Origin of the sequence: Desulfonatronum thiodismutans, assembly GCF_000717475.1 — a bacterium.
Taxonomy (GTDB): domain Bacteria; phylum Desulfobacterota; class Desulfovibrionia; order Desulfovibrionales; family Desulfonatronaceae; genus Desulfonatronum; species Desulfonatronum thiodismutans.
In genome coordinates, this window is the sequence record NZ_JPIK01000022.1 from 1 (window position 1) to 57,671 (window position 57,671).

The 57,671-nt window shown below is 60.0% G+C and carries 47 protein-coding genes and 4 tRNA genes (1 of these 51 running past the window's edge); 31 read left to right on the forward strand and 20 right to left on the reverse strand.

All coding sequences use genetic code 11. The annotated features are described in order from the left end of the window. The 15 genes from GY33_RS0116220 to GY33_RS0116310 all read left to right on the forward strand — a co-directional run. Positions 1-739 (forward strand): transposase (locus GY33_RS0116220; protein WP_152555222.1); only part of this gene is annotated, 739 nt, incomplete at its 5' end. Between the two features lie 616 nt (positions 740-1,355). Next, positions 1,356-3,536: a type I restriction-modification system subunit M gene (locus tag GY33_RS0116230; RefSeq protein ID WP_031388344.1), complete on the forward strand. Its 2,181-nt coding sequence runs from the start codon at positions 1,356-1,358 to the stop codon at positions 3,534-3,536. Continuing rightward, entirely contained in the window at positions 3,529-4,830 is a 1,302-nt protein-coding gene (locus tag GY33_RS0116235) for a restriction endonuclease subunit S (protein WP_084185268.1), read from the forward strand. Before GY33_RS0116230 ends, GY33_RS0116235 begins: the two co-directional genes overlap by 8 nt. Then, positions 4,830-7,964 (forward strand): type I restriction endonuclease subunit R, encoded by a 3,135-nt coding sequence (locus tag GY33_RS0116240; RefSeq protein ID WP_051822750.1) that lies wholly within the window; start codon positions 4,830-4,832, stop codon positions 7,962-7,964. Before GY33_RS0116235 ends, GY33_RS0116240 begins: the two co-directional genes overlap by 1 nt. A gap of 768 nt (positions 7,965-8,732) precedes the next feature. Then, on the forward strand, positions 8,733-9,401 hold the full coding sequence (locus GY33_RS21570) for a transposase (RefSeq protein WP_200874886.1): 669 nt from the start codon (positions 8,733-8,735) through the stop codon (positions 9,399-9,401). Between the two features lie 85 nt (positions 9,402-9,486). Continuing rightward, positions 9,487-11,049 (forward strand): N-acetylglucosamine-specific PTS transporter subunit IIBC, encoded by a 1,563-nt coding sequence (gene nagE, locus GY33_RS0116255; RefSeq protein ID WP_031388349.1) that lies wholly within the window; start codon positions 9,487-9,489, stop codon positions 11,047-11,049. 15 nt (positions 11,050-11,064) lie between these two features. Then, entirely contained in the window at positions 11,065-11,946 is an 882-nt protein-coding gene (locus GY33_RS0116260) for a PIG-L deacetylase family protein (protein WP_051822752.1), read from the forward strand. A gap of 258 nt (positions 11,947-12,204) precedes the next feature. Then, entirely contained in the window at positions 12,205-16,554 is a 4,350-nt protein-coding gene (gene ptsG, locus GY33_RS21575; RefSeq protein WP_084185270.1) for a PTS glucose transporter subunit IIBC, read from the forward strand. A 41-nt stretch (positions 16,555-16,595) separates the two neighbouring features. Further along, the gene (locus GY33_RS0116275) at positions 16,596-17,924 is read left to right on the forward strand and encodes an L-cysteine desulfidase family protein (protein ID WP_051822753.1); all 1,329 of its coding nucleotides are present in this window, start codon (positions 16,596-16,598) and stop codon (positions 17,922-17,924) included. Positions 17,925-18,150: 226 nt separating this feature from the next. Then, positions 18,151-19,410, forward strand: a complete 1,260-nt coding sequence (locus tag GY33_RS0116280) for an SLC5/6 family protein (RefSeq protein ID WP_031388353.1) — start codon at positions 18,151-18,153, stop codon at positions 19,408-19,410. A gap of 52 nt (positions 19,411-19,462) precedes the next feature. Further along, positions 19,463-20,593, forward strand: coding sequence for a M20/M25/M40 family metallo-hydrolase (locus tag GY33_RS0116285; protein ID WP_161788496.1), 1,131 nt, complete (start codon positions 19,463-19,465; stop codon positions 20,591-20,593). 221 nt (positions 20,594-20,814) lie between these two features. Beyond that, on the forward strand, positions 20,815-20,991 hold the full coding sequence (locus GY33_RS21855) for an aminoacyl-histidine dipeptidase (RefSeq protein ID WP_167333141.1): 177 nt from the start codon (positions 20,815-20,817) through the stop codon (positions 20,989-20,991). Positions 20,992-21,167: 176 nt separating this feature from the next. Then, on the forward strand, positions 21,168-22,727 hold the full coding sequence (locus tag GY33_RS0116295) for a C69 family dipeptidase (RefSeq protein WP_051822755.1): 1,560 nt from the start codon (positions 21,168-21,170) through the stop codon (positions 22,725-22,727). Positions 22,728-22,989: 262 nt separating this feature from the next. Then, on the forward strand, positions 22,990-24,999 hold the full coding sequence (locus tag GY33_RS0116300; RefSeq protein ID WP_051822756.1) for a serine hydrolase domain-containing protein: 2,010 nt from the start codon (positions 22,990-22,992) through the stop codon (positions 24,997-24,999). Positions 25,000-25,261: 262 nt separating this feature from the next. Further along, a complete protein-coding gene (locus tag GY33_RS0116310; protein ID WP_084185272.1) occupies positions 25,262-26,626 on the forward strand; it encodes a phosphatidylserine decarboxylase family protein in 1,365 nt (454 codons plus the stop codon). Positions 26,627-27,345: 719 nt separating this feature from the next. On the opposite strand, the gene GY33_RS0116315 is transcribed toward GY33_RS0116310, so the two are convergent. Next, the gene (locus tag GY33_RS0116315; RefSeq protein WP_051822757.1) at positions 27,346-28,308 is read right to left on the reverse strand and encodes an Rpn family recombination-promoting nuclease/putative transposase; all 963 of its coding nucleotides are present in this window, start codon (positions 28,306-28,308) and stop codon (positions 27,346-27,348) included. Positions 28,309-28,615: 307 nt separating this feature from the next. Then, the gene (locus GY33_RS21125) at positions 28,616-28,972 is read right to left on the reverse strand and encodes a hypothetical protein (RefSeq protein ID WP_152555224.1); all 357 of its coding nucleotides are present in this window, start codon (positions 28,970-28,972) and stop codon (positions 28,616-28,618) included. 359 nt (positions 28,973-29,331) lie between these two features. Between GY33_RS21125 and GY33_RS0116330 the strand changes: the two genes are divergently transcribed. The 5 genes from GY33_RS0116330 (at position 29,332) to GY33_RS0116355 (ending at position 34,327) form a co-directional block, all read left to right on the forward strand. After that, positions 29,332-30,552 carry a phosphatidylserine decarboxylase gene (locus tag GY33_RS0116330; RefSeq protein ID WP_051822758.1) on the forward strand — a complete coding sequence of 407 codons (1,221 nt, stop codon included), beginning with the start codon at positions 29,332-29,334 and terminating at the stop codon, positions 30,550-30,552. Between the two features lie 4 nt (positions 30,553-30,556). Beyond that, positions 30,557-30,682, forward strand: coding sequence for a glutaminase (locus tag GY33_RS20690; RefSeq protein ID WP_200874887.1), 126 nt, complete (start codon positions 30,557-30,559; stop codon positions 30,680-30,682). A gap of 400 nt (positions 30,683-31,082) precedes the next feature. Next, positions 31,083-31,316: a CopG family transcriptional regulator gene (locus GY33_RS0116340; protein WP_031388361.1), complete on the forward strand. Its 234-nt coding sequence runs from the start codon at positions 31,083-31,085 to the stop codon at positions 31,314-31,316. 58 nt (positions 31,317-31,374) lie between these two features. Next, a complete protein-coding gene (locus GY33_RS20695; RefSeq protein WP_235185551.1) occupies positions 31,375-31,560 on the forward strand; it encodes a type II toxin-antitoxin system RelE family toxin in 186 nt (61 codons plus the stop codon). A gap of 499 nt (positions 31,561-32,059) precedes the next feature. Beyond that, positions 32,060-34,327 (forward strand): methyl-accepting chemotaxis protein, encoded by a 2,268-nt coding sequence (locus GY33_RS0116355; RefSeq protein ID WP_051822759.1) that lies wholly within the window; start codon positions 32,060-32,062, stop codon positions 34,325-34,327. 178 nt (positions 34,328-34,505) lie between these two features. On the opposite strand, the gene GY33_RS0116360 is transcribed toward GY33_RS0116355, so the two are convergent. The 4 genes from GY33_RS0116360 to GY33_RS0116375 all read right to left on the reverse strand — a co-directional run bounded on the left by GY33_RS0116360 (position 34,506) and on the right by GY33_RS0116375 (position 37,471). Next, a complete protein-coding gene (locus tag GY33_RS0116360; protein ID WP_031388364.1) occupies positions 34,506-35,300 on the reverse strand; it encodes a polyphenol oxidase family protein in 795 nt (264 codons plus the stop codon). Further along, on the reverse strand, positions 35,297-35,878 hold the full coding sequence (locus tag GY33_RS0116365) for a 5-formyltetrahydrofolate cyclo-ligase (protein WP_035272519.1): 582 nt from the start codon (positions 35,876-35,878) through the stop codon (positions 35,297-35,299). Before GY33_RS0116365 ends, GY33_RS0116360 begins: the two co-directional genes overlap by 4 nt. Beyond that, a complete protein-coding gene (gene ahcY / locus GY33_RS0116370) occupies positions 35,878-37,185 on the reverse strand; it encodes an adenosylhomocysteinase (RefSeq protein WP_031388366.1) in 1,308 nt (435 codons plus the stop codon). The genes GY33_RS0116365 and ahcY overlap by 1 nt, the downstream gene beginning before the upstream one ends. A gap of 210 nt (positions 37,186-37,395) precedes the next feature. Continuing rightward, positions 37,396-37,471, reverse strand: a tRNA-His gene (locus tag GY33_RS0116375). Between the two features lie 335 nt (positions 37,472-37,806). On the opposite strand from GY33_RS0116375, the gene murA reads away from it, so the two are divergent. After that, a complete protein-coding gene (gene murA / locus GY33_RS0116385; protein ID WP_031388367.1) occupies positions 37,807-39,060 on the forward strand; it encodes a UDP-N-acetylglucosamine 1-carboxyvinyltransferase in 1,254 nt (417 codons plus the stop codon). Between the two features lie 68 nt (positions 39,061-39,128). Continuing rightward, positions 39,129-39,205, forward strand: a tRNA-Arg gene (locus tag GY33_RS0116390). A 57-nt stretch (positions 39,206-39,262) separates the two neighbouring features. On the opposite strand, the gene GY33_RS21290 is transcribed toward GY33_RS0116390, so the two are convergent. From GY33_RS21290 to GY33_RS0116405, 3 genes are read right to left on the reverse strand one after another with little or no spacing between them, the layout of a single operon-like run. Continuing rightward, the gene (locus tag GY33_RS21290; RefSeq protein ID WP_153304593.1) at positions 39,263-39,412 is read right to left on the reverse strand and encodes a hypothetical protein; all 150 of its coding nucleotides are present in this window, start codon (positions 39,410-39,412) and stop codon (positions 39,263-39,265) included. Beyond that, positions 39,402-39,716, reverse strand: coding sequence for a helix-turn-helix domain-containing transcriptional regulator (locus tag GY33_RS0116400; protein WP_031388368.1), 315 nt, complete (start codon positions 39,714-39,716; stop codon positions 39,402-39,404). The genes GY33_RS21290 and GY33_RS0116400 overlap by 11 nt, the downstream gene beginning before the upstream one ends. Then, positions 39,709-40,050: a type II toxin-antitoxin system RelE/ParE family toxin gene (locus tag GY33_RS0116405; RefSeq protein WP_031388369.1), complete on the reverse strand. Its 342-nt coding sequence runs from the start codon at positions 40,048-40,050 to the stop codon at positions 39,709-39,711. Before GY33_RS0116405 ends, GY33_RS0116400 begins: the two co-directional genes overlap by 8 nt. A gap of 350 nt (positions 40,051-40,400) precedes the next feature. Between GY33_RS0116405 and GY33_RS0116410 the strand changes: the two genes are divergently transcribed. From GY33_RS0116410 to GY33_RS0116430, 5 genes are all read left to right on the forward strand, one after another. After that, positions 40,401-40,934, forward strand: a complete 534-nt coding sequence (locus tag GY33_RS0116410; protein WP_031388370.1) for a hypothetical protein — start codon at positions 40,401-40,403, stop codon at positions 40,932-40,934. 19 nt (positions 40,935-40,953) lie between these two features. Further along, a complete protein-coding gene (locus GY33_RS0116415; RefSeq protein WP_031388371.1) occupies positions 40,954-41,817 on the forward strand; it encodes a patatin-like phospholipase family protein in 864 nt (287 codons plus the stop codon). 51 nt (positions 41,818-41,868) lie between these two features. Continuing rightward, the gene (mutL, locus tag GY33_RS0116420) at positions 41,869-43,899 is read left to right on the forward strand and encodes a DNA mismatch repair endonuclease MutL (protein ID WP_031388372.1); all 2,031 of its coding nucleotides are present in this window, start codon (positions 41,869-41,871) and stop codon (positions 43,897-43,899) included. A gap of 60 nt (positions 43,900-43,959) precedes the next feature. Further along, positions 43,960-45,378: an RtcB family protein gene (locus GY33_RS0116425; protein WP_031388373.1), complete on the forward strand. Its 1,419-nt coding sequence runs from the start codon at positions 43,960-43,962 to the stop codon at positions 45,376-45,378. 84 nt (positions 45,379-45,462) lie between these two features. Continuing rightward, positions 45,463-45,539, forward strand: a tRNA-Pro gene (locus GY33_RS0116430). Between the two features lie 331 nt (positions 45,540-45,870). On the opposite strand, the gene GY33_RS0116435 is transcribed toward GY33_RS0116430, so the two are convergent. Beyond that, on the reverse strand, positions 45,871-46,134 hold the full coding sequence (locus tag GY33_RS0116435) for a DUF4113 domain-containing protein (RefSeq protein WP_152555225.1): 264 nt from the start codon (positions 46,132-46,134) through the stop codon (positions 45,871-45,873). 174 nt (positions 46,135-46,308) lie between these two features. Here GY33_RS0116435 and GY33_RS0116440 point away from each other — a divergent pair, with 174 nt between their 5' ends. From GY33_RS0116440 to GY33_RS0116455, 3 genes are all read left to right on the forward strand, one after another. Then, the gene (locus GY33_RS0116440; protein ID WP_084185278.1) at positions 46,309-46,821 is read left to right on the forward strand and encodes an Lcl C-terminal domain-containing protein; all 513 of its coding nucleotides are present in this window, start codon (positions 46,309-46,311) and stop codon (positions 46,819-46,821) included. A 291-nt stretch (positions 46,822-47,112) separates the two neighbouring features. After that, positions 47,113-47,358, forward strand: coding sequence for a hypothetical protein (locus tag GY33_RS0116450; protein ID WP_031388376.1), 246 nt, complete (start codon positions 47,113-47,115; stop codon positions 47,356-47,358). 195 nt (positions 47,359-47,553) lie between these two features. Then, positions 47,554-47,874 carry a hypothetical protein gene (locus tag GY33_RS0116455; protein ID WP_031388377.1) on the forward strand — a complete coding sequence of 107 codons (321 nt, stop codon included), beginning with the start codon at positions 47,554-47,556 and terminating at the stop codon, positions 47,872-47,874. Between the two features lie 345 nt (positions 47,875-48,219). On the opposite strand, the gene lon is transcribed toward GY33_RS0116455, so the two are convergent. The 7 genes from lon to mqnB all read right to left on the reverse strand — a co-directional run bounded on the left by lon (position 48,220) and on the right by mqnB (position 56,115). After that, on the reverse strand, positions 48,220-50,682 hold the full coding sequence (lon, locus tag GY33_RS0116460; protein ID WP_051822760.1) for an endopeptidase La: 2,463 nt from the start codon (positions 50,680-50,682) through the stop codon (positions 48,220-48,222). A gap of 34 nt (positions 50,683-50,716) precedes the next feature. Then, a complete protein-coding gene (clpX, locus tag GY33_RS0116465; protein ID WP_031388379.1) occupies positions 50,717-51,964 on the reverse strand; it encodes an ATP-dependent Clp protease ATP-binding subunit ClpX in 1,248 nt (415 codons plus the stop codon). Positions 51,965-51,972: 8 nt separating this feature from the next. Then, complete coding sequence (clpP, locus tag GY33_RS0116470) at positions 51,973-52,569, reverse strand: ATP-dependent Clp endopeptidase proteolytic subunit ClpP (RefSeq protein ID WP_031388380.1); 597 nt, start codon at positions 52,567-52,569, stop codon at positions 51,973-51,975. Positions 52,570-52,773: 204 nt separating this feature from the next. Further along, complete coding sequence (gene tig / locus GY33_RS0116475; protein ID WP_035272525.1) at positions 52,774-54,120, reverse strand: trigger factor; 1,347 nt, start codon at positions 54,118-54,120, stop codon at positions 52,774-52,776. 225 nt (positions 54,121-54,345) lie between these two features. Then, a tRNA-Leu gene (locus tag GY33_RS0116480) sits at positions 54,346-54,429 on the reverse strand. Positions 54,430-54,475: 46 nt separating this feature from the next. Continuing rightward, a complete protein-coding gene (locus GY33_RS0116485) occupies positions 54,476-55,333 on the reverse strand; it encodes a 1,4-dihydroxy-6-naphthoate synthase (protein ID WP_031388382.1) in 858 nt (285 codons plus the stop codon). After that, positions 55,321-56,115, reverse strand: coding sequence for a futalosine hydrolase (gene mqnB / locus GY33_RS0116490; protein WP_035272528.1), 795 nt, complete (start codon positions 56,113-56,115; stop codon positions 55,321-55,323). The genes GY33_RS0116485 and mqnB overlap by 13 nt, the downstream gene beginning before the upstream one ends. 102 nt (positions 56,116-56,217) lie before the next feature. Between mqnB and GY33_RS0116495 the strand changes: the two genes are divergently transcribed. Continuing rightward, positions 56,218-56,409 carry a DUF2065 domain-containing protein gene (locus tag GY33_RS0116495; protein WP_326923854.1) on the forward strand — a complete coding sequence of 64 codons (192 nt, stop codon included), beginning with the start codon at positions 56,218-56,220 and terminating at the stop codon, positions 56,407-56,409. Here the strand turns inward: GY33_RS0116495 and GY33_RS0116500 are convergent. The 3 genes from GY33_RS0116500 to GY33_RS0116510 form a co-directional block, all read right to left on the reverse strand. Beyond that, entirely contained in the window at positions 56,406-57,167 is a 762-nt protein-coding gene (locus GY33_RS0116500) for a ubiquinone/menaquinone biosynthesis methyltransferase (protein ID WP_031388385.1), read from the reverse strand. The two genes, GY33_RS0116495 and GY33_RS0116500, sit on opposite strands and share 4 nt — an antisense overlap. Positions 57,168-57,186: 19 nt before the next feature. After that, the gene (locus GY33_RS0116505; protein ID WP_031388386.1) at positions 57,187-57,381 is read right to left on the reverse strand and encodes a hypothetical protein; all 195 of its coding nucleotides are present in this window, start codon (positions 57,379-57,381) and stop codon (positions 57,187-57,189) included. A 116-nt stretch (positions 57,382-57,497) separates the two neighbouring features. After that, positions 57,498-57,671 carry the final stretch of a hypothetical protein gene (locus GY33_RS0116510; RefSeq protein WP_152555226.1) on the reverse strand. Its footprint extends 1,203 nt past the window's final position, so only the last 174 of its 1,377 coding nucleotides appear in the window; its start codon lies beyond the right edge, outside the window; its stop codon occupies positions 57,498-57,500.

Below are 57,671 nucleotides of genomic sequence, written 5' to 3' on the forward strand. Positions count from 1 at the left end.
CCAAAGCCTGGGGCTGGCTGATCGTATGACCGGCGAAACCAAGTTGTTGGTAATGGACTGCGGTCTTGAGGATCAGGAAATGCTGGCCAATCTGCACGATCGCCCGAACACGGACTTCATCCTCAAGCACAACAAGCGCAGGGAATCCAGCACGAAGTGGTTGGAGTTGGCCAAGGAAAAAGGCGTGCTGATCCGGGAGGATGCCAAAAAAGGATTTCGGGTGTACCGCGGAAGCACCTACCGTCGCCTCAAGGATCGGGAAGAAGAAATTCGTTTGGTCTTCGACGTCAAGGAGACCTACAAAGAAAACGGCCAGTTGTTGTTCTTGCCGAAAGTCGAAATCTTCAGCGTCTGGACGAGCCTTAGGAACTTTAGCGACGAAGAGATCCTGCGTCTCTACAGGTTGCGGGGAACCAGCGAACAGTTCCATGCCGAATTCAAGACCGAGATGGACATGGAACGCCTGCCTTCGGGCAAATTCAAGGTGAACAAGGCCTTCTTGCGCATGGGCATGCTGGCGCACAACATGCTCAAGGTCATTTCCCAGGATATGGTCATGGAAAGGGCTTTGGGGTTGAAAAAGGCTACAAGGCGCAGGATCAAGACGGTGATGAACAGCGTGGTCTTTATGTCTTGCCGTTTGATCAGCCATGCCCGGACCTTGGTGATGCAACTGGGATGTTCCAAGGAATGGCACGATTGGTTTAACAGGTTGTTTCAACGCCTCCAGGCAGCGTAGCGCCTGCAAAATCTGGAATAAAAAAATGATACAGGTGTATTGCGCCAAAATTCTGGTAATAGACGGCGATCTGAATGATTTCATGCTGAGATAGCTCATTTTAAGCTTCCAGTATCTTGGCAGCGGAGATGGTTCGATGAAAAATCGTTCCAAAACTGTCGATGAGAAGTCCTAACCAAGCAAAGTCACGGATTCAGGGTCTTATCTCGTAGCGACTATGGGCGGCGACAAGGCGTTCAGGGAGAAGCACAAAGAGATCATCATGACCGAGCCCGCCTACATTGGGCTCCACGGAACAGGGTGCGTCCGCTGGGAGCGGGATAACGGGACACGGACGGAAAATGTCGGTTCGCGGCGCAAGTAACGTGCATTCACTTTTTTTCATTGAAAATCAAGAATAGTGCTTATTAAACAGTATGTTGCGATACTATATGGGTCGTGAGAGCAATTGAGGCAATTTGCCAGTATTCAAACAGGGTCGTGGTCAAAAAATGCCCCACGAAAAAAATCCGCTCTCAGCGGATGCACCCATCTACACATCTACACCTACCCCCGAGATCACCTTCCCACCCCAAAAAGACCCCAATTCCATCAAGACCAAAGGAAACCAAAATAAATGAATTCGCACCTCCATGAACAATTGAAAGGCCACATCTGGGAAATCGCCAACCGGCTTCGCGGCCCCTACCGTCCGCCGCAGTATCGTCTGGTGATGCTGCCCATGGTGGTGTTGCGGCGTTTGGATTGTGTGTTGGAGCCGAGCAAGGAGGCGGTGTTGCGGCAGTATGCCAAGCTGACGGCCCAGAATATGCCGGAAAATGCCATGGATAGGCTGCTGGGCAAGGCCGCCGACCCGGCTCGTACCTATCCGCTGTACAACATCAGCCCGTTCACCTTTGAAAAGCTGCTCGGCGATTCGGAGAATATCGCTCCCAACCTGGTGGCCTATATCAACGGTTTTTCTCCCACGGCCCGGGCCATTTTCGAGCGGTTCAAGTTTTCGGACCAGATCGAGAAGTTGGACGCCAGCAATCGCCTGTTCACCATCATCAAGGCCATGTCCGAGGTGGATTTGCACCCGGACCGGATCGACAACCTGCAAATGGGATATTTGTTCGAGCATCTGGTGATGCGCTTCAACGAGCAGGCCAATGAAGAGGCCGGGGATCACTTCACCCCGCGCGAGGTCATCCGCCTGATGGCCAATCTGGTCTACACCGGCGAGCAGGATGTCTACATTCCGGGCATCTTCCGCACCATTTACGACCCGGCCTGCGGCACCGGGGGGATGTTGTCGGAATCCGAAAAATTCATCCTCGGCCAGAACCGTCAGGCCCACCTTGCTCTGTTCGGGCAGGAGTACAACGACGAATCCTGGGCCATTTGCTGTTCGGACATGCTGATCAAGGACGAGGACACCAGCAGCATCGTGCTGGGCGACACCCTGGGAGACGGCAAGACCCGCGACGGATTCGAGGGCAGGCAGTTCCATTACCTGCTGGCCAATCCGCCTTTTGGCGTGGAATGGAAAGATCAGAAAACCGTTGTCGAAAAGGAGCACAAGGAGATGGGCTTTGCCGGGCGTTTCGGCGCCGGGCTGCCGGCCATCAATGACGGCTCGCTGCTCTTCCTGCAGCACATGATTTCCAAGATGCACCCCTACAAGGAAGGGGACGAGAACGCGGTGGGCTCCAAGATCGCTATTGTCTTCAACGGCTCTCCCTTGTTTTCCGGCGATGCCGGTTCCGGCCCGTCGAATATCCGGCGCTGGATCATCGAGAACGACTGGCTCGACGCCATTGTCGCGCTGCCCGACCAGCTCTTCTACAACACCGGCATCTTCACCTATGTCTGGCTGGTCACCAACCGCAAGGCCCCGGAGCGACGCGGCAAGGTCCAGTTGATCGACGGCACGCGCTTTTTCCAGCGCATGAAGAAAAGCCTGAACAACAAGCGCAACGAGATCACCGACGAGCAGATCCGCCGCCTGACCCGGCTGTACGGGAATTTCCAGGACGGCGAATCCGCCGAGGTGCAGATCAACGGGGATACCGAAACCCGCGTGGTCTCCCGGATTTTCGAGAACCGCGAGTTCGGCTTTCTCAAGGTGACGGTGGAACGCCCCCTGCGCATGAACTTCGAAGCCAGCCCCGAGCGCATTGCCCGGCTGGACGACCAGACCGCCTTTGCCAACCTGGCCACCTCCAAGAAGCGGAAAAACGAAGCCGCCGCCGCTCGGGAGATAGAGGAAGGCCGCCGAATGCAAGAGGCGATTCGCGCCGCGCTGGCCACCTTGACCAAAAAAGGCCGGTACACCGACCGCGCCAGCTTCGACGCCGACCTGACCTCCGCCGCCAAAAAGGCCGGACTGAAACTCCCCGCGCCCATCAAAAAAGCCATCTTCACGGCTCTGGGCGAGCGCGACCCCAACGCGGAAATCTGCCGCGACGCCAAGGGACGCCCGGAGCCGGACAGCGAACTGCGCGACACCGAAAACATTCCCCTCCCCCCGAGCACCGAACTGCCCTTGCCCATGCCCTTCGGCCCGGACAAACCCAATGACAAGCTGGTGGAAACCTTCCGGAATGAAATCGACGCCTACATGACCCGCGAAGTGCTGCCCCATGTCTCCGATGCCTGGGTGGACTACGACAAGACCAAAGTCGGCTACGAAATCCCCATCAACCGGCATTTCTACGTCTACAAGCCGCCGCGTCCGCTGAATGAGATCGAGGCGGAGATTGCCGATCTGGAAGGGGAGATTGCCGGATTACTGAAGGGGTTAAAGGATGATTGATCACCTCATTAATCTGCCTGCAAGCTGGGAGCGAATGCCTCTAAAATTTGCATCTAAAATTGATACAAGCGGCGTCTGGGGAGGTGAACCTGGTGAAAATACGTACGACCTACCTACAGTAACTACTGCAAACATAGACAACATTGGACGCGTTAATCTTTCCAATGCGAACATAAGAAGTTACAATAAATATGATTCTGATTACTATAAATGCCGAACAGGAGATATTATTGTTGTTAAGGCTTCAGGTTCAGCGACCAGCATTATTACTGGAAAGTGCGCTCAATGTGTAGACGATGACGATGATTTTTGCTTTGGTAATTTTACTCTGAGAATACGAGCTAAAAGAGATACTCTTGATGAACGTTTTCTTTTTTACTTTTTAATATCTGATGTTACAAAAGAAAGAATCAAAGTAATGGTTTCTACGACCACGTACCCCAACCTGAAAGTTGGTGAGTATATTGGCCATGAGATTCCCTCCCCTCCCCTCGAAACCCAACGCCGAATCGCGCAACTTCTGGATGAAAAAATAGCGCGTATCGATGCCCTGATCGAGAAAAAACGCGCCCTGCTGGACCGTCTGGCCGAAAAACGCCAAGCCCTGATCACCCGCGCCGTCACCAAGGGCCTCAACCCCGACACCCCCATGAAACCCTCCGGCATCGACTGGCTGGGGGATATTCCGGCGCATTGGGAAGTGAAACGCCTCAAAAATATTACCCCAAAGATCAGCGTCGGAATCGTGGTTACGCCCGCAGCTTATTATGCCGAGGAAGGAGTCTTGGCTATACGTGGTTTGAATGTAAAACCGATGGGGTTTGATTTCATAGATAGCCGGAACATCAGTGAAGAAGGCCACATGCTCCACATAAAGTCCGAACTGTACGAAGGTGATCTAGTATCTGTGCGTACTGGTGACCCAGGTACGACTACAGTCATCACTGCAGAGCTGGAAAAAACGAACTGTGTTGATCTGATAATTATCCGAAGACCGAAAGAAGCTGAACCTCGTTTCCTTGGATGGTTTTTAAACAGTGATGCAGCTAAAGTACAATACGAAATGGGTTCTGAGGGTGCACTCCAGCTTCACTTCAATGTCGAAACATCAAAGGAAGTTACTGTGGCATTACCACCCGCTTCCGAGCAGGTCGAAATTGTTAAATACATTGATTGTGGGCTTAATTATGAGAAAGGTAGAGCTGAAAAAGTTGCACGTAGCGTCGAACTTCTTCACGAATACCGCTCCGCCCTCATCACCGCCGCCGTCACCGGCCAGTTGGAGGTTGCCTGATGTCCGGCCATACCGAGCGTGATTTCGAGATCGCCATTGAAGCGGGCCTGACCCGCGCGGGCGGTTATGAGAAGCGTGATGCCGCTGCCTATGACGAGGCGCTGGCGCTGTTTCCCGAGGATGTGGCCGGTTTTCTGCGGGACAGCCAGGCCGTGAAATGGGGACAGTTGGAGGCGCTGCTGGGCGACAAGACCCAGGCCACGGTGCTGGACGATCTGGCCAAGGAACTGGAGATCAAGGGTACGCTGCATGTGTTGCGGCACGGTTTCAAGTGTTATGGCAAAACCTTTCGGCTGGCGCATTTCCGCCCCAATTCCGGCATGAACCCGGAGGCGGCCGTCCTCTATGCCAAGAACCGGCTGACCATTGCCCGCCAGGTCGGCTTTACCTCGGTGCTGAAAAAGACCAACGGCCCGCCTGCCGGTTCGTCCGGCAGGCAAGCAGGCAAAGGCCGCCGCTGCGTCATCGACGTGACCATCAGCCTGAACGGGCTGCCGGTGGTCACGGCGGAACTGAAGAATCCGCTCACCGGCCAGCGGGCAGCGGATGCGGTGAGGCAGTACATGCGGGACCGTGATGAACGCGACCTGCTGTTTGCCTTCAAGAAGCGGGCGTTGGTGCATTTTGCCGTGGACCCGGACGAGGTGTGGATGGCCACGCGCCTGAAGGGCAAGGAAACGGTTTTTCTGCCCTTCAACCGGGGGCATCAACACGGCGCGGGCAATCCGCCGGTGGAGAACAACTGGAAGACCCACTATCTCTGGGATGAGGTGCTGGAGAAAGACAGTCTGCTGGATATTCTGCAGCGCTTCATGCACCTGGAGGTCAAGGAGCGCAAGGTCAAGACCGACAAGGGGATGCGCACCATCCGCAAGGAAGCCATGATCTTCCCGCGCTATCACCAGCTCGACGCGGTGCGCAAGCTGGTCGACCATGCCCGGATGCACGGCGCCGGGCGCAATTATCTGGTCCAGCACTCGGCCGGGTCCGGAAAGTCCAACTCCATTGCCTGGCTGGCCCACCGCCTGGCCGGCCTGCACGATGCCCAGGACCGGAAAGTGTTTCACTCCGTGGTGGTGGTCACGGATCGGCTCGTCCTTGATCAGCAGTTGCAGAACACCATCTATCAGTTCGAGCACAAGACCGGGGTGGTGGAAAAGATCGACGAGAACACCCAGCAACTTGCCCATGCGCTTTCCAGCGGCACGCCGATCATCATCACCACGTTGCAGAAGTTCCCGTTCATCTCCCAGGCCCTCTCCACGCTGGAACGCAAGGGGGCCGGAGTCAAAATCAGCACGGCGGGCAAGCGCTTTGCCGTGATCGTGGATGAGGCCCACTCCTCGCAGAGTGGCGAGACGGCCACCGCCTTGCGGGGCATGCTGAACAAGGACGGCATCGAGGCCGCCATTGCGGCCCAGTTGTCCGACGAAGAGGACGACGCCCTGACCGATGAGGCCAAGGCCGCCATCCTGCGCGACGCCCTGCGGCGGGCGCGCCAACCGAACCTGAGCTTTTTCGCCTTTACCGCCACGCCCAAATTCAAGACCAAGGCCCTGTTCGACGAGCCGGGGCCTTCCGGCACGTCTCCCTTTCACGAGTACTCCATGCGCCAGGCCATTGAAGAGGGCTTTATCATGGACGTGCTCCGGTACTACACCACCTACAAACGCTTCTTCGGGCTGATCAAGCAGGTGGAGAACGACCCGGAGGTGCCGCGCAAGAAGGCGGCCAAAGCCTTGACCCGCTACCTGGAATTGCACCCGGTGAACATCGAGCAGGTGGCCTCGGTGATTGTCGAGCACTTCCGGCTGTATGTGATGCATGAGCTGGGCGGGCGGGCCAAGGCCATGGTGGTCACGGGCTCGCGACTGGCCGCGGTGAAATACAAGCTGGCGTTCGATCGCTACATCCAGGACAGGGGCTACATCGGCATCCGCTCGCTGGTCGCGTTCTCCGGCAGCGTGGAAGACCCGGACGATCCCGGCTCGGCCTATACCGAAGTGTCCATGAACAACGGTTTGGCCGAAAGCGAGCTGCCCGAGGCTTTTGAGCGCGAGGATTACCGCGTGCTGCTGGTGGCGGAAAAGTACCAGACCGGCTTTGACCAGCCGCTGTTGCAGACCATGTACGTGGTCAAGCGGCTGGCCGGGGTCCAGGCGGTGCAGACCCTGTCCCGCCTGAACCGCATGGCCCCGGGCAAGTCCCGGACCTTCGTCCTGGATTTTGCCAACGAGGAGGAGGACATCCACCGGGCGTTCAAGCCCTACTACGAGACCACGCCCATGGGCGAAAACGCCGAACCCCATCAACTGTCCGCATTGCAACACAAGCTGCTGGCCTGGACGATCTTCACGGCCCAGGAGGTGAACAGCTTCGCGGATGTCTGGTACCGTCGCAAGCGTCACCATTCCGCGGCCGACCACCGGGTGATGAACGCGGTTCTGGACGCCGGGGCGGCCCGTTTTCAGGACCATGAGGAAGCGGAACAGGAGGAGTTTCGCGGCCAGTTGACCGCCTATCGCAACCTGTACGCCTTTTTGTCCCAGATCATCCCCTATCAGGACAGCGAGCTGGAGAAATTCTACGCCTTTGTCCGCAACCTGCTCGCCAAACTGCCGCCGCCCGGCGACGGCCAGGCCTTTGCCCTGGATGACGAGGTGGCCCTGCGCTACTTCCGGTTGCAGCAGATGACCGAAGGCTCCATCGACCTGGGAGAGGGCGAAGCCTATCCCCTGAAGGGGCCCACCGACGTGGGAACGAGCTGCGTCATGGAAGGTCCGGTGACGCTGTCGTCGCTCGTGGAAAAGCTGAATGAACGCTTCGGCACCAATTTCACCGAGGCCGACCAACTGTTTTTTGACCAGATCAGCGCCAGCGCCGAGGACAACGAAAAAATCGTCGAAGCCGCCAAAGCCAACAACCTCCCCAACTTCTCGGCCTTTCTGGAACGGATGCTCGATGAACTCTTTATCGACCGCATGGAAAACAACGAAGAGATTTTCTCCCGGATCATGAACGACAAGGAGTTTCGCTCCGCGGCGCATGAGCATTTGGCGGAAGAGATATTCAAGCGAGTGCGGGATGCGGAGTTTCGGCAGGATGACCGACGACCTGAGCCAGTGCATCCCTAAACTGGAAACAAGAACCATGCCTCGTACCAGAAACAGCGTCTTTCAACAGACGGAGGTGCGCAATATTCTGGCAAAGCATGGCAAATTCAAGGGGAAATGACTGTTTTTCACACCCCGTAGGGGCGGACCTGCGTGTTCGCCCTGAAAATGGACCGGCGTCCCCTGAAAATGTACGGACATGCGGTGTTGGGCGGATGATTGGGCAGAAACAGGCGCATGGGCAGACATACGGGGACATGATTGGGCAGACACATAGGTCTGCCCCTACGGGGGGACGTGCGTCGGCGGACCATATTTTGGGCGGGCGCGCATGAAATATGATCCTGCCGTTCATCGTCGGCGTAGCATTCGATTGCGGGATTCCGATTATGCGCAGGCCGGGGCGTATTTCATCACCATCTGCGTCCAGGATCGGCGGTGTTTGTTCGGGGAAATCGTGGATGGCGGGATGCGGTTGAATGATGCGGGAACAATGGTTCTCCGATGGTATTCGGAATTGGAAAACAAATTTCCTGATATCCAATGTGATGCATTCATTTGCATGCCCAATCATGTTCATTTCGTCGTGGTTAACGTAGGGGCGGACCTGCGTGTCCGCCCTGAAAATGAACCGGCGTCCCCTGAAAATGTACGGACATGCGGTGTTGGGCGGATGATTGGGCAGACACAGGCGCATGGGCAGACATACGGGGACATGATTGGGCAGACACATAGGTCTGCCCCTACGGGGGAACGTGCGTCGGCGGACCATATTTTGGGCGGGTGCGCATGAAATATGATCCTGCCGTTCATCGTCGGCGTAGCATTCGATTGCGGGATTACGATTATGCACAGGCCGGGGCCTATTTCATCACCATCTGCACCCAGGATCGGCGGTGTTTGTTCGGGGAAATCGTGGATGGCGGAATGCGGTTGAACGGCATGGGCCGGGTTGTCGCGGAACAATGGGATGCCATTCCTCGACGGTTCGTAAATGTTGCATTGGATGATTATGTCGTCATGCCCAACCACGTCCACGGCATTATCGTGATCGTAGGGGCACCCCTTGCGGGTGCCCAAAATTCCGCGTTCGCTAATCACCGGACGTCCGTCGACAACAGGGCACCCCTCGACCGGGCACCCGCAAGGGGTGCCCCTACGGTGGGGGATATTGTCGGGGCATATAAATCGTTGTGCGTACACCACGGATTGAAATGGATAAAACAAAACCATCCCAGCGTTGTCCTGGGTAAATTATGGCAACGAAATTACTGGGAACACATTGTCCGCGACGAATCCGAATTGAACCGCATCCGGGAATATATCTGCAATAATCCGGCGCATTGGGAAATGGACAGCCTGTTTATTTCAACCAGTTGTCCGGAGCGCGCTGCTGTTCGACCCTACGAAGCCCACGAGGCCCGGGCGGAATACGCGACTGAGGAGTGGATGGTCTAAAGAAAGCAAAATATCAACAAATCCATATAAATAGATAGATATTGCATTGGATGGATTTGCCATCATATCCACCACAAGGAACGACATGAATCCATTGCCGTTTTTGCAAAAAATCGGGGCCTCGTTGATGATACCGGTGGCCGTGCTTCCGGCGGCGGCCATCCTGTTGGGGGTGGGGTACTGGATTGACCCCACGGGATGGGGGGCCAACAGCGCCCTGGCCGCGTTCCTGATTCATACCGGGGGCGTGCTTCTGGACAACATGCCGCTGCTGTTCGCCATCGGCGTGGCCTTCGGCATGTCCAGGGACAAGCACGGTTCCGCGGCCTTGGCCGGGCTGGTGGGTTTTCTGGTGGTGACCAGGCTTTGCGCCCCGGAAACCATTGCCCATATCCTGCGCATCCCCCTGGCTGACGTGTCCCCGGCCTTCGGCAAGATCAACAACCAGTTCATCGGCATCCTCTCCGGGGTCATCAGCGCCGGGCTCTACAACCGGTTCAGCACCGTGGAACTGCACAAGTCTTTGGCCTTTTTCAGCGGTCGCCGCCTGGTGCCCATTCTGACCTCTTTGGCGATGATCGGCGTCTCCGCGGTGCTCTATGTTCTTTGGCCCATTCTGTACGAGGGGCTGGTGGGATTCGGGAAGACCATTTCCGAGCTGGGAGCGCCGGGCGCCGGGGCGTACGGCTTTTTCAACCGCCTCTTGATCCCCACCGGGCTGCACCATGCGCTGAACTCGGTGTTCTGGTTCGACGTGGCCGGGATCAACGACATCCCCAACTTTCTGGGCGGGGCCAGATCCATTGGTGAGGGTGTCGGGATTCCCGGCGTCACCGGCATGTATCAGGCCGGGTTCTTTCCGATCATGATGTTCGGGCTGGTGGGAGCGGCCTTGGCCTTTGTCCACACCTCCCGGCCCGAAAACCGCGCCCGGACCGCGTCGATCATGCTGGCCGCCGGGTTTGCGACCTTTTTGACCGGGGTCACCGAACCGGTGGAGTTCGCCTTTCTGTTCCTGGCACCCTGGCTGTTCCTGATCCATGCCCTGCTCACCGGCATCTCCCTGTACCTGGCCGCGTCCATGCAGTGGATCGCCGGCTTCGGGTTCAGCGCCGGCCTGATCGACCTGATCCTCTCCAGCCGCAACCCCCTGGCCGTGCGCTGGTACATGCTCATTCCCCAGGGGCTGGTCTTCCTGACTGTGTATTACCTCTTGTTCCGGTTTTTGATCCTGCGCTTTGACCTGAAGACCCCGGGCCGCGAGGACTCCGCCGGAGGAGAACGTGAAACCGGCCCGGTGGTCACCCCGACCGAGGCCGCCGGGTCGGGCCGGGCTTTGGAGGCGAACCTTCAGGAGCGTCCTCAAGAGCGTCTTCAGGAACATCCTCGGGAGCATCCTCATGAGCACCCTCAAGTGCATCTGGCCCGCCAAGTGGCCCAGGCCTGCGGCGGGCTGGACAACCTGGTGTCCATCGACGCCTGCATCACCCGGTTGCGCCTGGAAGTTCGCGACGGGACACTGGTGGACGACGCGGCCCTCAAAAGCCTGGGGGCCAGGGGCGTGATCAGGCCGTCGGCGAACACGGCCCAGGTGGTGTTCGGGGCCCGGGCGGAAAACATCGCGGACCACCTGCTGCGTTGGAAATAGGCGAGCCGGACAGCCGTGACTGCTTCCGCCTATCTCCCCTTTGTCCGCTCGCTCCGGGATGCCGTGCAAGAGGCCGCGCTGATCACGCAGTGGGATACGGAGGCCCGACCGCCGGAAGTCGAGCCGGAGCGCGCCGATGTGCTCCTGTTTTCTCCGCATCCCGACGATGAAGCCCTGGTCGGCGGCCTGCCGCTGCGCCTGGCCAGGGAAGCAGGCCTGAACGTGGTCAACGTGGCCGTGACACTGGGCAGCAGGGTGGAAGAGCGCGCCATCCGGCGGCTGGAAGCCCAACGCTCTTGCGCTTTGCTCGGATTCGGCCTGATTCACACACGACCGGAAGGGTTCAGCGCGGTGAACCTCACCGCACGTCACGACAATCCCGCGCACTGGGCCGACATGTTCCAATGCGTGCGGAGTATCCTTCAGGAACACCGTCCGGTCTGCATTTTCCTGCCCCATGCCGGGGACTGGCATTCCACGCATCTCGGGACGCATTGGCTGGTGAAGGACGCTCTTCAGATCATGGCCGCCAATGGCGAAGCCTTCGGCGGTCTGATCTTCGAGACGGAGTATTGGAGCACGAATCCGGCACCGAACCTGATGGTCGAATCCAGCCTGGAAGACACGGCCCTTCTGGTGGCCGCGGCGGCCAGCCATGCAAGCCAGGTCGGCCGCAACCCCTATCACCTTCGGCTTCCGGCCTTCATGCTGGACAATGTCCGCCGGGGCGGAGAACTGATCAGCGGCCAATACGCCGCGGCTCCGGCCATGGACTTCGCCACGCTGTACAAGGTTTCCCGCTGGAAGAACAATGCCCTGCACGCAATACCAGTCCGCCCGACGCTTCGCTCCGCGGATCGACTCCCCCGGTCGTTGGCAAGCATGCTTTCCGGGTGATATGTCGTCATTCAAGGGCCATGCTGTCCAGGACAGATTTGTTCTCAAACCTCATCCGCCATCCGAGTCGATATCGAAATCGTGATCGAAATCGAACCTATGCCCAAGAAGAGGCCGTAATCAATCACGGTGTGATTCTGAACTTTTTTCGATTTCGATTTCGATTTCGATCGCGATTTGGATTTTGTATTTCAGGCGAGTCTGGATGCTGCCCCCCAAAAGGCCACCCAAAACCTCGCGACAAGGAGTTCTCCCGTCATGTCCACCCTGACCAATTCCTTCGCCACGTTGCAGAAAATCGGCAAGGCCCTGATGCTTCCCGTGGCCGTGCTGCCCATTGCGGGCATCCTGCTGGGCGTGGGCAGCGCCCAGTTTTCCTGGATGCCGGTGCAGCTCTCCCTGCTGATGGCCGCGGCCGGTTCGGCGATTTTCGGGAGTCTGCCCTTGATTTTCGCCATCGGCGTGGCCCTGGGACTGACCAAGAACGACGGAGTGGCCGCCCTGGCCGCGGTGGTGGGGTACGTGGTCATGCTGGCCACCCTGGGGGTGCTGGGCAAGGTCTATCAGCAATGGGACTTCGTGACCCAGACTCTGGATCTGACCATCGTCACCAAGAGCATCATGGGTATCAACGCCATGGATACCGGGGTGCTGGGCGGGATTCTGGCCGGGGCCGTGGCCGCGAGGATGTTCAACCGCTTCTACCGCATCGAGCTGCCCCAGTATCTGGGCTTTTTCGCGGGCAAGCGTTCCGTGCCCATTGTCACGGCCTTCGCGGCCATTGGCCTGGGTTTCGTGCTCAGCCTGATCTGGCCCTTTGCCGGGACAGGGATCGAGCGATTTTCCCAGTACGCGGCCTACGGCAACCCGACTCTGGCCGTGACCATCTACGGCTTCGTGGAGCGGCTGCTGATCCCCTTCGGCCTGCACCACATCTGGAACGTGCCTTTTTTCTTCGAGATCGGGTCCTTTACCACCGCGGACGGGGTGCTGGTCCGTGGGGACATCAACCGCTTTTTCGCCGGAGATCCCACCGCCGGAATCCTGGGCGGGGCCTATCTGTTCAAGATGTTCGGCCTGCCCGCCGCGGCCATTGCCATCTGGCATACGGCCAGGCCGGAAAACCGGGTGCGCACCGGCGGAATCATGCTTTCCGCGGCCCTGACCTCCTTCCTCACGGGCATCACCGAGCCCATAGAATTTTCCTTCATGTTCGTGGCCCCGGTGCTCTACGCCATCCACGCGGTCTTCGCCGCGGGCTGCCAGCTCCTGTTCAGCCTGCTGGGCGCGAAACTGGGCTTCACCTTTTCCCAGGGCTTCATCGACTTTGCCCTGTTTTTTGCCCTGGACACCAAGCCCTGGCTGGTGCTGGTCTTCGGCCCCCTGGTGGGCCTGATCTACTATGGAACCTTCCGGGTGCTGATCCGGGCCTGGGATCTGAAGACGCCGGGCCGGGAAGACGTTGCAGCCGACGCTGCCATCGACGACCAGGGCCAGGCCGGGAGCCCGACCGGCGACTTGGCCCAGGAACTTCCGCGAAACCTGGTTTCGGCCTTTGGCGGGCGGGAGAACATCGTCAGCCTGGACGCCTGCATCACCCGGCTGCGGGTGGAGGTGGCGGACCTCGCCCGGGCTGACCAGGCCCGGCTCAAGGCCCTGGGCGCGACCGGGGTCATGGTGGTGGGCCGGAACATGCAGGCCATTTTCGGACCCCGCTCCGAAAACCTGAAAACCGCCATGGAGCAGTTTCTGCTCGGCGCGGAGTCCGAGCCAAGTATGCCCGGGCCAAGTATGTCCGGACAAGGCGCGGCGGATCCCGAGGTATCAACGCCCCAGGCAGATCTTCGGCACGAGCCCCTGGTCCTGCTCGCGCCACTTTCCGGGCTGCTGGTCCCCCTGGAAGAGGTTCCGGATCAGGTCTTTGCCCAAAAAATGGTCGGCGAGGGCATTTCCATCCAGCCGAAAAGTTCCACGCTGCTGGCCCCCTGCGCCGGGCGGGTGGTCAACCTCCACGCCGGCAACCACGCCCTGACCATCCAGGCCGAAAACGGCCTGGAGGTTTTGCTGCACATCGGCCTGGACACGGTCAAACTGCGCGGCCAGGGCTTCACCCCCCGGGTCAGGCAGGACGACGTGGTCCAGGCCGGAGCGCCCTTGATCGACTTTGATCCGGACTTCATCTCCCGGAACGCGCCCAGTCTGCTGACCCAGATGGTAGTGGACAATGCCGGGGATGGAGCACTTTTCAGCCCGGCACAGGGCCAGGTCGTGGCCGGGCGGGACGTGGCCCTGCGGATCAGCTTCGCGGCCCAAACCGCAACTCCCGACGCGAGCGAGTCAACGCCCCAGGCCGGGGCGGACGTCCTGGTCTCCGAGCCCGTGGCCATCATCAACCCCAGCGGCCTGCATGCCCGGCCGGCAGCGGTGCTGGCCAACCTGGCCAAGGGATTCCAGGCCGACGTGCGCCTTGTGCTGCACGGAAAAAAGGCCAATGCCCGCAGCGTAGTGGCTCTGATGAATCTGGCCACGAAGCAGGACGACGTCGTGACCCTGGAAGCCGTCGGCCCGGACGCGGCCAAGGCCTTGCCCGCCCTGGTCCAGGCCCTGGCTTCCGGGCTGGGGGAAGCGGGCGGAGCTGCCAAACCCCAACCGACCACAGTTCAGGCCACAGGCCCGACCACAGGCCCGGTCCCCGTCCCACACGGCAAAGCTCAAATTCAGCCGACAATACCGAACGACCCGAACCTGATCACCGGCGTCCCGGCCTCACCGGGGCTGGCCGTGGGCCGGATTCGCCGCAAGCAGGACCAGGTTTTCGATATCCGGGAAACAGGCCGGGAGCCGGACGCCGAGCGCGCTGATCTGCGCCGGGCCGCGACCCTGGCCATGGACGAGATCGAGGCCATGCGCCAAAAATCCGTTCAACCCGATAAGACTGGCAAGCCCGACAAGCCTGGCAAGCTTGGCACGTCGCCCCAAGCGGACATCTTCGCGGCCCACAAGGAATTGCTGGATGATCCGGAGATTCTGGACCAAGCCGAGGCCCTGATCGCCCAGGGCAAGAGCGCGGCTTTTTCCTGGCACCGGGCGTATACGATCCAGGCCGAACAATTGGCCGCCCTGGACAACGAGCTGCTGGCCCAGCGCGCCCATGACCTGCACGACGTGGGACAGCGCGTGCTGCGCTTCCTCACGGGCGCGGTCACCACCAAGGTCGCCTACCCTCCGGATACTATCCTCGCGGCCCGGGATCTGACGCCGTCGGATCTGGCCGAACTGGCCGAGCTGGACCCGAGCCCGGTGGTCGGCCTGTGCAGCGTCACCGGCGGGGCCACGTCCCACGTGGCCATCCTGGCCCGGTCCATGGGCCTGCCGGCCCTGGCCGGGGGTGACCCGCGACTCCTGGACCTGCCCGAGGACACTCCGGCCATCCTGGACGGGACCAAGGGCGTCCTGCGCCTCAATCCTTCGGACCGGGAAATGGCGGAGCTGCGCGCGAACATGGCCCAAGCCGAGGAGAAACGCCGCCGCGACCTGGCGGCCAAGGACGACCCCGCAATCACCGCGGACGGGGTGCGCGTGGAGGTGGCCGGGAACATCGGCGGCCTGGAGGACGCCAAAAAGTGCGCGGCCATGGGCGGCGAGGGCGTGGGCCTGATGCGCACGGAATTTGTGTTCATGAACAGGGACCAGGCCCCTTCAGAGGATGAGCAGACCGAGATCTACGCCGCGGTCCTTGGTGCCGTGGGCGGCAGGAGGCCGGTGGTCATCCGGACCATGGACGTGGGCGGGGACAAGCCCCTCTCCTATCTGCCCATCGCCCCCGAGGAAAACCCCTTCCTGGGCGAGCGGGGCATCCGCATCGGCCTGGATCGGCCCGAAGTGCTCCGCGTCCAACTGCGGGCCGTGATCCGGGCCGTCATGCAGGTCCAGGGTCAGGATCAGAACCAGAATCAGGGCGCGACCCAAGAAGCAGCCCAAGACGCAGCCCAAGAAGCAGCACGGGCCCTGATCATGTTCCCGATGGTCTCCCGGCTGGCGGAGTTTCGCGAGGCCAAGGCCCTGTTCGAGGAAGAACGCGAGGCCCTGGAGGGCCAAGACACACCCCTGTCCATCCCCGTGGGCATCATGGTCGAAACCCCCGCCGCGGCCTTGCTGGCCGAGCAGTTCGCCAAGGAGGCGGATTTCTTCTCCGTGGGCACCAACGACCTGACCCAATACACTCTGGCCATGGACCGCGGCCATCCCCGGCTGGCGGCGCACTGCGACGGCCTGGACCCGGCCGTACTGGCCCTGATCCACAAGGCGGCCCGGGCCGCGACGGCCCACGGCAAGTGGTGCGGCGTCTGCGGCGGCCTGGCCGGCGACCCCGAAGCCGTGCCCATCCTCATCGGCCTGGGCGTAACCGAACTCAGCGTCGGCGCGGCCTCCATCCCAGCGGTCAAAGCCCGCATCCGCACCCTGAACATGGCCCGCTGCCGGGAACTGGCGGCCCAGGCCCTGAACCTGGACTCAGCGGCCCAGGTCCGGGAGTTCTCGCGAAAGCATTTTCTCGAAACGTCGGCCCCCCGGAACGGAGCAATCGCCGATTCCGTCAAGGGTGGGTAATATGATTCCTCCACGAAACAACCTCAAACCCGGAGCTTTTGATGAACGTTGATCCAGACACCGTCGCGAAGGTCGTGACCATCCTGCATGAGGAAATCGTGCCCGCCCAGGGTTGCACCGAACCCATCGCCATCGCCCTGGTCGCGGCCAAAGCACGGGAGGTGTTGGGCGCGGTTCCGGAACGGGTCAGGATTTATGTTTCCGGAAACATCATCAAGAACGTCAAGAGCGTGGTCGTACCCGGCAGCGGGGGCATGGTCGGCATTGAGACCTCGGCGGCCATGGGCATTGTGGCCGGGGACTGTACGAAAGATCTGATGGTCATCAGCGACGTTACCGAAGCGGACATGGTCGCGGTCAGGGAATACCTGGGCAAGGCCGCCTTCGAGGTGGTCCACGAAAAAACGCCGGTCAAGCTCTATGTGCGCATCGAGGCGGCTGCCGGGGACCGGAGCGCCGAAGTCGAGGTGAAATACCTGCACACCAATTTGACGCGGGTTGTCCAAAACGGGCGCGTCCTGCTGGACCGGGGCTTCAGCCCGGAGAGCTTTCATACCCCGGAGGAAGATCGCTCCGTCTTGTCGGTCAGGCTGATTTACGATTTGGCCAAGAGCATTGATCTGGAACTGATCCGTCCCCTGTTCCAGAAGGTCATTGTTCTGAACTGCGCCATCGCCGAGGAGGGGTTGCAAAACGCCTACGGCGTGAACATCGGCAGCAGCATTCTCAAGAACATCGAACAGGGCATCTACGGCGACGACCTGCGCAACCGCTGCGCGAGCTATGCCGCGGCCGGAAGCGACGCGCGCATGAGCGGCTGCCCTCTGCCGGTGATGACCACCAGCGGCAGCGGCAATCAGGGCATGACCGCCTCCCTGCCGGTGATCAAGTTCGCGCGGTTGAAAGGGTATGCCGAGGACGACCTGATCCGGGCCCTGTTTCTGTCCCACCTGTGCACCGTGCACATCAAGACCCAGGTGGGCCGTTTGTCCGCCTATTGCGGGGCAATGTGCGCCGCGGCCGGAGTCAGCGGCGCGTTAAGCTTCCTGATGGGCGCGGATTACGACACCACGGCCCATGCCATCGTGAACACCCTGGGGAACATTTCGGGCATCGTCTGCGACGGGGCCAAGCCGTCCTGCGCCATGAAAATCGCCACGGGCATCTATGCGGCCTTTGATTCCGCCACCCTGGCCTCCTATCACAAGGATCTGCACGGCGGCGACGGCATCGTGGGCAGCGACGTGGAGGCCACCATCCGCAATATCGGGGAGCTGGCCAGCAAGGGCATGGAGCAGACCGACGAGGTGATTCTGAAGATCATGACCTCAGAAAGCGGCCATGGCGTTTATCGCCCCCCGGTTAATTAAGCCAGGAGCCTTTTCCCCAACAGGCAACCGTCGTTTGGAGTGTTCACGTAATCATCACATTCAAACGCAGGGGCGGCCCTCGCGGCCGCCCTAGCATCCCATCGTAGGGGCAGACCTGTGTGTCTGCCCACTTGCTGCCGCCCTGGCAGGCGCTAGGCCTGCCCCCACAAGATGCGGAAATATAACCGGTTGTCCTTAAACAACCCGTAATCATCAGGATGAAATCATGAACGTACACGACACGCGGATGAAAATGAATTCCCAAGACTGGGGCTGGGTGGCCGTAAACATCGGCATGGGCATTGGGGCCGGAATCGTCTTTTTGCCCATCCAGGCCGGCATTGTCGGGCTGTGGACGTTTCTGCTGGCCGTACTCGTGGCCTACCCGGCTTTGTATCAATTCCAGCGACTTTTCATCAACACGCTGGTTGAATCCAGGCAGGCCACGGACTACCCGGCGACCATCAGCGAATATCTGGGAAGCAAATGGGGGGCCGGGCTGGGCTTTGTCTATTTTGCGATGCTGCTGATCTGGTTCTTCGTGTACAGCGAAACCATCACCAACGACAGCGCCTCGTACATCCAGACCGCGGGCCTGACCGAGGGGCTGTTGTCGGCCAACCCATTCTACGGTCTGGTCATCGTCCTGGTTCTGGTTCTCGTCGCCTTTGCCAGCAGGACCCTGCTCCTGAATTTGTCCAAGCTGCTGGTGATCGTCGTGCTTTCGTCCCTGATCCTGCTGGCCCTGATGCTCATCCCGTTCTGGACTCTCGATCATGTTCAGGAAATCGTTTCCGTTCGCAAACTGATCACCCAGGCAATTGTCACCCTACCTTTCGCCGTGACCTCCATTCTTTTCCTGCAGTCGCTGAGCCCACTGGTCATCTATGCCCGTTCGGAATACGACGACATCGACATCGCCCGGCGCAAGGCCCATCAGATCATGAACTGGTCCTTCATGATCCTGGCCGGCGTGATTTTTTTCTTCGCCTTTTCCTGCACCATTTCCATCTCGCCCGAGCAGGCCTATCAGGCGTTCGCGGACAACACGTCCTTTCTGGCGGTCATGGCCAAGACCATCCCCGGCGCTCTTGTTCCGAGCATGGGGGTGATCATTGATTTATGCGCCATCGTGACCTCGTTTTTCGCGGTTCTAATCGGCCTGCATGAAGCCTGCGTCGGGCTATACATGAATCTTGTCGCTGGGGACGGACCCAGGGAAAAGGTCAACAAAACCAGGCTGTCCATCGGCGTGGTCGTCTTTATTGTCCTTCTCGGATGGTTTGCCACCATCGTGGACTTTCCCATCCTCTACTTCACGAGCATCAGCAGCCCGATTTTTGCCGTAATCGGATGCTTCATCCCCGTCATCCTCATCTACAAGGTGGACCAATTCGCCAAGTACAGGGGCCCCCAGGCCTGGATCGCCGTGGGTACCGGGGCATTGCTGGTCCTGTCGCCCTTTCTGGCTCTAATTTCCCAATGAGGAAATCACCCGGGAAAAAACAGTTTAATCGGAGAAATTCGCGATGAAATGCATGATTACGATGGGACTGCTGTGGGCCGGTCTGGCCTGTTTCGCCCTTGGGTTTTCGATCTCGGCCCTGGCCGCCGAGGTCGTGCCTGACCAGCAGGGGCCGGCGCTGGTCGACGACGGCGCGGACACCACGCGCATTTTGGCCATTTTCGAGGCCATCAGCCAGGTGCCGCGCTGCTCCAAGGACGAGGAGCGTATTGCGGCCTGGCTGGTCCAGTGGGCCGAGGAGCGGGGCTTTCCGGTCAAAACCGACGCGTTCAGCAATGTCTTGATTTCCGTTCCAGCCGCCGAGGGCTATGCCGACGCGCCGGTGGTGGCCCTGCAGGCGCATATGGACATGGTCTGCCAGAAAACCGCGGATTCGGACCACGATTTCACCACCGACCCCATCCGCCTGGTCCGGGACGGCGAGTGGCTGCGGGCCACGGACACCACCCTGGGCGCGGACGACGGGATCGGCATGGCCATCGCCCTGTTCCTGGCCGAGGAGCCGGGGCTGAAGCGCCCGGCCCTGGAACTGCTGTTCACCACGGACGAGGAAGTGGACATGACCGGTGCGGAAGGGTTGGCCGAAGACGCTCTGAAAGCTGAACGGTTCATCAACATCGACTCCGATACCGAGGGCTTCGTGACCCTGGGCGCGGCCGGCGGGGTGACGATGGAAATCACGCTGCCCCTGGCCTTTGCCCCCCTTTCCCCCGGCCAGGCGACGTACTCCTTGCGCGTGGACGGCCTGTTGGGCGGCCACTCCGGCGTTGAAATCCACAAGAACCGGGCCAATGCCAACGTGCTCATCGCCCGGGCTCTGAACGAGGCCGTGCCGTTTCGGCTGATCAGCTTTGCCGGAGGCTCGGCGGACAACGCCATCACCCCGGCCTCGGAACTGGTCCTGGCCCTGGAGCCGGAACACGAAGACGCGCTGAAGGCCAGGATTGTCGCCTTTGAGCAGGAGATCCGCGGCGAATATCCCGAGGAAACCGGCTTGTCCGTGACCTTGGAAGCGCTTCCAAACCCGGCGGACGCCGCCCTTTCCGCGGCGGACACCGCCCGCTTGATCGAAAGGGTGTTTACGAATGGTCCGAAATCTTTCCCGGACTGCCCGAGACTTCCAACAACATCGGCATCCTGCTGACCACGGACGCGGCTCTGGAGCTGACGGTCTTTCACCGCGGCTTCTCCCCGGAGAAGCTGGAAAACCTGGCCCGGGAGATCGAACACACCGCCGCCCAGGCCGGGGCCGCGACCAACCGCCGCGGCCAGTTCCCCGCCTGGCCGCCCAACCCGGAAACCACCCTCTACAAAAAAGCCCTGGCGGCCTACGAACGGGCCTTCTCCACCCCGCTCCGGACCGAGGTGGTCCATGCCGGCCTGGAATGCGGCTTTATCGCCGAAAAATACCCGCACATGGAAATCATCTCCATCGGCCCGTCCATGGAATACGTCCATACCCCCAGGGAACGCCTGCACGTGCCGTCCGTGGAGCGGGTGGCCCTTTTTCTGCGGGAGTTGTTGGAGGATCTCGACCAGTGAGAGTTCTCACTATTGAGTTCCTTTGTCGTCCGAATGAGGCAGAAGCTGCATCAGGCACAACGGCTGTCCGGTGGAGAATGCCCGGACTTTTTGAGTAATTACGCATTTTCCGGTTTCGATTTCGATCGCGATTTGAACATACCCACCCCGAACCCGTCCAAGAGGAGACGAACCCCATGACAACCATCCCCCGTACTCACCGCAACATCGTTCCAGGTATCGCGGTGCTTTTTGCGCTCTCCATTTTTGCTTTTATCTTCGCGCCGTCCGTCCCGGCCAACGCCTGCACGACCATCCTGGTGGGCCACGAGGCCACGGCGGACGGCTCGCTGATCATCGCCCGCAATGAAGACAATGTCGGCGCATCCGACGCCCAGAACATCGTCCGCCACGAACCGCGCAAGGAAGCCCTGACCTTTCAGGCCAACGACAACGCCTTCACCTGGGACCTGCCGCCCAACGCCCTGGGGTACGTGGCCTTTCCCAAATGGCAGTCCGAAGGCCAGAAGCTTTTGTCCTTCGAGGAAACCGGGATCAACGACTACGGCGTGGCCATTTCGGCCACGGAGACCATCTTCAACAGCGAGGCCATCCTGGCCGTCGACCCTTACGTGCAAGGCACCGGCCTGACCGAGGACTCCATCACCTCGGTGGTCCTGCCTTATGCCACCTCGGCCAGGGAGGGCATTCGCCTGCTGGGACATGTCATCGAGACCGCCGGCGTCAGCGACGAGGGCTTTGGCGTGGCCCTGAGCGACCGCAACGAGATCTGGTATCTGGAAACGGCCTCGGGTCATCACTGGGTGGCCCAGCGCCTCCCCGCGGACAGCTACTTTGTTTCCGCGAACCAGGGACGCTTCCAGGACGTGGATTTCAATGATCCCATGAACGTGATGACCTCCGCCGGTTTCGTGGACTTCCTGGTGGAACACAAGCTGTACGATCCGGCCGGCGAAGCGTTCAATTTCTTCACCTGCTGCATCAGCGACGGCGAACACGATCACACCTACAACTACCCCCGGGTCCGCGAGTTGCTTAAGCTCTTCTCCGGTATCGAGTACGACCGCATGGACGGGCTGTATCCGGTTTTCGTCCAGCCGGACCGCAAACTGACCGTCCAGGACGTGGCCGCGGGCCTGCGCAACCGGTACCAGGGCACCCCGCACGATCCGTACATGCACCAGAATCCCAAGGAACCCTACCGGCCCATCAGCGTGATGCGCGCCTCCCTCTCCCACATCACCCAGACCCGGCCCGACCTGCCCGGCGACATCGCGGTCATCAACCATATCGCCCTGGGCATGCCCGATCTGGCCGTGTACATGCCCTTCTACAAGGGCCTGACCGACCTGCCCTCGGCCTACCAGGGCGCTACCGGGCAAATCGACGACCATTCCATGTTCTGGCGCTCCCGCAAGATGCAGGCCCTGGTCCTGCAGGACTATCCGCGCCTGGCTCCAGCGGCCCATGAGGCCATCGCGCAATTCGAGGCGGACCTCGTGGCGAAACAGGCCGCCATGGAAGACCAGTACCTGGCGCTGTGGCGTCAGGACGAGGACGCGGCCCGGGAGCTGATCCAGAACCTGACCGACCACGCCGTGGCGGACATGGAACGGATGCTGGACGACCTGACCATCCGGTTTGCCAAGGAACTGGGCATGGAAAACCTGACCGACGAGCAGTTCTTTGAGCTGATCATGGGCATCGAGAAGAAGTACCACTTCCACGGAGCGTGAGGGCCGGGCGTCATTTCTTGGCTTCGTGATCACTTCCTGACGGCGGGCAGCCGCGTCAAGGCGGCTGCCCGCGGGTTGGAGCAATGATCTATCTTTCTCTCATAACGTCGGCAGCGCCGACCAACCTGGTGCAACCGCACAGCCTTTGCTTCTTGGCGGTTTTTGGCGACATTCTGAAATAAAGCATATTTTCTTATGCTTGGCATGGATCGTGGCAAATCAAGCAATCATCAACACTATTGCACCAACAAGGAGAAACGTCATGAAGCGGATGAAAAGATTTGCCGCTTTTGTTTTCATTTTCTGTCTGCTGTTTGCGCCGCAAGGCGCGGCGGCGGAGTCCGACGCGTACTCCGAAACAATGCGTACGGCCCGGGAAATTCTGTGGAAGACGATCACGTCCGGAGGAGGAAGCTCCGCGACCGTGGCCGTCATGGATGGGGGAAAGATCGTCTATTCCGAGGAGTTCGGCGCAGCAAAGCGGGCGACCAGCCGCCCCGTGAAGGCCGATACCCGCTTCAACATCGGCTCCACCAGCAAGATGTTCGCCGCGGTCGCCATTTTGCTGCTCGCCGACGACGGAAAGCTTGCGCTCGACGACCCCGTGGTGAAGCACCTCCCCGAGTTCGTCATGCGCGACGAGCGCTACCGGGATATCACGGTGCGCATGCTCTTCAACCACTCGTCAGGGCTTCCGGGCTCGACCTTCGTCTTTGAGTACGAGCCCATGATCGAGCCGCATGCCCTGCTGCTGGAGGTTTTGCAAGAGTCCGACCTGAAGCACGCTCCCGGGGCCATGGGTATTTACTGCAACGACGGCTTCACCCTCGCGGAGATGATCGTGGAAAGGCTTTCGGGGATGAAGTTCATCGATTTCGTCGCGGAGCGCATCTTCGAGCCCCTCGGGATGAAGGACAGCGCGGCCAGTGTCGGCGAGACCCTCGGCAACGTCGCATTCTACTATGACATTCCGGCCGGCAGGAAGTACCCTCTGGAGATAGTCCGGGTGCATGCGGCTGGAGGGCTCTCCTCCACCGCGAAGGATTTGTGTCGTTTCGCGGACAGCTTTACCGCGGGGGGGAAGCACATCCTGAGCGAGCCCTCCTTGGAGGAGGTTCTGAAGAGCCAGCCGACCCTCTTCACGGAGCATCTCCGCGGAGCCGCGCTGCTGGATGCCTTCGGGTGGGACTACGCATGGATTCCGGATTACCGGGACAAGGGAGTGCAGGTGCTTGGGAAAAGCGGGGGAACGATGTTTTATTCCACCAACTTCCAGGTCGTCCCGGCGGAGCGGCTTGTCGTGGCCGTGAGCATCTCCGGCAAAACGAACGCCCCGGAGATCTCGCGCGCCATTTTGGACGCGCTGATGAAGGAGAAGGGGCTGCCCGTCCCGGAAAAGTCGCCTCTGAAAAAGAGTGTCGAGCCGCGGCCGATTCCCCCAGAACTCCTCGCCTTCGAGGGAATGTACACCGACGGAACCAGGGCCGTGCGCTTCCTCTTCGACAGGGAAAAGCATGCCCTGAATATTCACCACGTGCTCCCCGCGGCTCCAGATGGTGAGGAGACGCCGCCTCCCTTAAAGCTGGTCTACAACGAGGGTCTTTTCCACGACCTTGAGAAGGGAAGTTCGTATTACTTCATCTCCGAAGGAAAGGACGTCTACCTGATCGCGCACAAGATTCCCGGCTTCGGCATGAACACCCCTGTTTTCCAGAGGCTGGAGGAAGTCGAGGCTCCAAAACAGCTTTCCATCGATATGAACGGCGTGCTCTGGATGATGCAAAACGTCACCCCCAGTGCGCAAATCATGAGCGGAATGCTGATGAGCAGGTCGTCCGTCAGCGACGAACTGCCCGGATATCTTTACGGCTTCGGGGTACAGAAGGTCGAGGGGCCCGACTTCGCAAGCATAGCCGCGACGGGTTTTCGCGATCAGCTCTCGCTGCGGCTTTTCCGGAAGGACGGCAAAATTCGCGTGCGGAGCGGGATGTTCGTCTTCTCGCAGGCAAGCGAGGCGGGGGCGCTCGTCAATGGAAAGAACGGAGTTGTGATCGGCCCCGACGGGGAGAACGAGTGGAGGAAGGTCGAGCAGGAGATGATCCTCTCCTTCACACGGCCGGAGAGGGGGCGGGTTGTTGCGGTCGCGCCCGCGAACGACGCGGAGCTGCTCTACGACAGCGTCGTGGACAACGGGGAGTTCTTCGCTCCGGAAGGAACCTTCGTCTTCCTCGCGGGATCTCCGGGGGATGTGTTTGAGATCGAGGCAAGGTAGCACGCGCTCGCCCCGGCTGAGTATTCAGGCTGTTTATTCCGGCAAACTTAACAGTCCGCTGAAAAACTCCCAATTGCTGCGTCGCTGCAAAAAGTTCAAACCCTCACGTATCAAAAATACGCTTCGACCTTGAGCTTTTTTTGCTCCTTGCACTTGGGGTTTTTGAACGAACTGCCGGAAAAGGACTTTTTCAACACTCAGATATGGGTTTTCTTGGACACCTCAACCTGCCGGCTTTGACCGGCGCTTCATGGAGCATCTCATGCGCCTTACAAAATGGTTTCTGACAGGCACCCTGGCCATTGCGGCAACAATCCAGCTCTGCTTCGGATTGCCGTCCGCCCAGGCTGAGACGGGCGGCAAGCCGTTACCGTACAACGTCGGTCAATGGCTGCCCTCGGACCAGCAGGTTCTGGAGGATTGGCGGGCCGATCTGATCCGAAAAACCGACGCACTGCCCGAAGGTGCGCCCTTGTTGCCCGTTATCCAGGAATTCAAGGAACTCATTGAAAACGACCCGGAACTGTACATGCTCTTCACCCAGATGTTCGAGCAGGTTCCGCGAAAACCGCCGTTTCTGACCGACCCCACCGGCATGCCGCAGATCAGGAATTACCGGCACATGCTGGTCCTGATGAACCATATTCTGACCCAGGCTCCGGAATTCAACAAAACCGGGCTGGTAGGCTTTCCCATCAACGCCATCCTGGACTGGCCCATGGGCACCCCTGCCGGAGCATCGGCCTTTCTGAACGATAAAGTGAATCGCCAATTGAAGAAGATCCTGAATCAGTGGGCCGTGTTCCTGGCTTCCCCGGATTCCCGCCATGTGCTTACCGATGATCCGGAAAAAGGCTGGTTCGGCCGGGACGCCCAGGAAGCCATGCCGACCTTCGTGGAGGACTTCCATTGCGACCCGGATCAGCCCCATTACGGCTTCGCGTCCTGGGACGACTTCTTTACCCGGACCTTCCGCGACGGCCGCCGCCCCGTGGCCGAGCCGGACAACGACGCGGTGATCGCCAATGCCTGCGAATCAGCCCCGTACCGGATCGCCACGGATGTCCAACTGCGCGACCAGTTCTGGATCAAGGCCCAGCCCTACTCGCTCTTCCACATGATGGACGGGGATCCCCTGGTGGACCAATTCGTGGGCGGGACCATCTATCAGGCATTTCTGAGCGCGCTGAGTTATCACCGCTGGCACAGCCCGGTCAGCGGCAGGATCGTCAAAACCAGGCTGATCGACGGCTCCTATTACGCCGAATCGCTTGCCCAGGGCTTTGACCCGGCCGGACCCAACGAGTCCCAGGGCTACATCACCCAGGTTGCCGCCAGGGCGCTGATCTTCATCGAAGCGGACAACCCGGACATCGGCCTGATGGCCGTCATGTTCGTGGGCATGGCCGAGGTCTCCTCCAACGAGATCACGGTGTACGAAGGCCAGCACGTCCAAAAGGGCGACCAACTCGGGATGTTCCACTTCGGAGGCTCCACCCATTGCCTGATCTTCCGCCCGGAAGTGAACCTGGAATTCGACCTGCACGGCCAGACTCCAGGCCTGCACTCGGAAAACATCCCGCTTCGGGCCAGGATCGCCGTGGTCACGGACAGCCAGGGCGAATGACCGCCTTTTGCGGGTGCTCGGGGATCGGGATCGAACCGAGCCAACTTCTTGATTCAATACAGAAAATGTCTTGAAAATGCTTGATATTTTTCTTTAGGATGCCCATATTACACTCTTTTGCAACGCCCATTTCAGTAGCGAAATGGGCGTTTTAAGGCAAAACATCGGCTTATTATAAAATTTTTATTCACAAATTTCAAAATGTTAACTCGGTCAGGCCCCAGCCGCACTCATCGCTTTCACACGCCACCAACAGCGTGAGCGGCGCTTTTCGGACTTCGTCACGAATGAGAAGACTCGTCGCACTGCAAAACCAATCGGATTCGTTGCCCTACGCACCGCCATTTCGTCTCCGGTTGCTTCCCACCCACCTCACGGTGACGCGGTTACCTTCGACTACGGGGGTGTTGCATACCCCGGAATGGACTTGCACCATCCTGACAAAGCGCCTTCGCGGGCGCGCTCCTTCCGGCGAAGGCCGGAATCCCGTCGTTTGAAGTGGCTCCATTAATGCGGCCATCGACTGGCCTCATTAGACCGGCCAGAGGGTGGCTCCATTATGCCGACCATGGCGATTTTGGAATGCTGGGACAGAGAGATGCTGGGGCTGGGGAGATGAAGGGAAGGTGACAGTGATTGTCTTTCTCGGGTAGTGGGCAAAAAGAAAGGGAAGCTTGGTGGCTTCCCCTCCACAAGATCGATTTTACGATTGGCTGGGATCAATTGTCCTGGAACACTTCGCCAACGTTCTTGGCGTCCAGGATTCGTTCGGCCCAGAGGTCCAGTTGTTCGGGCGTGGCTTTGCGTAGGCGTTCCTGAACGTCGATGTCGGTGATGCTTTTGCCGAAGCGTTTGGTGATTTGGCGCTGGAGTAATTCGCCACGGCCCTTCTGTAAGCCTCTTGTTTCCCCTCGCAGTTCAAGTCTTTCCGCTACTGTCATAAACATGCCTCCTTTTCCTGCTGAAAGGCTTTGCGTGAACATATTTTGCATTTCTTCGGGCTCGATGTCCATAACCGAAAGCACGTACCGGAAAATCTTTTCCAGCCAATGCATGGACGTGGCGTTCTCGTCCATTTGGATCACCAGGGCGATGATTTCCCAGATCTTCTCTACATCCTCCGGGGTGTTCCTGGCTTGGAGGCAGAGCATGACCAGTTGGTTAAGAATCTGGCCTTTGATGATTTCGTCGGTTTCCGGGGAGAAGTCGTAGAAGGCGAGGTCGAAGCCAGGAACGTAGGCGGACAGTTCTGGATCGGGAATGTCCACGAGTTCGGAAAGCCGGATGGCCTTGCCTTTGGGTTTGCCGTGGTAGATGACGATGGGGATGATCAGTGGCAGGGTTTTGGCTTTCTGGTTTTGTTTGAGGTGGAGTTCCCAGATTTCAATGATATAACGGAGCAATTGGAGAACCACGAACCGATCCGGGTAGCTTTTGTGCTCAAAGAGGAAATACACGAACCCGGGCCGGTCGCTGCTGAGCATGATTTGGTAGAGCAGGTCGGAATAGTGTTCAGCCTGCTTCTCGTCCACGAAGCTGTCTTTGGTGATGGCCAGCGTATCCAGCTTGATATGCTTCAAAACCTTGGCCGGGAGGTAGTTGGCCAGGAAGTCGGCGGCGACCTCCTTGTGGCTCATGGTTTCCCGGAAGAAGGTGTCGTGGATGTTGTTGATCTCGCTCATGGGGGCGGATCGTAGGGCAGGGGCTGGCGTATGGCAAGGCAGTCAGGGCTGCCCATCAACGGCGTCAACCAACCGCTTCATCGAATACACCCCCTCCACCCCGCCAACCGGCGTTCACCCTGTTAAACACGGCAAGCCGTAGACCGAAGGTCTGTTTAACAGGGTAAACCTCCGCTCATCCTTGGAATCCAGCAAGTGCTTCACTCCATCGAACACCTCGGCCACGAACTCTTTTGAGCCGATGATTGTCAATCAGCATCGAAAAATGACCCACCATCGGCGTCCAATTTTGACCCCCTCGGTCATTTCATCGCCGTGGAGTGCCTGAAGCTGCGCCAACTATCGGTAGTTTTTCGTAGCCACTTAGACCACGCTGGGCATGGATGCAACCAGCGCCAGCCCTGTCCCGCGATTCGCGTGGGTTGCGTTGGATCATGTCAGTAAGATAACGGTTCAGCGAATACCAGGCGAGTTGGCCCACGTGCTGAGCATGCGGCATGTGAGCAAGGAGGTGTTGGACAAGTTCATCACGGGCATGAAGGAGCTTGGCGCAAAAAATCATTTTGCACCAAGCCTGTTGAAAGTTGATGGTTAAAAGTTGAATAAAAACAAAATATTGTTTTTGGCTCAATATGCGTTTCGGGCAGATGGCTCGCAAATGCATGATTCTTCATCGGTTCATGCCCCAACGGGGCATCGTCCTCTAGCCCAGGGTTGGCCTGGGATCATTGAAAAAGGACGCAACCCCTTTGGGGTTGGTTACGGAAATATGGCGCATTTCCCAGGGTAGCGGCACAGCCGCAACCCTGGGCTGGGGGACTGAATCCCGTTGGGATTCCCAGAAGAAAATGACAGTCCGGAACGCATAATGAGACATCTGGAATACAAGGAGGACGGCCTTTCCGCGCGGGATGCCATGACGGCAATTTATGAGGCGCGGGAACAATTGTGAAGAAAACCGTTTGGAAAGCCGGAATGCCGTCCCTGCCTAACCAGACATTAACCAGACCAGAGAGGGAAATCATGAAAAACCTGCTGCTTTGCTGCCTTGTTTGTTGCGTGACGTGCTGGCCCGCCTTCAGCCGGGCCGATGTCCCGCCGCTTCCAGCGCAATGCGCGGAAAGCATCGGGGCCTTTGCGGAAGCGTACCAGGAAAACGAGGTTTTCAGACTGCTCATGGACATGGCCTTCGAGAACATGCGGCCCTTGCCGGAAGGTTACCACCATGGGGGCAATCCCTGGATCGGCAAAAAGTATGACGACCTGCTCGTCTTTCTGGGCGACTGGTGCCTGTTTCTGCCCAAGTCCAAGGGCAGTTCGGACGACGGATTGGCCTACATCGAGGTGATGGACTTCTTCTCCTACCAGAATCCCTTTGGTAGAGCCGTATTCCAGATCTCCCCGGGCAGGGAGCTGTTCCAGCGTTTCATCGAGGATCGGGGCACCTTCATGAACAGCCCGGAGTCCAGGGCAGTGGTGGCTCAGTGGCTGGCCAACCCGCGCATTGAAAAGGAAGACTATCTGCTCCCGGACCCCGACGCTCCTGACGGCGGCTTTGGCTCGTTCAACGAGTTTTTTGCCCGGACCTTCAAGGACCAGGCCCAAAGTCGGCCCCAGACCATGCCGGACCGGGACTACGTGATCAGCGCGCCTACGGATGCGATCATGAACCCGATCCCCGTGCCCATCGTGGACAATAGCACCATGCTGCGCACCAAGGGCACCCAGGAGCTGAACATTCAGGAACTGCTGGCCGGATCCAGGTACTGGGAGCGGTTCGTGGGCGGCACGGCCCTGTCCTGTATTCTCATGCCCAACACCTACCACCGATACCACTCCCCGGTGGCCGGGGCGGTGATCGAGACCGCGTTGGTGAACGGGGCCCTGCTGGGCATGGAGGACTTTCCCGCCTTTGTCCCGCCCGGCGGCAACGTGGGGCGGCCCGGCTCGGACTTCGGTGCTTTTGAAAACTATCAGCGCGGCTATTTCATCATCGATACCGGGAAATACGGTCTGGTGGCCGCGGTGGCCGTGGGCTTGAGCGAGATTGGTTCCGTGGTCTTCCAGGACCGGTTCCTGAACGCAACCGGGCCGGTCCCGGTCCGGCGTGGAGACGAACTGGGCCATTTCCTCTATGGCGGTTCCCTGGTGATCCTGGTGTTCGAGCCGGGTCGGTACGTCTCCGGCGGCGTCAAGGTCCGCCTGGGCAACCAGATCGGCGTCTTTGACACGGACGGCGAATGAGGCCGTGGTTCCTGGAAAACTGGCCGTGGCCGCCTTTACACCCCGACTGAACCAGGCCGGCAACAGCGTCCGGGCCATGCGGGCCATCGAGTATGTCAGCCAACGCCTGGGGTTGGGGTTGTTTCAGTGAAAGCACGAATGAAGGAGGCATATAAGCCTGCTTCCGGGATAAGGGAAATGGATGCATACTCATCGGAATCCCGGTAAACGTGGCGGACAGGAGGGGATAAGCGCATCCGGAATAATCAAGCTTGTTTTTTCCGGGGAAGAACCCCTCCCTGTGTCTTTTGGGCGTCTTTTTCAGGAGGAACAAAAGGCTTGGCCCTACCCAAACAGGAAGAATTCAGAACGCATCCCAGCGTTTTCGATCCCGATCCCGATTCCGACCCCGATTGCAGGAGCAAGAGTGGACAAATATCGTACTGAAAAGTTGCGTTTCATAAAGGGTATCGGGTTGCAACACGAGGAAAACGTTTTGACGTCAGAGCGTTGTAGCGCTAGAACGTCTTCAAACAAATGGAGGCGATAGCATGGAAGCAACAGTCAAGCGCGCCACGGTTTATCTGGACGAGATTGTTCATAAGGCTCTTAAAATGAAGGCGTTGGAGACATCCAGATCCATTTCGGATCTTGTCAATTCCGCCGTGAAAAATGCCCTTGCCGAAGATGCCGAAGATCTTGCGGCATTCGACTGCCGGGCGAATGAGCCTCTTCTCAGTTATGATGATATGGTGAAGAGGCTCAGGGACGATGGCCGGATATAGCATATTTTTCAGGAAATCCGTGGAAAAAGACCTTTCCGGCATTCCGAAAAAGGATGTCATGAAAATCCTTGGTCGCATCAAAGACCTGGAAAACGACCCTCGCCCGCCAGGAAGCGAAAAATTGACCGGACAGGAGCGGTACCGCCTGCGCCAGGGTAATTACCGTATCGTTTACTCCATCCAAGATGATGAACTCACTGTATGGATTGTTACGATTGGTCACAGGAAAGGTGTTTATCGTTGAGGCAATTGAGAGATCTTCGCTTTTATGCGGCTTGCCCCCAGTCAAAATGGGCTGGCCCGGAATCAGGACCAGGGTCAGGCGATCCAGGTCAACCCGGGTCATGGGTCAAGTCCGCTCTTGGCCTCATATTGTTTAAACCATGAGCCCGTTTTGCTGCATTGCTTTACGAAGTGAAGCACTTGCATCCGAACCGGGAGATCAAGGCCGCCATTGCTCTGCTTTGTAATCAAGGACCACCCATCTCCAACAGCAACAAGCGCTTCGACTCTTGCTTCGGTACGGACGCGCTGAACGATTTCCTTGTTGCACCCTGCCCCTCCATCCGATCGATGAACATCTCCTTCCGGACCGTTTGTGACCAAATCGTCGTTTGACGGAAGGCGCTTCTCCATTTATTCGCGACTTCGACAGTCGTCTTTGACGAAAAGAAGCGGCTGATTCCCCTCGGGCGATATGACCGGAGGGTTGGTTGGAACTCTAAAATTTTGTGGGAGAATTGATGGAATCTCGGAAAATGGCCTTGTCGTCGGAGGAACGTCGGTGGTTGCCCTGGCGCGGGCCGAACGGAAAGATATCCCTGGGCTGGTCCTGTTTTGTGAATAAATATCGATATCCCGTTGTGGAGCGGACTTTTGACGGCATTGCCTGCACCAGAGCTCGGGAGCTTCAGGACTGGGCTGAGGAGCAATGGACGCGGATGCGGGAGGTGGCCGATGAATTGGCGGGCAAACGGCCCTCGGCCGACACCCGCAAACTTCTTGAAGAGCGACGCGACGAGGTCCCTGATTTTTCCGAACTCTTCATCGTGGATCATGAAGGCCGGCTCCTGGTCTCCTCGCATCCGGACCGCAAGGGAGCGGCTTCGGGCATCGACCCGAAAGCGCTGGAGCGCGGCCTTGCGGACCGTTTTCTCCATGGACCGTACCTCGATCCCGTAACATTGCGGCTTGGTCCGTCAACCTCCCGCTTTCACGACGAAGCGACCTTGATGTTCCTGCATCCCGTTCGCCTTGACGGCCAAGCCGCGGGGTGCGTGTGCGGCCGCGTGCCCAACGACGTTCTGGGGGATCTCATCCAGCGCGAAGCCGGCCATGTTTTCCCGGAATCCGGGGACAACTATTTGTTCATGGCAAAATCCCGCTTTGATCCTTCCATTGCCCAGGGCACGGCCCTGTCCCGTTCCCGGTTCGAGGACGACACGTTCAGTTTCGGGGAAAACCTGAAGAGCGGCGTCCATACCCAATGGGGCACGGTCAAGGTGAAGAAGCACACGGAATTCGAGCTGCGCTTCACGGATCCGGCCACCGGGGAACTGCATCCCGGGGTTCGGGAAACCATCCGCAAGGGCGAAAACCTTTTTGTCGAATATCCCGGCTATTCCGACTACCGACACATACCGGTCATCGGCAGGGGGATCACCTTTCAGATGCCCGGTTCGCCGGACAAGTGGGGCATGATGTGCGAGGGAGACCTGGAAGAAGTCTACCGACCGCGCTCCGTAAGCTTCCGGTTGATATCCGCCGCGGCTCCGCTCGTCTTGGCCCCCTTGGCGGTCATGGCCGTTGCCGCCGCCGGGGGCGCGCCCCTCCTGCCGTCCCTGGCCGCGGCCCTTCTGGTCGCCTTTGTCGGGATGATCGCGTTTTCCCGGCGGATCCCCAAAAAACTGTCCGAGCGCCTGGACCTGATGACCGGGACCTTGCTTGGCGTGGCCGAGTGCGGGGCCGGTCTCTCCTCGCGGCTGGACGCTTCCAGAATGGGCAACGACGAAACAAGCCAGTTGGCTCGCTGGATCAACAGCTTCATGGACAAGCTCGACGGCATTGTCCAAAAAAACGTTCGGGAGACGGAAAAGGCGAATCAGGCCCGCGCCGCGGCGGTCAAGGCCACGGCTCTGGCTGAAAGCGCCAAGCGTGAGGGGATGCTCGCGGCCGCGTCGCAACTTGAAGGAGTCATCGGCGGAGTCAATCATGCGATCAATGACCTGGTTGGTCAGGTCGAGCAGGCCAACCGGGGGGTCAACGAACAGGACGCGAAAATATCGGAAACAGCCACCGCCATGGAGGAGATGAACGCCACGGTCATGGAGGTGGCCCGGAACGCGTCCAATGCCGCCTCCGGGGCGGACAAGGCCCGGGTGGAGGCGGAACAGGGCGTGGACATCGTGGGACGGTCCATCGAATCCATTTCCAAGGTCCAGCAGATGTCCCTCTCCGTGAAGGAAAGCCTTGATCAGTTGGGAACCCAGGCCATGCAGATCAACAGCATCATGAGCGTCATCGACGACATCGCGGACCAGACCAACCTGCTGGCATTGAACGCGGCCATTGAAGCGGCCCGGGCCGGAGACGCGGGCCGGGGGTTCGCCGTGGTGGCGGACGAGGTCCGCAAGCTCGCCGAAAAAACCATGGTCGCCACCAAGGAAGTCGAAGTCGCCGTTACGTCCATCCAGAGCGGCACGAACGACAACATCCAAGGGATGAACAACGCGGTGTGCGCCGTGGACGAGGCCATCGCCCTCGCGAATCGCTCCGGAGAAGCCCTGCGGAACATCCTGACCTTCGCGAGAGAGGTCGCGAATCAGGTCGGCTCCATTGCCGCGGCCACGGAGCAGCAATCCTCAGCCAGCGAGGAAGTCAACCGGAGCCTGAGCGACATCAACCGCATCACATCCGCCACGGCCCAGGTCATGGAACAGGCGACCAAGGCCATCAGCGACTTGTCCTCCCAGTCCTCGGAATTGCGGGAGCTGATGAACAGCTTGAGGTAGGCTTTGCGTTTCCGCTCAACAGCGATGCACTCGTTTCCCCTCTTGCCATGCCTGAAATCCGCCTGCCCCCCCTTCGGCTGTCCGGCCTTGCAGGTCTCCGATACTCTCCCCGTCTCCGAGGCATGCGTCGGCCTGTTCGCGAGGGTGGCGGCGAAGCGTTGACAAGGGGCGTGCAGGATCAGGCGATCCAGATCAGTCCGACCTGGCGGCCGGTGACCTTGTCGCGGCGATAGGAGAAGAAGGTTTCGGGCAGGTTGGCGGTGCAGAGGTCCAGACCGAAGATGTGGTCCGGGCGCAGGCCGGCGGCCAGGAGCTGGTCCCGGGTCAGCCGCCAGAGGTCCACGGTCTTGGCCGCGGGATCGAAGTAGTCCCGGAAGTCGTCGCCCCATTCCAGATCAAAATTGACGAATTCACTGGCCCCCGGTCCCAGGCTGGGGCCGCGCACGGCCAGAACGTCTTCGGGGCGAAGGTTGTAGGCCTCGCAAAACGCGGCCACGCCTTTTTGGGGGAAGCCCTGGCGGTTGCCGCGCCAGCCGCAGTGCAGGGCCGCCACGTGTCCCCCGTCCCGGTGGGCCAGGAGGATGGGCTGGCAGTCCGCGGTTTTCACGATCAGGGCCAGGCCGGGGCGGGAGGTGGCCGAGCCATCGGCTTCCAGAGTGGGGCGTAGGGAGACGTCGTCCGTTCCGGTTTCCGTGCCCGTTCCCGCGCCTGGTCCCGCTTTCGGTCCCGTTTTTGGCGGGCCTGGGTCGATGACCATCTCCACGCCATGCACTTGTCTGGTCTCGAACCAGTGGTCGAAGCCCAGTCGGCGTTGCAGAATCCGGCGGTTGGCCAGGACCCGGGCATCCTCGTCCCCCACTTCCCAGGACAGATTGGCCTCGGCGCGGGGCTCTTGGCTCACGCCGCCCAGCCGGGTGGTGAAGGCCGCCTTGATGTTCGGCAGGCCGGGAAAGGAAAAGGGGATGATGGTCATCGCGGGGGGCGGATGGTTTCCCGTTCCGTGCAGACGACGCGCACGGGTTGGTCGTGGGCGTCCCGGGGCAGGCGGTCCAGCAGGGTGTCGTGAAAGGTCGGGCCGATGGTCAGGATGTGCGGATCGAGCCGGGAGAGCAGGCGGTCGTAGTAGCCGCCGCCGAAGCCCAGCCGGTATCCGTCGCGGTCAAAGGCCAGGGCCGGGACCAGCACGGCGTCCGCGTCGTGCGGGGCGCAGAGGCGGCAGATTTGGCGGTCCGGCTCCAGGATGTCGTAGCGGCCGGGCACAAGCTCGTCCGTGGATCGAAACTCCAGAAAATCCATTTCCCCGGAGCGCTCCGGACAACAACAAGGGGCCAGGGTGCGCGCACCCCGGCCCCAAAGTTCTCGAATCAGCGGCCACGTGTCCACTTCGCCCGGCAGCGGCAGATAGACCAGGACGGTCCGCGACCCGCCGAGTATCCGGGCCCACTCGGGCAGGCCGCGAACCTGGTGGTGAATCAGTTCGTGGACCGCCGGGGCCGCGGCCGACGCCTCGCGCCGAACCCGCAACCCGCGGCGCAGCGCGGCCTTGTCCATTAGTAGCGATAGTAGTCCGGCTTGTAGGGGCCGTCCGGAGACACGCCCAGATAGTCGGCCTGGGCCGTGGTCAGGGTGGTCAGTCCCACGCCCAGTTTGCCCAGGTGCAGCCTGGCCACCTTCTCGTCCAGCAGCTTGGGCAGGACGTAGACCTTGTTCTCGTACTTGTCGGGGTTGGTCCACAGTTCGATCTGGGCGATGACCTGGTTGGTGAAGGAGGCGGACATCACGAAGGAGGGGTGGCCCGTGGCGCAGCCCAGGTTGACCAGCCGTCCCTCGGCCAGAAGGATGATCCGCTTGCCGTCCGGGAACACGATGTGGTCCACCTGGGGCTTGATGTTGATCCAGTTCAGCTCGCGGATCCCGGCCACGTCGATTTCCAGGTCAAAGTGACCGATGTTGCAGACAATGGCTTGGTCCTTCATCACGTCCATGTGCCCACGGGTGACAACGTCCCGGCAGCCCGTGGCCGTGACGAAGATGTCGCCCAGCGGCGCGGCCTCTTCCATGGTCAGCACCTGATAGCCTTCCATGGCCGCCTGCAGGGCGATGATCGGGTCGACCTCCGTGATCAGTACCCGGGCCCCAAGGCCGCGCATGGCCTGGGCGCAGCCCTTGCCCACGTCTCCGTATCCGGCCACCACCACGACCTTGCCGGCCACCATCACGTCCGTGGCCCGCTTGATCCCGTCGGCCAGGGACTCCCGGCAGCCGTAGAGGTTGTCGAACTTGCTCTTGGTCACGGAATCGTTGACGTTGAAGGCCGGGCACTTCAGGGTGCCGGCCTTTTCCATCTGGTAGAGCCGGTGCACGCCGGTGGTGGTTTCCTCGGACAGGCCGCGCACGCCCGCCATCAGTTCCGGGCGCTTCTCATGCAGCACCTGGGTCAGGTCCCCGCCGTCGTCCAGGAGCATGTTCGGGGTCCAGCCGTCCGGGCCCTGGATGGTCTGGTCCACGCACCACCAGTATTCCTCCTCGGTTTCGCCCTTCCAGGCGAAGACCGGAATCCCGGCGGCGGCAATGGCCGCGGCGGCGTGGTCCTGGGTGGAGAAGATGTTGCAGGAACTCCACCGGACCTCCGCGCCCAGGTGGATCAGGGTTTCGATGAGCACCGCGGTCTGGATGGTCATGTGCAGGCAACCGGCGATGCGCGCGCCCTTCAGGGGCTTGGACGGGCCGAACTCCTTGCGCAGGGCCATCAGCCCGGGCATCTCGGTTTCCGCGATCTCGATCTCCTGGCGGCCCCATTGGGCCAGGGACATGTCGCGAACCTTGCAGTCCGTGGTGGTGTCGAGAATTCTGGTCATTGATCGTAACTCCTTTGCGCTCGGCGAAAAAAATGAAGAGGAAACAGGGGGTAGGCCCCATCGGGACCGCGTGAGCCTGGTCGGGTCTGGTCAATGGGGCGGGACGGTCGTATTTGAAAAAAACGAGAAAAACCTATATCCCCCCACGGGTCAAGAGCGGGCAAGCAAAAAGGGGTCAACCCGTGTTTGGATTGACCCCTTAAAATTGCATGGGGTGGATGACGCGACTTGAACGCGCGGCCGCCTGGGCCACAACCAGGTGCTCTACCTACTGAGCTACACCCACCGTGAAAAAGAGGTATCTAAGCAAAACATCGTCTTCTCGTCAAGATGGAGATGGACGGATTTCAGGACATTTTTGTTCTCGAACCGCGGCAGCTCCGGATCGGTATCGAAATCGAAATCGAAATCGTGATCGAAATCGATTTCTAGAAATTTTTCGATCTCGATAGCGATTTCGATTTCGATGGGTGTCGCCCCCCCTGGGGATTCCCCTTGAACACCCTGCAATCTAAAAACATGGAATTATTGTAATTTCATAGAGAACAAAAATGCCCCGGGACCGATTTGGTCAATAGTTGCCGTCACATTTTTAACCATGAAAGAACACCGGAGGATATTTTGGATAAACTGGTCATTGAAGGGAATGTTCCCCTGCGCGGGCGAATCCGGGTCAGCGGGTCGAAAAACGCGGCTCTGCCCATTTTACTGGCCTGCATCCTGGCCGAGGGCCCGATCCGTCTGCGCAACGTTCCCAAGCTCAGGGACATCGCCACGACCCTCCAACTGCTGCGCCTGTTGGGCTGCGAGGCCGAGCAGAACGGCGAGACCGTGGTCACCTGCGTGGGGGCGAACCTGATTCCCGAGGCCCCCTATGAATTGGTGCGCACCATGCGCGCCTCGGTGCTCTGCCTGGGGCCGCTGCTGGCCCGGCTGGGCAAGGCCGAGGTGGCCCTGCCCGGCGGGTGCGCCATCGGCTCCCGCCCGGTGGACCTGCACCTGCGCGGCCTGGAACGGATGGGGGCCACGTTCGAGCTGGAGGCCGGAAACATCGTCGGCCGGTGCGACCGGCTCAAGGGGGCGCACATCAATTTCGACTTCCCCACGGTGGGCGGGACGGAAAACCTGCTCATGGCCGCCAGCCTGGCTGAAGGCGAAACCATCCTGGAAAACGCGGCCCGGGAGCCCGAGGTGACCAATCTGGCCGATTTCCTGAACGCCTGCGGCGCGAAGATCGAGGGCCAGGGCACCAGCATCATCCGCGTCCAGGGCGTGGAGCGGCTCACCGGGGCCGAGTTCAGCGTCATGCCGGACCGGATCGAAGCCGGAACCTACTTGGTGGCCGCGGTGATCACGGACGGCGAACTCTATCTGGAGAACTGCTCCATGGCCGACCTGGACGCCGTGGTTTACAAGCTGCGGGAAATGGGGGTCTGGATCCAGGAGGGCAAGAACGGAGTTCTGGCCAAGCGCGGGACCAGGCTGGTGGGCGTGGACGTGATGACCCAGCCTTTTCCCGGCTTCCCCACGGACATGCAGGCTCAGCTCATGACCTTGATGGGCCTGGCCGACGGCTCCGGGACGATCAAGGAAACCATCTTCGAGAACCGCTTCATGCATGTCCAGGAATTGGTCCGAATGGGCGCGCGGATCAAGGTCTCGGGCCAGAACGCCCTGGTCCGGGGCGTGGATCACTATGTCGGGGCCCCGGTCATGGCCTCGGACCTGCGGGCCAGCGCCTCCCTGGTCCTGGCCGGCCTCGCGGCCAAGGGGACCACGGAGGTCCGGCGGATCTATCACCTGGACCGGGGCTACGAGGATCTGGAAGCCAAACTGTCCCAGGTTGGGGCTCGAATTCGCCGCGTGGCCCAATAAGCTTATCCCGCGCCTACGTTCGCAACGCCTTGACGTCGTGTTCCTCGGGCGTTAGGAAATCAGGTTCCGCTCCCGTAGCTCAGGTGGATAGAGCGATCGCCTCCTAAGCGATAGGCCGCAGGTTCGAATCCTACCGGGAGCACCATATTTTCTTAGAAGCCACCGTCGTCATGACGGTGGCTTTTTTTGTCATCATCTATCATCATCGCTGGGTACGCGGCTTGACCTTGCTCCGGCTTTCAGTTCCCGGAACCGGCTTGCCGAGGGATTCGTCCTCCACGAGCAGGGTGAGTTTGCCGGATAGGATGTTGAACTTGAAAAGGTCGGCGACGGTGTCCTTGTCACGCGGCATTGTTGGGAACATGCTTGGGCGTGACCGCCAGACGCATATCCATGGTATCGAGAATACTTCGCAATGTTCTCAACTCCGGGTTGCCTTTGGAGGATAAGGTTCTGTACAGCGTTTTCGGGTTGAGTCGGGCCGATTCGGCGACATGCTTCATGCCAAACGCTTCGGCGACCCGGCGCAAGGCTGTCATGACTTCTTCCTGTGTTCCATCTTCGAGGACGGCATTCAAGTATTCCGCTGCAAACGCGGGGTCCCGCCGAAAGCTGGCAATGGTAGCTTCTTCGTGTGAGATGTGTGGTTCATTCATGATGGTCTCGCTCTGATTTGATGCGGTGCAGGTACTCGGCCCTGGACGTGATGGCCTTCTTGATGTCCGCTTGTTGTCTGCGCTTGTCGCCGCCGCCAAGGAGAACAACGACCTTTTCTTCGTGTTGGAAAAAATAAACTCGATATCCAGGGCCGACATCAATTCGCAGCTCGGAAACACCCTCAGAGCATGGCTTGCAATCACCGAAATTGCCTTGCTCCATCCGATCAACCCTGCGCAAAATCGCAACACGTGCACGGAAGTCCCGTAAATCATCCAGCCACTTTTGGAAGAGGTCAACGCCCTGTTCAGTCGTGTAATGAACGATTCGCATAGTTGCGCTTGTAGCTTTAAAGCGAATGCATGTCCAGCAATTATCTTCGGCTTCTGCTTGCGGTAACATTACGAACATAACCGTTGAGAAACTCCCAATTGCCGCGTCGCCGCAAAAAGTTCAAACTCTCCGGGTGAATAGATACGCTTCGACCTAGCTTTTTGTTTGCTCCTTGCACTTGATGTTTTTGAACGAACTGCCGGATAAGGACTGTTTTCAACAGATAAGGCAGACCTTGACCGCCCAAACGGTTTGCAAGTACCGATTCGGATCGACGCGCAAGCGGTCGGGGGTGAAGCATCCTTTCGCCGCCTGCCTTCAGATTCCATTTCAACCCCAAAGGAGAGGTCATGGCCGCTTCCTCCATTTTCTCCGAAATCCCGGACTTTTATCGCATCATCCCCCTGAAGCTGCTTCGCAGGACCCCTGGTGTTTCCTTTGACAACGTGCCCATGGAGTTCTTGCCCCGGATCGACGCCATCGACCGGGTGCTGCACGCCCGGAGCGCGGTTTCTCCCGGTCCGGTGGGCGAGGTGGCCCGGCCCTGGTACATGCACCTTTCCCAGGACGACAACCTGATCGTTCTGTACGGGACCCGGCATGTGGACATTTACATCCAGGAGCACGGGATGCGAAGCTTCACCGTGACGCCGACCCAGATTTTGCGGGACGGCGCGGTGCTGTTCGACGGACCGGCCATGCTGGTCTGGCCGCGTTTCGTGTTCCACCGGATCACCAGCGGTCCGGAAGGGTCGGCCTCGTTGAATTTCGCGGTGCATTACGAAGGGCTGGACATGCGCACCAACTTCAACATCTATGATCTGGACGTCGAGACCGGCGAGCACCGCGTGATCCGCGAAGGCTTTCGCGACCAGAACAGCTGATCCGGACAAGCCGCGATACATGACCGGAGACACCGCTTCCTCCCGCCCACGCACCCCATGCGCATTGGACGACCTGCGTTCCGCCAGGCTGGGACTCGTCCTGGGCGGAGGTGCGGCCCGGGGGTTCGCCCACATCGGATTTCTTCAGGAGTTGAGCCGGGCTGGGTTGCGTCCGGCTTGTCTTGCCGGCTCAAGCATCGGCGCGTTTATCGGCGCGGTCTATGCCGGAGGGGACTGGCCGCGCTTCGTGGACCGAGCCCTGACGCTGCAACGGCTGGACCTGCTGCGCATGGTCGATCCCGTTTTGATGAAGTGCGGACTGATGGACGGGGACAAGATCCTGGAGTTTCTGGCCGGCTTTTTGCGCGTCGAGAACCTGGAGGAGTGCGATCCGCCGCTGGCGGTCAACGCTACGGACGCGGTCACCGGCGAGGAGGTGGTCATCACCACCGGCCCGATCATTCCGGCGGTGCGGGCCAGCATCGCCTTGCCGGGCATGTTCACGCCGGGCAAGGTCAAGGACCGGCTTTTGCTGGACGGAGGACTGATCAACCCTCTGCCGGTCAACATTTGCCGTCGGATGGGGGCCGAGGTGGTGGTGGCCGTGGACCTCAACGCCCATGTTCTCGAAACCGGAGGGTGCTCGGCCGATCTCATCGCCTCGGGCCGCAAGCCCAGCCTGGTTTCCGTGCTGATCCACAGCATGTACATCATGCAGCGAACCGTGAACCTGATGCGCCTGGAAAAGGAACCGCCCGACTTCCTGATCCAACCGGAGCTGCGCGACTTCCGGCTGCTGGATTTTTTCAAAGGCCCGGCCTGCGCCGAGGCCGGAGCCCGGGCGGCCCGCGAATTTCTGCGCGACCTGGAATGTCCTGTTTGAATCCGATGAACCCTGAGAACAGCGTGGACCAACCACGCGCCACGCCGACATATGCCTGATCACAACCCCTCCATCCGCATCCTGCCCCCGGAACTGCAAAACCAGATCGCCGCCGGCGAAGTGGTGGAGCGTCCGGCCAGCGTGCTCAAGGAACTTCTTGAAAACAGCCTGGATGCCGACGCGACGCGGATTCAGGTCGTGGTGGACCGCAGCGGCCAGGGGCTGATCCAGGTTCAGGACGACGGATTCGGCATCGCACCGGACCAACTGGAACTGGCCGTGACCCGGCATGCCACCAGCAAGATTCTCAGCAGCGAAGACCTGTTCTCTCTAAACAGCTTCGGATTTCGGGGCGAGGCCCTGCCCAGCATCGCCTCGGTCTCGCGCTTGCGTCTGGCCTCCCTGGCTCGAGGGGCGGAGACGGCCACGTTTATCGACGTGGACGCCGGGCGCGTTGTCGGCGTCGGCCCTGCCGCCCTGCCCGCGGGCACCCGGGTGGAGGTCCGGGATCTGTTCGTCAATGTTCCCGCCAGGTTGAAATTCCTCAAGACCACCACCACCGAGGGCAAGCGCTGCCAGGACGTATTCTGCCGGCTGGCCCTGGCCCACCTCGGGGTGCACTTTGAATACACTGTGGGCGGTCGGACGGCCTTGAACCTGCCGCCCACTCCGGATTTGCGACGACGCCTGGCCGCGATCTGGCCGCCCGCGGTCACGGATGGGCTACTGGAGGTGGATCTAGCCCGTGACGGACAACGCCTGTACGGGATGGTCGGCGCGCCGGGCACGGCCCAGGGCCAGACGGACCGGATGCTGCTGTACGTCAACCTGCGTCCGGTGCAGGACAAGCTTTTGCTGCGCGCGGTCCGGGACGCCTACCAGGGGCGGCTGCTGTCCCGTGAGTATCCCCAGACGGCCCTGTTCCTGGAGATTCCGCCGGAGGAGGTGGACGTCAACGTCCATCCGGCCAAGTCCGAGGTCCGGTTTCGCGACCAGAAGGCCATCTTCTCCCTGGTCCGCGCCGCGGTAGCCCAGGCCCTGGAGCGTGCCGAACCCAAGACCTTCTCCCTGGGCCCCGCCTCCACCGAACCGGCAGAGGACGCGGCCTCCGGGAGTCGCCTCGCGGATCTGGCCTTCGGCCACCGCCCGGACGGCCGCCCCGGCGGCCACGCGGATGATCTCGCGGACGGTCTCGCCAGAGCCCGGAGCGATCATTTCTCCCCAGGAAGGCCACCAGTTCAGGAGGTCGCCTATCCGGACGATCCGCGCTCGGAAAGTCGTCCCAAGTTTTCCACCCTTCGCGAATATCAACGACTCTTTCCCACGGAACTCCGACCGCGTTCAGACTTGGTGGCGACGGTGGAAGCATCCGGAGACCGCGCGGAAACCATCGAGCCGATGATCCGGCCCACCTCCGTCGGCCACTCCCCGCAACCACTTGGGCCGTCCGGTCCTGATTCAGCCGGCGTTCAGTACCTGGGGCAGGTGCTGAACACCTATCTGGTCCTGGCCACTGCCGAAGGATTGCTTCTGGTGGACCAGCACGCGGCCCACGAACGGATTCTGTTTCAGCGTTTGCGCCATTCCGCCCGTCCGCTGCCCCGTGATCTGCTGATCCCCTTGGAACTGTCCCTGCACCCGGCTCAGCAGGAAGCCCTGGAACAGCTCTGGACGACCTTGCCGGAAATCGGGTTTCGCCTGGACAATCCCCGGCCCGGCCTATTGCTTGTTCGCGGTCTACCCGAACATTTGGCCACCGGCGCGGCCAAGGAATTTCTTCTGGATCTGCTCAACGAGCAACCCGCTGACCTTGATTTGGGCCACGACCCGGACCAAGCACAAAAAACGGATCCGGAGACGGACCCGGCCCGGTCCCTCTCCCGCAAGCTGGACCCGATCTGGTCCCTGATGGCCTGCAAAAGCGCCATTACCGCCGGTCAGGAGTTGGATCGCTCCGAAGCGTTGCACCTGCTGGACGCCTGGCTGAACTGCATGGACCGCGCATTTTGCCCTCATGGACGCCCTATTACCGTCCGTCTGGGGGTTAATGAGCTGGAGAAGCTGTTCAAGCGCAAGGGGTGACAGGCCCAGGTTTTTGAACAGACTGTCGGCAATGTTCTTCCTCAAGACTCAGGTAACCCGATGGACCTCAAGTCATTGACCAGGATTTCCCCCTGGATGTGGGAGCTGCCGCGAAGCGGGGCGATGCGCGTTCCGGCCCGGATTGTCGGAGATCGCGCCTTGGTCGCGGACATGGACGAGGCCGTGGCCCGGCAACTGACCAATGTGGCCGCCCTGCCCGGCATCGTCGAGGCGGCCCTGGCCATGCCGGACGCCCACAGCGGGTTCGGCTTTCCCATCGGCGGAGTGGCGGCTTTCGACCCGGACCGGGACGGGGTTATCTGCATGGGGGGAGTGGGCTACGACATCGCTTGCGGGGTCCGGGTTCTGCACACGGGCATGCACCGGGAAGAAATCCTGCCGCACCTGGAGGCGTTGCTGCATGCGCTGCAGCTTCTGGTCCCCGCCGGGGTGGGCAACATGTCCCTCACGGCCCGCGAGTTGGACCGGGTGTTGACCCAGGGGGCCCGGTGGGCGGTGAGCCGGGGATACGGAGAACAGGGGGAGTTGGAGCGGCTGGAAGACGGCGGGACCATGCCCGGCGCGGACCCGGATCAGGTCTCCGCCGCTGCCCGCCAACGCGAAAAACGTCAGCTCGGCACCCTGGGCGCGGGGAATCATTACCTGGAATTCCAGGTCGTGGAGGAGGTCTTGGAGCCGAACGCGGCCCGGGTCCTGGGCGTGGCCCCGGGCGACGTGCTGCTCTCCGTGCACTGCGGCTCCCGAGGGCTGGGGCACCAGATCGGTACGGACTTCATTCACGTCCTGGGTCAGGCGGCCCGGAAATACGGGATCCCCGTGCCGGAGAAAGAGCTGGTTTCCGCCCCGATCCGCTCGCCGGAAGGCGAACGGTATTTCTCGGCCATGGCCTGCGGCGCCAACTTCGCCATGGCCAACCGTCAGGTGATCGTCCACCGGATCCGGGAGGCCTTTGCCCGGATTCTTCCCCAGGCCGCATTGCGCACGCTGTTCGAGATCAACCACAACACCTGCCGCAAGGAGCGCCATCCGGTCCAGACGGCCACGAAAACCTTGTTCGTGCACCGCAAGGGCGCCACCCGAGCCTTTGGCCCCGGCGATCCCCAAGTCCCGCCGCCGTTTCGGACCATCGGCCAACCCGTGCTGGTGGGCGGGAGCATGGGCACGGCATCCTATATCCTGGTCGGCCGGGAAACCAGCCGGACTGCCTTCGCCTCCACCTGTCACGGCGCGGGCCGGGCCCTGAGTCGGTCCCAGGCCTTGAAGCTGGCCAAAGGCCGGGACGTCCTGGACTCCCTGGCCTCCCAGGGCATCTTGATCCGAACCAACCACCTCAAGGGCCTGGCCGAGGAAGCTCCCGCAGCCTACAAGGACATCCACCAGGTGGTTGAAGCCACGGCCCAGGCCGGCCTGACCGCCAAAGTCGCCCGCCTAGCCCCCCTGGCCTGCCTCAAAGGCTGACGACTCGGTTTCGAGAGAACCGCATTTTTGCGCCAGGGCTGATTGACAGCCGGAGGATGAATGGCGTAAAGAATTCTTTTTTGACGGGATGTAGCGCAGACTGGGAGCGCACCTGAATGGGGTTCAGGGGGTCGGAGGTTCAAATCCTCTCATCCCGACCAGAATTTCAAGGGGTTACGATGCACATCGTGACCCCTTTTTTGTTTTATTTAGAGGGTCTTTCAATATTTTAAGCAAATGAAAGACCACACGTAATGACACGCACCACACTTCTCCTGGCCATCCTCCTACTAACCACAACCATAGACCAGACCCAGACAACAACAAGCCCAGCATGGCGAGATTGTATCCCTAACTCGATAGGGCCTGGAGGGGGGCAGTCTATTGGGCCAGGGGGCGGGAAGTCTATCTTACGGGATCGAAGCAAGGGACTGAACCCGGATACTATGCGGCCTTATGATCCTTCGGAGTACTGATCCAGCCAGTCGAATTTCACAAAACCTTCGGCAACGCCTTCCAATCCGTCGTGTACTTCGGGCTCAAATGCGCCTGCCGCATCACCCACCGCTGACCCGTCCCTTCAGCCGCCACCCGCATGGTCATGGCTCCCCACTTGGCGTTTACCCGATCCATAACGTCCATCAAGGCCATGCTCCGCGCCCTATCCTCCGGCGACGGTTCGAACAGGACGCAGCAGGCCGATCCGCCGACATCCCCAGCCCAGGTCCTGCCCCCGATTGACCCGTGTAATGTCATCCTGCTATCAACACCACGAGTGAAGTCTCGCCCATTGCCATTGGCCTCCTCGCCCTTGCGCTCCGGACTCGACGCCAACAGCTTCCAGGCATCTCTCTGACAGCCAAGAATCCTGGCAGTGCCAACGAAATTGGCGCAAACAGTTGGGCTTCAACCGGCTGGCGCTTTCTTCTAATGCCTTGGATTCGTGCAATTTTATTCATGGCATGGATCGTGCTTAAAGAGATGCAAGACCATTACGGTCCAACCTCAACAGGAGAAAAAATTATGAAGAAGCTTCTCGCGATTGCAGCTATGGCGGCTCTGCTCTGTCTGTCCGGGCAGGTTATGGCCGAGACGATTACCGATGTATGCGTGGACAATAGAGATGGGACCATAACGGACAAATGGAAAGGCCTGATGTGGCAGATTGCGACGGCTGGTCCAATGAACAGGAATGACGCTATGAGTTTCGCCTCCGGACTTTCACTGGGTGGCCATTCGGATTGGCGGTTGCCAGCAACTAATGAGTTAAAAAAGCTGTACAACTCGCCATGTAAAAGAATGATGGACGTTAAGCCAGGAGACTACTGGTCGTCCAATGGGTCTTCTGATCAAGCCTGGGCCGTGCACTTCCACGACGGTGTCGAGGGCCGCTACAATGCGAACAGCGACTTTCACGTGCGGGCAGTGCGTTCGGCACAGTGATGGATGATTTGATTCTTCGGTGATTTGGCCCTTTGGGTGGATGGGGTTGTCGCTGGGGCAGCCTCATCTCATCGCGAATCAGGCCGTCTGTCCTTCGGGATGGACGGCCTTTGCTTTTTCCTGGATCGTGGGCAATACATGGGACGAGGTTTCGGATAGATTGAGCCCGTACCCACCACGGGCGGAGGGCATAAACAGGAACCGGAACTGGACCGGCTCTCCAACATCATCAAGGTCTTCAACGAGCACTTCGGCGACTTTCCCTGGCAGGATGCCGACAGGGTGCGCTCAATGATCACCAAAACCATCCCCGAAAAAGTTGCCGAAGCCCCGGCCTTTCGCAACGCCCAACAAAACTCGGACAAGGAAAACGCCCCCATCGAATACGACAAAGCCCTGCTCCGGGTCATGGCCGCCCTGATCAAGGACGACACCGACATGTTCAAACTGTTCATGGACAACGAAAGCTTCCGGAGCTTCTTGACGAGCACCGTGTTCCGGCTGACGTATGAGGAAGAGCAGGCAAAGGCGGCGTGAGAGTGGCAGCTATTGTGTACGAAAGCGGGGCTGGACCTCCAAGCTTCATCTCCCAAGACTCCCCACATACCGCGCCCACGTCGCCTCCCTGATTTTTCTCAACAATCTGAAATCGTAAAGCTTATTTCATGGCATGGAACGTGCTTTACGATATGCAAGGCCATAACGGTTCAATATCAACAGGAGAAAAATATAATGAAGAAGCTGCTCGCGATAACAATTCTGGCTGTTATGCTCTGCCTGACCGGGCTGGTCATGTCCGGAGAAGCCCAGGCCCGGCGGGTTTTGGATGAACAAACCATTCAGTTTGCCCAAGATGAAATTACGACCTTCCTTTCGCAACGTCCGGAATCAGCAGATACCCTGGAAGGAATTCATAGATGGTGGATCAGATGGCCTGGACTCCCAGAGTCTCCTGTTATCACCGAAATGGCATTGGAGCGTTTGGAGAATTTGGGTGTAGTTGAAAGACTTTTGGTTGGGAATTCCGTGATTTGGAGAGCCCGTAGGCTATAACAATAACACCGCACCATCGGTCAAAGGCGTGAACTTTACAACTCAAAGAATCTAATAAATGCAGCTTGGTGAGGCGATTTCCAGCCTCTATCGTTGCCACTACTCCTTTGCCACTACGGGAATGTCTGTGAATGGGGTAAAATGGTCGTTATGATGTGGTTCTAGAACAAGTTAAGATAATAATATTAATGTATTACGAAAAATCTTCATAAATGGGGTTCAGGGGGTCGGAGGTTCAAATCCTCTCGTCCCGACCAGAATTTCAAAGGGGCTGAATGATGTGATCATTCAGCCCCTTTTTGTTTTCTGTTTTGCCGATTTTTTGGCGGCTATTTCCCGCTTCGCTTACTGCGTCCTGGGTTGGTGTTCCTCTTTGAGCAGTCGGCGGGACAGAGGCAGGATGTCCGTGGGGGGGACGCAGAAGATGTCTTCGCGCACGCCCACGGTCAGGGCGTGACAGAGGACGTCGTCCATGTGCTCCACGGTGACGATTTCCAGGTCCTTGAGGATGCTCGCCGGGACTTCCTTGAGGTCCTTGGCGTTGTCCGCCGGGATGATCACCTTGCTGATCAGCCCGCGGTGCGCGGCCAGGAGTTTTTCCCGGACCCCGCCGATGGGCAGAACGCGGCCGCGCAGGGTAATTTCCCCGGTCATGGCCAGGTCGTTGCGAACCGGGAGGTTGAGCAGGGCCGAGATCACGCTGGTGGCCAGGGTGATTCCGGCGGAAGGGCCGTCCTTGGGCGTGGCGCCTTCCGGAACGTGGATGTGGATGTCGATTTCCTTGTAAAAGTCCGGTTTCAGTCCGAACAGGTCCGAGCGGGAGCGGACGTAGCTCCAAGCGGCCCGGGCCGACTCCTGCATCACGTCGCCCAGCTTGCCGGTGATCTCCACTTTGCCGGTGCCCGGCATCAGGGAGACCTCCACCAGGAGCAGTTCCCCGCCCATTTCCGTCCAGGCCAGCCCCGTGGCCACTCCGGGCTGGGACCGCTCCTCGCGTTCGCCGTAGCGGAACTTCGGAACGCCCAGGTATGTGGAGACCATGGTCTTGCTTACGGCCACGGGCTTTTCGGCCCGTCCTTCCTCCACCACCTTGCGGGCGACTTTACGGCAGATGGAGGCCATTTCCCGCTCCAGGTTGCGCACTCCGGCCTCTCGGGTGTAGCGGCGGATGATCTCCAGCACCGCGCCCTCGGAAAAGGTCATGTCCGAGACGGTCAGGCCATGCTTGGTCAGCAGGCGGGGCATCAGGAAGTCCTTGGCGATGCGCGACTTCTCCACTTCCAGATAGCCGGGCAGACGGATGATTTCCATGCGGTCCCGCAAGGGGCCGGGAATGGAATGCAGGGTGTTGGCCGTGGTGATGAAGAAGATCTTGGACAGGTCGTAGTCCAGGTCCAGGTAGTGATCGCTGAAGGCGTCGTTCTGTTCCGGGTCCAACACTTCCAGGAGCGCGGCGGAGGGGTCGCCCCGGAAATCCGTGCTCATCTTGTCCACCTCGTCCAGGCAGAACACCGGGTTGTTGAATTTGACCCGCCTCAGGGACTGGATGATCTTCCCCGGCAGAGCCCCGATGTAGGTTCTGCGATGGCCGCGAATTTCGGCCTCGTCCCGAACTCCGCCCAGGGAGATGCGCACGAACTCCCGGCCCATGGCCCGGGCCACGGACTTGGCTAAAGAGGTCTTGCCCACCCCGGGAGGGCCGACCAGGCAGAGGATCGGCCCCTTGATCTTCTCCACCAGGGTCTGCACGGCGAGGTATTCCAGAATCCGCTCTTTGGGTTTTTCCAAGGCGAAATGGTCCTCGTCCAGGATTGTCTGGGCAGCCTTGAGATCCAGGGAGGTGGGCTGAATGGCGTTCCAGGGCAGGCTCAGGATCCAGTCCACGTAGTTGCGGATAACGGTGAACTCGGCTGACTGCGACGGCATTTGTCGCAGCTTCTTGATCTCCTTGGCGCACTTTTCCCGGGCCTCGTCCGGCAGGTCCAGGGCTTCGAGCTGCTTGGCCAGTTCGTCGAGTTCCTGGCCGGCTTCCTCCTCGCCCCGGCCCATTTCCTTTTGAATGGCCTTGATCTGCTCGTTGAGGTAGAAGTCCCGGTGATTGCGCTCCATCTGCTGTTTGACCCGGCTCTTGACCTTTTTCTCCAGGGACGTCAGCTCAATGTCCTTGAGCAGCAATTCGTAGGCTTTTTCCAGGCGAGCCTGGGGATTGGGCTGTTCCAAGGCCGCCTGTTTGTCCGCGAAGGGAACTTTCAGGTGCGGCATCAGGCTGTCCGCCAGCCGTCCCGGAGTGTTCAGGGAGTTGATGGCGGCCATGGTTTCCGGCGCCAGCTTCTTATTGATCTTGGCGTAATCCTGAAGGGAGTCCTGGACCGCTCGGATCAGGGCCAGGGCCTCCGGGGTGGCCGCGTCCTCGTCGGTCACGCCGTGGGCCAGGACCATGGGGTATCCGGGCTCGACCTCTTGGATGCCGAACTCCTTGGACCATGTGGCCCGGTAAAGCCCCTCGAAAAGCACCTTGATGGTCCCGTCCGGGAGCCGGAGCAACTGCAGAATCCGGCTGACCGTACCCAGGTCGTACAGGTCCTCGGGGGATGGATCCTCGGCCTCGGGATGTTTCTGGGTGACCAGGTAGATCTGCTTGTCGAACTTGTTCAGTGCGCGCTCGATAGCCCGGATGGACGTCTCACGTCCGACGAACAACGGCATGATGGCCCGGGGAAACATGACCACTTCCCGCAAGGTCATCAAAGGCAGATGAGTTTCCGACGCGACGATGATCTGGTCCTTTTTTTCTTTCTTCTCCGGCATGGGCGATCCTTTGCAAAGCCATGCGACCTTGCGCTCAGGCGGTCTTGACTTCCTGCTCGTAAATCAACAGCGGTTCGGATTCGTTCTCCACCACGGACTGGTTGACCACGCACTCCTGTACGCCGGTCAAGGACGGCAGCCGGTAGGAGATGTCCAGCATGATGCTCTCCAGCACGTTGCGCAGCCCCCGGGCCCCGGTCTTGCGCTCAATGGCCTGGCGGGCGATGGCCCGCAGGGAGTCCTGGGTAAAGCGCAGGCGGACGTTCTCCATCTCGAACATCTTCTGGTACTGCTTGATCAGGGCGTTTTTCGGCTCGGTCAGAATACGGACCAGGTCGTCCTCCGTCAGATTCTTGAGCGAAGCCAGAATGGGCAGCCGCCCCACCAGTTCGGGGATAAAGCCGAACTTGATCAGGTCCATGGGCTGGACTTGATCCAGAAAGGAGCATGCGTCTTCATCATTGGGCGAGGTCAGGGCGGCCCCGAAGCCCATGCATTTGGACTGGGTGCGCTGCTGAATGATCCGTTCCAGACCGATGAACGCCCCGCCCACGATGAACAGGATGTTGGAGGTGTTCATCCGGATGTATTCTTGCTGAGGATGCTTGCGCCCGCCCTTGGGGGGGATGTTGGCCTCCGTGCCCTCGATGATTTTCAGCAGGGCCTGTTGGACCCCTTCGCCGGAGACGTCCCGGGTAATGGAGGGGCTGTCGGAGCGGCGGGAAACTTTGTCGATCTCGTCGATGTAGATGATTCCCTTGGAGGCCGTTTCGATGTCGAAGTCCGCGTTCTGGAGCAGCTGCACCAGAATATTCTCCACGTCCTCGCCCACGTATCCGGCTTCGGTCAGGGTGGTGGCGTCGGCGATGGCAAAGGGAACTTTCAAGATCCGAGCCAGGGTTTTGGCCAGCAAGGTCTTTCCTGAGCCCGTGGGCCCCATCAGCAGGATGTTGCTCTTGTCCAACTCCACGCCGTCGGCCATCTGCGGGGCGTAAAAGACCCGCTTATAATGATTGTGCACGGCCACGGAGAGGACTTTCTTGGCCTGCTGCTGTCCGATTACGAATTCGTCCAGCTTCTTGTGCAGTTCCTCCGGAGTCAGCAGTCGTCCGTCCTGCTGTTCCGTTTCCATGTCGTCCTGGTTGATGATTTCCTCGCACAAGAGGACGCATTCGTCGCAGATGTACACGTCCGGCCCGGCAATCAGCCGGCGGACCTGGTCCTGACTCTTACCGCAAAACGAGCATCCCAAGTGCGGCTGATTGGGTTTCTTTTTGGCCATACAAACCTCTACGATGACTTCAGTTGCGATCTGGAGGAGAGAATCTTGTCGATCAGCCCGTAATCCACGGCTTCCTGCGCACTCATGAAATAGTCCCGCTCCGTGTCGTGGCGAACCTTTTCCAGGTCCGCGCCGGTGTGCGAGGCCAGGATATCGGTGAGCTTTTCCTTCAGACGGATGATCTCCCTGGCCTGGATGTCGATGTCCGTGGCCTGCCCCTGGAAACCGCCCATGGGTTGGTGGATCAGAATTCGGCTGTTAGGCAGGGCGTAGCGCATGCCCTTGGCTCCGGCGGTGAGCAGCAACGCGCCCATGCTGGCGGCCTGTCCGAGGCAAAGCGTGGCCACGGGGGAGGATATGTACTGCATGGTGTCGTAGATGGCCAAGCCGGCGGTGACGGAGCCACCGGGGGAATTGATGTACATGTTGATTTCTTTTTCCGGGTTTTCGGACTCCAGAAAAAGAAGCTGGGAGCAGACCAGATTGGCGACGTAATCGTCAATGGCCGTTCCCAGGATTAAAATTCTGTCCTTGAGCAGACGCGAATACAGGTCGTAGGCCCGTTCCGTCCGCCCCGTGGTTTCTATGACGATGGGCACGCCCATGGGCATGATGATTCCTCCTGGAGTTGAGTGGCCGACAGCGAAGCCCGCGGACGGCGAGAGGTCGCGGACCCGTGGAGAGGTGGGACGCGGTTGTTGTTACGCGAATCGCGTAGGTAGTAATTAAAACGACAAAGGCAAGCCCGCCGCCCCGGAAAGTTTCGGGGGAGCGGACTTGCCGAGGTTCCTCGCGGCATGGCGCGATGGTTACGACGCTGTCTGGCTTTGGGACTCGGCGTTTTCAGGATCGGATTCCTCGGACCGTTTGGGTTCGACCTCCGTGATCCGGGCCTTGGAGTAGATCAGTTCAATGGCCTTGTCCGCCAGGATGCGGTCGCTGACGGCCGGCATCAGATTGTTCTGCTCGTGGAAATGCTTCAATCCCTGGGCGTCCTGAGCGGTCTGCTGGGCCATGTCCCGAAAGAAGGCATCGATTTCCATGGGCGAAACGCGCAGATTCTCCTTGGTGGCTACGGCCAAAAGGAACAATTGGGACTTGACGAGGTCTTCAGCGTTGGGCCGGAACTGTTCCCGGATTTCCCCCATGGGTTTGCCCAGGGCCTCGATGCGCTTGCCCATCCGTTCCAGACGATGCTGCATTTCTTGGACCATCCGGTCGATATGCTCGGTGACCATGGATTCGGGCAGGGCAAAATCCACCTGTGAGGTCAGGTTGTCCAATATCTTCTTTTGCGCGGCGGCTTTGTTCACGCGTTTGCGTGACTCAACGTAGGATTTCTCGATGGCTTCGCGCAACTGCTCCACGGAATCGAAATTACCGGCTTTCTTGGCCAGTTCCGCATCCACCTCCGGGAGCTTCTTCTGCTTGATCTCCTGGAGCTTCACGTTCATGGTCACGGTCTTGCCGGCCAACGCGTCGTTGAGGAAGTCCTCCGGAAAGGTAATCTCCGATTCCGTGCCTTGACCGGGGCGGATGCCCTGGATCAGGGCCTCGAACTCCGGCAACGCCTGTTCCTGGCCCAACTCCAATTGAAAATTTTCGGCCTTGAAGTCGTCGAGGATTCTGCCGTCCAGAGAGGCGTAAAAATCCACGACCACCACGTCTCCGTCCTGAGCCGGGCGATCCTCTTCCAGCGGGACGATTTCCGCCATATTCCGCCGAATGCGGTCCACCACCAATTGGGTGTCGTGCTCGCTGGCCTGGGCTTTCTCCTCTTCCACGGCGACGTCTTCATAGGATGGTAGCTCAAATTCGGGTGCCACTTCAAAACTGATTGTGTATTCAAAGGGCTGATCCCTGACCAATTCCCCGGCATCCACGTCGATTCTCGAGAGCGGCTTGACCTGCATCTCGTTGATCACTTCGTTGATGTGGCAGTTGATCAGGTCGTTGGTGGCCTCTTCGTAGATCTTTTTTTTGAACATGCCCTCAATGACGGACGAGGGCACCTTGCCCTTGCGGAAGCCCTTGATCACGGCATCCTTGCGATACAGGGCGATGGCCACGGCCAAGGCCGAATTGACCTCTTCCGGCGGGGTGACGATTTTAACGGTGCGTTTGACCGGCGTCGGTTCGAGCACTTCATGCTGCATATGAACGATTCCTCCTTGGAGTTATTGACGAAAAAGTCGACACCGCTTGACTTGGTCAAAGCGGCGCAATTGCGTGAACGACCCGCTCATGGCGGAAAGGCCGCCGTACGGGGTTCGCCTAAGGTAAAAAGTGGGAAAGTATATCGTTTTTTTTAATAAGCCGCAATAAATGCGAAGGCCGCCGGGCGGGGGCCGCATTGCGCGGTGCGACATGACCGATTGAAGTGGTGCGAGAGGGGGGACTCGAACCCCCACGGACAAGCCGCCAGATCCTAAGTCTGGTGCGTCTACCAGTTCCGCCACCCTCGCGTATGATGAAATGAAAAAGAAAGAGCAGTTCCCGAATGGGAAATAGTCAGGAGGACGACGACGTGTCAACAGCGCGCGGTGCGGCGTCACGGACCATCTCTCCCAGACATTCCAGGGCGCGCGTGCCTTCCTCGCCCATGTCCCGACTATAATGATTGACGTACGTCCGGATATGGGCCTGGAGTACTTCATCGTCCAGTTCCTGAGCCAGGGCTCGGACCAGGGGCCAGATGGAGTCCGGGGCGTGGGCGGCGTGATTCAGGCTGGCCTGAATTTGGGCCGTGATCCGTTCCAACGTCTCCGGCCTCAAGGTTCGCCGTCCAAGAATGCATCCCAGCGGCAAAGGCAGACCGCGAGTTCGTTCGTCCCACCAGCGTCCGAGATCCAGGATGCAGGACAGCCCGTACCGGTCCAGCAACAGGGCGCTTTCATGGATCAAAAGCCCGGCGTCCACCTCACCTTGCAGCACCATGTTTACGATTCGGTCATAGCGCACCGGAATCAACTCCGCCGGTTCGCTCCAGGCTCGGCGCAACAGAGCCGCGGCCGTGGTTCCAAGACCCGGGACGGCGATGGTGCGCGGAGCGCCTGAAGGAGATAAAGAAGAGGTGCGGGAGGTCACCAACTTTGGCCCGTGCACCTTGCTGAACGCCCCACCCGCCGGGAGCAGGACGTAATCGTCCAGCAGTTTCAGGGCCTGGGCCGCGGAAACCTTGACCACGTCGTATGCTCTTCGAGCAGCGGCCTCGTTGAGCACCTGCACGTCTTCCCAGATGAAGGACGCGGTTTGGTCCGGCAAGGGGGCGCATTGGCCGAGCACCCAAGCGCCGAAGATGAACGTGTCGTTGGGACACGGAGAAACGGCCACGGTTAGGGGCAAGGGCGGCGTGATCAGTTCGGACATGCAGTTCCCTCAATATCGCCGAGCAGCGCGGATGCAACCGGGGCCAAGCGTTGCTTGGCCCTGTTCAGGTTCCAGTGCGCGGCATCCCTGGAACCCACCAGGTTGGAGACGGTTCTCGCCTGCACGAAGGGTACGCGGGCCAGAGAGCAGGCCCAAGCCAGGGCGAAGCCTTCCATGGTTTCGATATCGCAAGAGTATTTGGTCCGCAGGGCCTCGGCCCGTTCCGGCGTCCCGGACACTCCGGCCACTGTCAGGCCGACCGCCCTGGTCAAACCGGAAATATTCAGGCCCATCTGCCGGGCACAGCTTTCCGGCGTGAGCCGCAGCCGATCCCAGACCGGCTCGCCGTCAACCTTGCCCTGGGCCAATCCAATGCCCTTGGGGTCAAGCCCGGAAGCGGCCAGCAGGCCGTACTCCGGCCAGACTTCCTCGGTTACCACGACGGCTGTGCCCAAAGGCAGCCGCTCCAGGGAGAAGGCCCCGGCCACACCCAGATTCAGCACGCCGACCGGTTCGGGCGCGTCTCTTAATGAACCGGTCGACAGGCTGCCCAGCAGACGTCCCAGGGCGATTCCGGCGTTCACCGGGCCCACCCCGGTAACCAGCAGGACAAGTTCCTCCCAGGGCCGTCCCTGAAGCCCCCCCGGGGAAACGCTCAGGCGGTTCCACTCATGCTCCACCGGCACGTGTCGGGAAAGACCCGGCAAGGCGGCCCGCATTTCCATGGCAGTGGCAGTGGCCAGGATCAGGGTGCGTTTGGCGGCGAATGACGTGGATTGCATGCAGGGCGATCTGTTGATGTCACGTTGCGGGGAATGGAGGTATCGTGTCCGTTCTGGACAAAGCCCCAAGGGAAGCGATATCTGCCGTCCATGACGTTTGACATGCAGCTGTTGTTGGCGGCCCTCGGCTTGGCCTTGATCATGGAAGGCATCCCTTATTTTCTCTGGTCCGAAAAAATGCCCGAGTATCTGCGATTTCTCTCCGAACGTCCGCCGTCCGCGCTCCGCAAATTGGGCTTGGCGGCGATTATCGCCGGCTTGGTCTTTCTGGCCCTGGCCCGAAAATTTTTCTAGGCTCCATGCCCCGTCCCGGCTTTTTCGGCGATATGTAACTGGACGATCCCGAAGGTCATGGGCACGGAGTAGGCCCGGGCAAACCCCGCCTGAAGCAGTTCCCCGCACAACGTCCCGGCGTCCGGAAACTCCTGAATCGATTCGGCGAGGTAGCGGTAAGCCTGGGGGTCTCCGGAGAATATCCGCCCGATCAACGGCAGGACGCGGTGCAGGTAGAGGTTGTAGAATCCGCGCAGGATCTTTTGGCGGCCCGCCCCGAACTCCAGAATGCAGAACCGCCCTCCCGGCGTGAGCACCCGGAGCACTTCCCGATACGCGGCCTCCCTGGGGCGGATGTTGCGGATCCCGAAGGCGATGGTCACGCAGTCCACGCATTCGTCCCGAGCGGGCAGAGCCCGCCCATCCGCTACCACCGGCTGGATACGTGGACGTGAAGGCATGCCTCTTTCATCTCCCTTGCCGCGAATCTTGCGCTGTCCTCGGCGCAGCATCGGCTCGGAGAAATCCATGGCCACGACGTCCACATTGGGCATATGGCGGACGATTTCCCGGGACACGTCCAGGGTGCCGGCGGCCAAATCCAGGACCCGGTTGGCCCGGTGAACGCGGACGCAGCGTCTGAGACGCTTGCGCCAGACAACGTCGCACCCCAGGCTCAGGAAGTGATTCAGGAAGTCGTACCAGGGGGCGATGCGTCCGAACAGGCCGACGACGCGGCGTCCGTGATCCTTATGGTCGTCCTTTTGGTTCGGGTTCATACCCGTGCCGCCATGAACGTCACTTTACCGCCTCCGAGTCACCGTCGCCTTCCGGCGTGTCGCCCCCGGCCTCGTCGCGGATAGTGCCGAGGACGGAGCGGTAAATGTCCCCGAACAATTCCGGAAAGGTGTTCGGGGAAATCCGGTTCGTTTCGATGAACTTGACCACGATTTCCTTGGTCACCTGCAGGGCCTGCTTTTGCGTCTGATCCATTCTCGCGACCTCCTCGGCAAAGAAAAAACCCGCCCTGGGGAAATGGCCTTGACCACCATGATCAATGACCGGGCGGGTTAAAAACGGAAAAACCGGACGGCCCTCCCGTTATTTAGCTATTGTTCAGCCATTTCCTCTTCCTGACTCATGGCCTGGATCTCCTCACGGATGATCCGCGCGGCGGCCAGCGGGACGGCCTTGTCCATCTCGTCCGTCAGCTCTTTTCGCAGTTCCATCCCCAAGGACTCCAAACGCTCGTCCAGCAGCGCGACCAGTTCATCCCGCCATCC

Bases quoted from the DNA above. Each gene is read 5' to 3' on its own strand.
- GY33_RS0116230 (WP_031388344.1), top strand. From the start codon at position 1,356: ATGAATTCGCACCTCCATGAACAATTGAAAGGCCACATCTGGGAAATC.
- GY33_RS0116235 (WP_084185268.1), top strand. From the start codon at position 3,529: ATGATTGATCACCTCATTAATCTGCCTGCAAGCTGGGAGCGAATGCCT.
- GY33_RS0116240 (WP_051822750.1), top strand. From the start codon at position 4,830: ATGTCCGGCCATACCGAGCGTGATTTCGAGATCGCCATTGAAGCGGGC.
- GY33_RS21570 (WP_200874886.1), top strand. From the start codon at position 8,733: ATGAAATATGATCCTGCCGTTCATCGTCGGCGTAGCATTCGATTGCGG.
- nagE (WP_031388349.1), top strand. From the start codon at position 9,487: ATGAATCCATTGCCGTTTTTGCAAAAAATCGGGGCCTCGTTGATGATA.
- ptsG (WP_084185270.1), top strand. From the start codon at position 12,205: ATGTCCACCCTGACCAATTCCTTCGCCACGTTGCAGAAAATCGGCAAG.
- GY33_RS0116275 (WP_051822753.1), top strand. From the start codon at position 16,596: ATGAACGTTGATCCAGACACCGTCGCGAAGGTCGTGACCATCCTGCAT.
- GY33_RS0116280 (WP_031388353.1), top strand. From the start codon at position 18,151: ATGAACGTACACGACACGCGGATGAAAATGAATTCCCAAGACTGGGGC.
- GY33_RS0116285 (WP_161788496.1), top strand. From the start codon at position 19,463: ATGATTACGATGGGACTGCTGTGGGCCGGTCTGGCCTGTTTCGCCCTT.
- GY33_RS0116295 (WP_051822755.1), top strand. From the start codon at position 21,168: ATGACAACCATCCCCCGTACTCACCGCAACATCGTTCCAGGTATCGCG.
- GY33_RS0116300 (WP_051822756.1), top strand. From the start codon at position 22,990: ATGAAGCGGATGAAAAGATTTGCCGCTTTTGTTTTCATTTTCTGTCTG.
- GY33_RS0116310 (WP_084185272.1), top strand. From the start codon at position 25,262: ATGCGCCTTACAAAATGGTTTCTGACAGGCACCCTGGCCATTGCGGCA.
- GY33_RS0116315 (WP_051822757.1), bottom strand. From the start codon at position 28,308: ATGAGCGAGATCAACAACATCCACGACACCTTCTTCCGGGAAACCATG.
- GY33_RS21125 (WP_152555224.1), bottom strand. From the start codon at position 28,972: ATGCATTTGCGAGCCATCTGCCCGAAACGCATATTGAGCCAAAAACAA.
- GY33_RS0116330 (WP_051822758.1), top strand. From the start codon at position 29,332: ATGAAAAACCTGCTGCTTTGCTGCCTTGTTTGTTGCGTGACGTGCTGG.
- GY33_RS0116340 (WP_031388361.1), top strand. From the start codon at position 31,083: ATGGAAGCAACAGTCAAGCGCGCCACGGTTTATCTGGACGAGATTGTT.
- GY33_RS20695 (WP_235185551.1), top strand. From the start codon at position 31,375: ATGAAAATCCTTGGTCGCATCAAAGACCTGGAAAACGACCCTCGCCCG.
- GY33_RS0116355 (WP_051822759.1), top strand. From the start codon at position 32,060: ATGGAATCTCGGAAAATGGCCTTGTCGTCGGAGGAACGTCGGTGGTTG.
- GY33_RS0116360 (WP_031388364.1), bottom strand. From the start codon at position 35,300: ATGACCATCATCCCCTTTTCCTTTCCCGGCCTGCCGAACATCAAGGCG.
- GY33_RS0116365 (WP_035272519.1), bottom strand. From the start codon at position 35,878: ATGGACAAGGCCGCGCTGCGCCGCGGGTTGCGGGTTCGGCGCGAGGCG.
- ahcY (WP_031388366.1), bottom strand. From the start codon at position 37,185: ATGACCAGAATTCTCGACACCACCACGGACTGCAAGGTTCGCGACATG.
- GY33_RS21290 (WP_153304593.1), bottom strand. From the start codon at position 39,412: ATGCCGCGTGACAAGGACACCGTCGCCGACCTTTTCAAGTTCAACATC.
- GY33_RS0116400 (WP_031388368.1), bottom strand. From the start codon at position 39,716: ATGAATGAACCACACATCTCACACGAAGAAGCTACCATTGCCAGCTTT.
- GY33_RS0116405 (WP_031388369.1), bottom strand. From the start codon at position 40,050: ATGCGAATCGTTCATTACACGACTGAACAGGGCGTTGACCTCTTCCAA.
- GY33_RS0116410 (WP_031388370.1), top strand. From the start codon at position 40,401: ATGGCCGCTTCCTCCATTTTCTCCGAAATCCCGGACTTTTATCGCATC.
- GY33_RS0116415 (WP_031388371.1), top strand. From the start codon at position 40,954: ATGACCGGAGACACCGCTTCCTCCCGCCCACGCACCCCATGCGCATTG.
- mutL (WP_031388372.1), top strand. From the start codon at position 41,869: ATGCCTGATCACAACCCCTCCATCCGCATCCTGCCCCCGGAACTGCAA.
- GY33_RS0116425 (WP_031388373.1), top strand. From the start codon at position 43,960: ATGGACCTCAAGTCATTGACCAGGATTTCCCCCTGGATGTGGGAGCTG.
- GY33_RS0116435 (WP_152555225.1), bottom strand. From the start codon at position 46,134: ATGACATTACACGGGTCAATCGGGGGCAGGACCTGGGCTGGGGATGTC.
- GY33_RS0116440 (WP_084185278.1), top strand. From the start codon at position 46,309: ATGCCTTGGATTCGTGCAATTTTATTCATGGCATGGATCGTGCTTAAA.
- GY33_RS0116450 (WP_031388376.1), top strand. From the start codon at position 47,113: ATGATCACCAAAACCATCCCCGAAAAAGTTGCCGAAGCCCCGGCCTTT.
- GY33_RS0116455 (WP_031388377.1), top strand. From the start codon at position 47,554: ATGAAGAAGCTGCTCGCGATAACAATTCTGGCTGTTATGCTCTGCCTG.
- lon (WP_051822760.1), bottom strand. From the start codon at position 50,682: ATGCCGGAGAAGAAAGAAAAAAAGGACCAGATCATCGTCGCGTCGGAA.
- clpX (WP_031388379.1), bottom strand. From the start codon at position 51,964: ATGGCCAAAAAGAAACCCAATCAGCCGCACTTGGGATGCTCGTTTTGC.
- clpP (WP_031388380.1), bottom strand. From the start codon at position 52,569: ATGGGCGTGCCCATCGTCATAGAAACCACGGGGCGGACGGAACGGGCC.
- tig (WP_035272525.1), bottom strand. From the start codon at position 54,120: ATGCAGCATGAAGTGCTCGAACCGACGCCGGTCAAACGCACCGTTAAA.
- GY33_RS0116485 (WP_031388382.1), bottom strand. From the start codon at position 55,333: ATGTCCGAACTGATCACGCCGCCCTTGCCCCTAACCGTGGCCGTTTCT.
- mqnB (WP_035272528.1), bottom strand. From the start codon at position 56,115: ATGCAATCCACGTCATTCGCCGCCAAACGCACCCTGATCCTGGCCACT.
- GY33_RS0116495 (WP_326923854.1), top strand. From the start codon at position 56,218: ATGCAGCTGTTGTTGGCGGCCCTCGGCTTGGCCTTGATCATGGAAGGC.
- GY33_RS0116500 (WP_031388385.1), bottom strand. From the start codon at position 57,167: ATGAACCCGAACCAAAAGGACGACCATAAGGATCACGGACGCCGCGTC.
- GY33_RS0116505 (WP_031388386.1), bottom strand. From the start codon at position 57,381: ATGGATCAGACGCAAAAGCAGGCCCTGCAGGTGACCAAGGAAATCGTG.